Source organism: Paenibacillus arenosi (assembly GCF_014841135.1).
Lineage (GTDB): Bacteria > Bacillota > Bacilli > Paenibacillales > Paenibacillaceae > Paenibacillus_B > Paenibacillus_B arenosi.
Genome location: NZ_JACYTN010000008.1, coordinates 57672 through 115342 on the forward strand (window position 1 = coordinate 57672; position 57671 = coordinate 115342).

General features: G+C 43.3%; 58 protein-coding genes, 1 riboswitch and 1 other annotated feature (1 of these 60 only partly in view). Of the genes, 18 read left to right on the forward strand and 40 right to left on the reverse strand.

Annotation, left to right across the window (positions count from 1 at the left end; genetic code table 11):
* Positions 1-57: 57 nt before the first annotated feature.
* The 7 genes from IFO66_RS12470 to IFO66_RS12500 all read right to left on the reverse strand — a co-directional run bounded on the left by IFO66_RS12470 (position 58) and on the right by IFO66_RS12500 (position 7410).
* The gene (locus IFO66_RS12470; protein ID WP_192025529.1) at positions 58-555 is read right to left on the reverse strand and encodes a DoxX family membrane protein; all 498 of its coding nucleotides are present in this window, start codon (positions 553-555) and stop codon (positions 58-60) included.
* A gap of 671 nt (positions 556-1226) precedes the next feature.
* Positions 1227-2066: a MetQ/NlpA family ABC transporter substrate-binding protein gene (locus IFO66_RS12475; RefSeq protein ID WP_192025467.1), complete on the reverse strand. Its 840-nt coding sequence runs from the start codon at positions 2064-2066 to the stop codon at positions 1227-1229.
* A 41-nt stretch (positions 2067-2107) separates the two neighbouring features.
* Entirely contained in the window at positions 2108-2740 is a 633-nt protein-coding gene (locus IFO66_RS12480; protein WP_192025530.1) for a methionine ABC transporter permease, read from the reverse strand.
* 38 nt (positions 2741-2778) lie between these two features.
* On the reverse strand, positions 2779-3807 hold the full coding sequence (locus IFO66_RS12485) for a methionine ABC transporter ATP-binding protein (protein ID WP_192025531.1): 1029 nt from the start codon (positions 3805-3807) through the stop codon (positions 2779-2781).
* A 174-nt stretch (positions 3808-3981) separates the two neighbouring features.
* A riboswitch (SAM riboswitch) is annotated at positions 3982-4131 on the reverse strand.
* Between the two features lie 226 nt (positions 4132-4357).
* Positions 4358-5419, reverse strand: a complete 1062-nt coding sequence (locus tag IFO66_RS12490) for a glycosyltransferase (protein ID WP_192025468.1) — start codon at positions 5417-5419, stop codon at positions 4358-4360.
* Between the two features lie 35 nt (positions 5420-5454).
* The gene (locus tag IFO66_RS12495; RefSeq protein ID WP_192025469.1) at positions 5455-6531 is read right to left on the reverse strand and encodes a glycosyltransferase family 4 protein; all 1077 of its coding nucleotides are present in this window, start codon (positions 6529-6531) and stop codon (positions 5455-5457) included.
* A gap of 165 nt (positions 6532-6696) precedes the next feature.
* Positions 6697-7410 (reverse strand): Cthe_2314 family HEPN domain-containing protein, encoded by a 714-nt coding sequence (locus IFO66_RS12500; RefSeq protein ID WP_192025470.1) that lies wholly within the window; start codon positions 7408-7410, stop codon positions 6697-6699.
* Between the two features lie 242 nt (positions 7411-7652).
* Here IFO66_RS12500 and IFO66_RS12505 point away from each other — a divergent pair, with 242 nt between their 5' ends.
* Positions 7653-7805 (forward strand): hypothetical protein, encoded by a 153-nt coding sequence (locus IFO66_RS12505; RefSeq protein ID WP_192025471.1) that lies wholly within the window; start codon positions 7653-7655, stop codon positions 7803-7805.
* Between the two features lie 214 nt (positions 7806-8019).
* Here the strand turns inward: IFO66_RS12505 and IFO66_RS12510 are convergent, their stop codons facing one another.
* The gene (locus tag IFO66_RS12510) at positions 8020-8955 is read right to left on the reverse strand and encodes a COX15/CtaA family protein (protein ID WP_337912979.1); all 936 of its coding nucleotides are present in this window, start codon (positions 8953-8955) and stop codon (positions 8020-8022) included.
* 260 nt (positions 8956-9215) lie between these two features.
* Positions 9216-9554 (reverse strand): thioredoxin family protein, encoded by a 339-nt coding sequence (locus IFO66_RS12515; protein WP_192025472.1) that lies wholly within the window; start codon positions 9552-9554, stop codon positions 9216-9218.
* A gap of 174 nt (positions 9555-9728) precedes the next feature.
* Here IFO66_RS12515 and IFO66_RS12520 point away from each other — a divergent pair, with 174 nt between their 5' ends.
* A complete protein-coding gene (locus IFO66_RS12520; RefSeq protein ID WP_225445721.1) occupies positions 9729-10991 on the forward strand; it encodes a DUF2515 family protein in 1263 nt (420 codons plus the stop codon).
* Between the two features lie 126 nt (positions 10992-11117).
* Here IFO66_RS12520 and IFO66_RS12525 read toward each other — a convergent pair whose 3' ends face one another.
* From IFO66_RS12525 to IFO66_RS12550, 6 genes are all read right to left on the reverse strand, one after another.
* Positions 11118-12749 (reverse strand): putative polysaccharide biosynthesis protein, encoded by a 1632-nt coding sequence (locus IFO66_RS12525; protein WP_192025473.1) that lies wholly within the window; start codon positions 12747-12749, stop codon positions 11118-11120.
* An 81-nt stretch (positions 12750-12830) separates the two neighbouring features.
* Positions 12831-13316 (reverse strand): DUF456 domain-containing protein, encoded by a 486-nt coding sequence (locus tag IFO66_RS12530; RefSeq protein WP_192025474.1) that lies wholly within the window; start codon positions 13314-13316, stop codon positions 12831-12833.
* Between the two features lie 60 nt (positions 13317-13376).
* Positions 13377-14111, reverse strand: coding sequence for a Cof-type HAD-IIB family hydrolase (locus IFO66_RS12535; protein WP_192025475.1), 735 nt, complete (start codon positions 14109-14111; stop codon positions 13377-13379).
* Between the two features lie 619 nt (positions 14112-14730).
* Positions 14731-16812, reverse strand: coding sequence for a peptidoglycan D,D-transpeptidase FtsI family protein (locus tag IFO66_RS12540; RefSeq protein WP_225445722.1), 2082 nt, complete (start codon positions 16810-16812; stop codon positions 14731-14733).
* An 84-nt stretch (positions 16813-16896) separates the two neighbouring features.
* Positions 16897-18027: a transglutaminase domain-containing protein gene (locus tag IFO66_RS12545; protein WP_225445723.1), complete on the reverse strand. Its 1131-nt coding sequence runs from the start codon at positions 18025-18027 to the stop codon at positions 16897-16899.
* 32 nt (positions 18028-18059) lie between these two features.
* Entirely contained in the window at positions 18060-18506 is a 447-nt protein-coding gene (locus IFO66_RS12550; protein WP_225445724.1) for an ATPase, read from the reverse strand.
* A 180-nt stretch (positions 18507-18686) separates the two neighbouring features.
* Between IFO66_RS12550 and IFO66_RS12555 the strand changes: the two genes are divergently transcribed.
* The 3 genes from IFO66_RS12555 to IFO66_RS12565 all read left to right on the forward strand — a co-directional run bounded on the left by IFO66_RS12555 (position 18687) and on the right by IFO66_RS12565 (position 20687).
* A complete protein-coding gene (locus IFO66_RS12555; RefSeq protein WP_192025477.1) occupies positions 18687-19904 on the forward strand; it encodes an MFS transporter in 1218 nt (405 codons plus the stop codon).
* A 131-nt stretch (positions 19905-20035) separates the two neighbouring features.
* Positions 20036-20173 (forward strand): hypothetical protein, encoded by a 138-nt coding sequence (locus IFO66_RS12560; protein WP_192025478.1) that lies wholly within the window; start codon positions 20036-20038, stop codon positions 20171-20173.
* 154 nt (positions 20174-20327) lie between these two features.
* A complete protein-coding gene (locus tag IFO66_RS12565; protein WP_192025479.1) occupies positions 20328-20687 on the forward strand; it encodes a toprim domain-containing protein in 360 nt (119 codons plus the stop codon).
* A gap of 22 nt (positions 20688-20709) precedes the next feature.
* On the opposite strand, the gene IFO66_RS12570 is transcribed toward IFO66_RS12565, so the two are convergent.
* The 3 genes from IFO66_RS12570 to IFO66_RS12580 all read right to left on the reverse strand — a co-directional run bounded on the left by IFO66_RS12570 (position 20710) and on the right by IFO66_RS12580 (position 22807).
* Positions 20710-21363, reverse strand: a complete 654-nt coding sequence (locus tag IFO66_RS12570; protein WP_192025480.1) for an SCO family protein — start codon at positions 21361-21363, stop codon at positions 20710-20712.
* Positions 21364-21439: 76 nt separating this feature from the next.
* Complete coding sequence (cyoE, locus tag IFO66_RS12575; protein WP_192025481.1) at positions 21440-22369, reverse strand: heme o synthase; 930 nt, start codon at positions 22367-22369, stop codon at positions 21440-21442.
* 147 nt (positions 22370-22516) lie between these two features.
* Positions 22517-22807 (reverse strand): hypothetical protein, encoded by a 291-nt coding sequence (locus IFO66_RS12580; RefSeq protein ID WP_225445725.1) that lies wholly within the window; start codon positions 22805-22807, stop codon positions 22517-22519.
* Positions 22808-22911: 104 nt separating this feature from the next.
* Here IFO66_RS12580 and IFO66_RS12585 point away from each other — a divergent pair, with 104 nt between their 5' ends.
* Entirely contained in the window at positions 22912-23898 is a 987-nt protein-coding gene (locus tag IFO66_RS12585) for a metal-dependent hydrolase (protein ID WP_192025483.1), read from the forward strand.
* 267 nt (positions 23899-24165) lie between these two features.
* Here IFO66_RS12585 and IFO66_RS12590 read toward each other — a convergent pair whose 3' ends face one another.
* A complete protein-coding gene (locus tag IFO66_RS12590; protein WP_144993843.1) occupies positions 24166-24399 on the reverse strand; it encodes an alpha/beta-type small acid-soluble spore protein in 234 nt (77 codons plus the stop codon).
* A 162-nt stretch (positions 24400-24561) separates the two neighbouring features.
* On the opposite strand from IFO66_RS12590, the gene IFO66_RS12595 reads away from it, so the two are divergent.
* Complete coding sequence (locus IFO66_RS12595; RefSeq protein WP_192025484.1) at positions 24562-24783, forward strand: DUF5325 family protein; 222 nt, start codon at positions 24562-24564, stop codon at positions 24781-24783.
* Positions 24784-24915: 132 nt separating this feature from the next.
* Here the strand turns inward: IFO66_RS12595 and trpS are convergent, their stop codons facing one another.
* Positions 24916-25902, reverse strand: a complete 987-nt coding sequence (trpS, locus tag IFO66_RS12600; protein WP_192025485.1) for a tryptophan--tRNA ligase — start codon at positions 25900-25902, stop codon at positions 24916-24918.
* A 166-nt stretch (positions 25903-26068) separates the two neighbouring features.
* Positions 26069-26349: a binding site (T-box leader), on the reverse strand.
* Between the two features lie 209 nt (positions 26350-26558).
* Between trpS and IFO66_RS12605 the strand changes: the two genes are divergently transcribed.
* Positions 26559-27524, forward strand: a complete 966-nt coding sequence (locus IFO66_RS12605; RefSeq protein WP_192025486.1) for an aldose 1-epimerase — start codon at positions 26559-26561, stop codon at positions 27522-27524.
* Positions 27525-27695: 171 nt separating this feature from the next.
* Entirely contained in the window at positions 27696-27935 is a 240-nt protein-coding gene (locus IFO66_RS12610; RefSeq protein WP_192025487.1) for an alpha/beta-type small acid-soluble spore protein, read from the forward strand.
* 149 nt (positions 27936-28084) lie between these two features.
* On the opposite strand, the gene IFO66_RS12615 is transcribed toward IFO66_RS12610, so the two are convergent.
* Both IFO66_RS12615 and IFO66_RS12620 read right to left on the reverse strand, forming a co-directional pair.
* Positions 28085-29305 (reverse strand): MFS transporter, encoded by a 1221-nt coding sequence (locus IFO66_RS12615; RefSeq protein WP_337912984.1) that lies wholly within the window; start codon positions 29303-29305, stop codon positions 28085-28087.
* A complete protein-coding gene (locus IFO66_RS12620; protein WP_192025488.1) occupies positions 29305-31113 on the reverse strand; it encodes a M3 family oligoendopeptidase in 1809 nt (602 codons plus the stop codon). Before IFO66_RS12620 ends, IFO66_RS12615 begins: the two co-directional genes overlap by 1 nt.
* Positions 31114-31325: 212 nt before the next feature.
* On the opposite strand from IFO66_RS12620, the gene IFO66_RS12625 reads away from it, so the two are divergent.
* The 3 genes from IFO66_RS12625 to IFO66_RS12635 all read left to right on the forward strand — a co-directional run bounded on the left by IFO66_RS12625 (position 31326) and on the right by IFO66_RS12635 (position 32783).
* Entirely contained in the window at positions 31326-31502 is a 177-nt protein-coding gene (locus tag IFO66_RS12625) for a YycC family protein (protein WP_084509008.1), read from the forward strand.
* Between the two features lie 2 nt (positions 31503-31504).
* Entirely contained in the window at positions 31505-31744 is a 240-nt protein-coding gene (locus tag IFO66_RS12630; protein WP_192025489.1) for a hypothetical protein, read from the forward strand.
* 265 nt (positions 31745-32009) lie between these two features.
* Positions 32010-32783, forward strand: coding sequence for a class I SAM-dependent methyltransferase (locus IFO66_RS12635; protein ID WP_192025490.1), 774 nt, complete (start codon positions 32010-32012; stop codon positions 32781-32783).
* Between the two features lie 133 nt (positions 32784-32916).
* Here IFO66_RS12635 and IFO66_RS12640 read toward each other — a convergent pair whose 3' ends face one another.
* Positions 32917-33651, reverse strand: coding sequence for a DUF2225 domain-containing protein (locus tag IFO66_RS12640; protein WP_192025491.1), 735 nt, complete (start codon positions 33649-33651; stop codon positions 32917-32919).
* Positions 33652-33683: 32 nt separating this feature from the next.
* Entirely contained in the window at positions 33684-34061 is a 378-nt protein-coding gene (locus IFO66_RS12645) for a globin domain-containing protein (protein WP_192025492.1), read from the reverse strand.
* A 421-nt stretch (positions 34062-34482) separates the two neighbouring features.
* On the opposite strand from IFO66_RS12645, the gene ylbJ reads away from it, so the two are divergent.
* Together ylbJ and IFO66_RS12655 are read left to right on the forward strand one after the other, a co-directional pair.
* Positions 34483-35733, forward strand: a complete 1251-nt coding sequence (gene ylbJ, locus IFO66_RS12650; RefSeq protein WP_192025493.1) for a sporulation integral membrane protein YlbJ — start codon at positions 34483-34485, stop codon at positions 35731-35733.
* Between the two features lie 125 nt (positions 35734-35858).
* The gene (locus IFO66_RS12655) at positions 35859-36671 is read left to right on the forward strand and encodes an NAD kinase (protein WP_028594016.1); all 813 of its coding nucleotides are present in this window, start codon (positions 35859-35861) and stop codon (positions 36669-36671) included.
* 99 nt (positions 36672-36770) lie between these two features.
* Here the strand turns inward: IFO66_RS12655 and IFO66_RS12660 are convergent, their stop codons facing one another.
* Positions 36771-37610, reverse strand: coding sequence for a YutD-like domain-containing protein (locus IFO66_RS12660; protein ID WP_192025494.1), 840 nt, complete (start codon positions 37608-37610; stop codon positions 36771-36773).
* 92 nt (positions 37611-37702) lie between these two features.
* Entirely contained in the window at positions 37703-38590 is an 888-nt protein-coding gene (gene lipA / locus IFO66_RS12665) for a lipoyl synthase (protein ID WP_192025495.1), read from the reverse strand.
* A gap of 204 nt (positions 38591-38794) precedes the next feature.
* Here lipA and IFO66_RS12670 point away from each other — a divergent pair, with 204 nt between their 5' ends.
* On the forward strand, positions 38795-39847 hold the full coding sequence (locus IFO66_RS12670) for a M23 family metallopeptidase (RefSeq protein WP_225445727.1): 1053 nt from the start codon (positions 38795-38797) through the stop codon (positions 39845-39847).
* 701 nt (positions 39848-40548) lie between these two features.
* Here IFO66_RS12670 and yunB read toward each other — a convergent pair.
* Together yunB and IFO66_RS12680 are read right to left on the reverse strand one after the other, a co-directional pair.
* Positions 40549-41634 carry a sporulation protein YunB gene (yunB, locus tag IFO66_RS12675; protein WP_225445728.1) on the reverse strand — a complete coding sequence of 362 codons (1086 nt, stop codon included), beginning with the start codon at positions 41632-41634 and terminating at the stop codon, positions 40549-40551.
* 172 nt (positions 41635-41806) lie between these two features.
* The gene (locus IFO66_RS12680) at positions 41807-42172 is read right to left on the reverse strand and encodes an AMP-dependent synthetase and ligase (RefSeq protein ID WP_192025496.1); all 366 of its coding nucleotides are present in this window, start codon (positions 42170-42172) and stop codon (positions 41807-41809) included.
* Positions 42173-42340: 168 nt separating this feature from the next.
* On the opposite strand from IFO66_RS12680, the gene IFO66_RS12685 reads away from it, so the two are divergent.
* On the forward strand, positions 42341-43051 hold the full coding sequence (locus IFO66_RS12685) for a 4'-phosphopantetheinyl transferase family protein (protein ID WP_273015371.1): 711 nt from the start codon (positions 42341-42343) through the stop codon (positions 43049-43051).
* A 128-nt stretch (positions 43052-43179) separates the two neighbouring features.
* On the opposite strand, the gene IFO66_RS12690 is transcribed toward IFO66_RS12685, so the two are convergent.
* From IFO66_RS12690 to IFO66_RS12730, 9 genes are all read right to left on the reverse strand, one after another.
* The gene (locus IFO66_RS12690) at positions 43180-43932 is read right to left on the reverse strand and encodes an iron ABC transporter ATP-binding protein (protein ID WP_192025497.1); all 753 of its coding nucleotides are present in this window, start codon (positions 43930-43932) and stop codon (positions 43180-43182) included.
* A complete protein-coding gene (locus IFO66_RS12695) occupies positions 43929-44993 on the reverse strand; it encodes an iron chelate uptake ABC transporter family permease subunit (protein WP_192025540.1) in 1065 nt (354 codons plus the stop codon). Before IFO66_RS12695 ends, IFO66_RS12690 begins: the two co-directional genes overlap by 4 nt.
* Positions 44993-46006 carry an iron chelate uptake ABC transporter family permease subunit gene (locus tag IFO66_RS12700; RefSeq protein WP_192025498.1) on the reverse strand — a complete coding sequence of 338 codons (1014 nt, stop codon included), beginning with the start codon at positions 46004-46006 and terminating at the stop codon, positions 44993-44995. Before IFO66_RS12700 ends, IFO66_RS12695 begins: the two co-directional genes overlap by 1 nt.
* Before the next feature lie 19 nt (positions 46007-46025).
* Positions 46026-47036: a siderophore ABC transporter substrate-binding protein gene (locus IFO66_RS12705; protein WP_192025499.1), complete on the reverse strand. Its 1011-nt coding sequence runs from the start codon at positions 47034-47036 to the stop codon at positions 46026-46028.
* Positions 47037-47583: 547 nt separating this feature from the next.
* Complete coding sequence (locus IFO66_RS12710; RefSeq protein ID WP_225445739.1) at positions 47584-48342, reverse strand: hypothetical protein; 759 nt, start codon at positions 48340-48342, stop codon at positions 47584-47586.
* A 261-nt stretch (positions 48343-48603) separates the two neighbouring features.
* Complete coding sequence (locus tag IFO66_RS12715; protein ID WP_192025501.1) at positions 48604-50481, reverse strand: M56 family metallopeptidase; 1878 nt, start codon at positions 50479-50481, stop codon at positions 48604-48606.
* Positions 50481-50894, reverse strand: a complete 414-nt coding sequence (locus tag IFO66_RS12720; RefSeq protein ID WP_192025502.1) for a BlaI/MecI/CopY family transcriptional regulator — start codon at positions 50892-50894, stop codon at positions 50481-50483. Before IFO66_RS12720 ends, IFO66_RS12715 begins: the two co-directional genes overlap by 1 nt.
* Before the next feature lie 243 nt (positions 50895-51137).
* Positions 51138-51962: a TrmH family RNA methyltransferase gene (locus IFO66_RS12725; RefSeq protein ID WP_225445729.1), complete on the reverse strand. Its 825-nt coding sequence runs from the start codon at positions 51960-51962 to the stop codon at positions 51138-51140.
* A complete protein-coding gene (locus tag IFO66_RS12730; RefSeq protein WP_028593997.1) occupies positions 51959-52627 on the reverse strand; it encodes a potassium channel family protein in 669 nt (222 codons plus the stop codon). The genes IFO66_RS12725 and IFO66_RS12730 overlap by 4 nt, the downstream gene beginning before the upstream one ends.
* Before the next feature lie 172 nt (positions 52628-52799).
* Between IFO66_RS12730 and sspI the strand changes: the two genes are divergently transcribed.
* Positions 52800-53021: a small acid-soluble spore protein SspI gene (gene sspI / locus IFO66_RS12735; RefSeq protein WP_192025503.1), complete on the forward strand. Its 222-nt coding sequence runs from the start codon at positions 52800-52802 to the stop codon at positions 53019-53021.
* A gap of 98 nt (positions 53022-53119) precedes the next feature.
* Here the strand turns inward: sspI and IFO66_RS12740 are convergent, their stop codons facing one another.
* From IFO66_RS12740 to IFO66_RS12750, 3 genes are all read right to left on the reverse strand, one after another.
* A complete protein-coding gene (locus IFO66_RS12740) occupies positions 53120-54181 on the reverse strand; it encodes a MerR family transcriptional regulator (protein WP_192025504.1) in 1062 nt (353 codons plus the stop codon).
* Between the two features lie 215 nt (positions 54182-54396).
* Positions 54397-55677, reverse strand: coding sequence for a MerR family transcriptional regulator (locus tag IFO66_RS12745; RefSeq protein WP_192025505.1), 1281 nt, complete (start codon positions 55675-55677; stop codon positions 54397-54399).
* A 192-nt stretch (positions 55678-55869) separates the two neighbouring features.
* Positions 55870-57456 carry a peptide chain release factor 3 gene (locus IFO66_RS12750; RefSeq protein WP_192025506.1) on the reverse strand — a complete coding sequence of 529 codons (1587 nt, stop codon included), beginning with the start codon at positions 57454-57456 and terminating at the stop codon, positions 55870-55872.
* 160 nt (positions 57457-57616) lie between these two features.
* On the opposite strand from IFO66_RS12750, the gene IFO66_RS12755 reads away from it, so the two are divergent.
* Positions 57617-57671, forward strand: partial view of a flavin-containing monooxygenase gene (locus tag IFO66_RS12755; RefSeq protein ID WP_225445730.1) — the 5' end (the start) only. 1307 nt of this gene lie beyond the right edge of the window; only the first 55 of its 1362 coding nucleotides appear in the window; the start codon lies at positions 57617-57619; the stop codon falls past the right edge of the window.

The following is a 57671-nucleotide window of genomic DNA, read 5'->3' on the forward strand; positions in this document are numbered from 1 at the left end:
TTCATCACTGATTCGTATTTATCACTCTACGAAATAGTCACATTATTAAGGCACAAGCTACACAGCACTCGTTTGACCACGCTTGAAGAGTGTGATCTGCTTCTTTCTTAAGATGCCGTCTACGCCTACTTTACCTGACTCATGCAAGGAAACGAGAACGAACAGAGATAAAATAATCATGACCGGATTCGCGCTTACCGCTCCACTCAAGACGAACGCAAAGTTCATAAAGAGACCGAAGAAAATCGCCGTTCTCGTAAACAGCCCAACAATCAATCCAATACCAACTAACACCTCACCAAGAGGTACAATAAAGTTAAATAAATCAACATTTGGCAGTGCAAACGACTCTAAAAATCCGCCCCACCAATCTGGGATGGTTGGTCTTTCGCTATTCGCATTAGCGATCGCACCTTTCAATAAGCCACTGGAATCGAAGCTTCCGCTTTGATATTTTTTAATTCCTGCGCTGAGCCATTTCCAGCCTACATATACTCGGACGAACAGCAATACCCATTTTACAATCGGATTTGTACGTAAAAAATCAATCATTATTAATTCCCCTCTCATCATTTAAAATTACAAAAGCCGAATAACTTCAAGAAAAAAAGTAAATCACCTCATTTTATGGGTATTTTTTTAGACAATAGAAAGCACATCGTTCAACCGCTTACATTTTTAATGTAGTCAATAATCGTGATGAAAAATGAAATTGCTTCGTGATGGGAATTGAAGAGGTTAAAACGAATGTGGTAACAACAATAGGAATGCCTTACGTGGTTGTAACGAAAGCATATATCGTTCTCGCTAATCGTTCGGCAGAACTCACCTCACTTATAGTAGCATGTTCGCTATGACAGTTTCTAATTATGTAATTCCGCCACTATACGTGTACAGTCGGCTACATCACCCCTTTCAATCGTCTGCTTTACCTCAATGAACTTATAACGCTTTGCTTCTTTCCTTCATGCTAATCAAGATACCATCAGATGGATATATTTACAATATGACAAACGGCACATATCTTCTTACTTCTTTACGTTGGGCGATACGAAACATGTTATCGGTTAGATTTATGCGAGGAACGGCGTATATAAAAAGTCCCCGGCGCCGTAAGGCCCGGGGTAGAGTTTAGGAGGAAAGCAAGAAAACCTGTCATGCTAGTAATACGTTTCATTCCAGTACTTCAGTACTGCTTGTTCAAAAAAATTCTTTGAACGATATGATTAGAACGCAGGCAAGATAGCGCCTTTGTACTTATCTTCAATAAATTTCTTTACTTCGTCAGACTGAAGCGCAGCTACTACTTTCTTGATCGCTTCATTGTCTTTGTTATCTTCACGAGTCGTCAAAATGTTCGCATACGGAGAATCTTTCGCTTCAATTACAAGCGCATCCTTCAACGGATTCAGACCAGCATCGATAGCGAAGTTCGTGTTGATCAGTGCCAAGTCCACTTCAGGTAGCACGCGAGGAAGCATTGGTGCTTCCAACTCTTTGAACTCCAAGCCTTTAGGGTTGTCTACGATGTCTCTAACTGTAGCAGACAATCCAGCACCTTCTTTGAGCTTAATCAAACCTTCTTTTTCAAGGAGAAGAAGAGCACGCCCACCGTTCGTTACATCATTCGGAATAGCTACTACAGAACCGCTAGTCAATTCTGCAACAGCTTTAATTTTTTGTGAATAAGCCCCGATTGGCTCCAGATGTACACTTCCAGCAGACACTAGCTTGAAACCATTCTTCAAGTTTTGATCGTCCATGTATGGAATGTGTTGGAAGAAGTTTGCATCCAAATGTTTCTCATGCAGTTGAACATTTGGCTGAATATAATCTGTGAACGTCTTAATTTCAAGCTCGATTCCTTGCTCTTTAAGCTTAGGCTTAATATGCTCTAAAATTTCAGCATGCGGCACAGGAGATGCACCAACAACAACCTTCGTCGTTTGAGCGGCACCACTTTGAGCACCCGAAGTTGTATCTTTACTTTCACCTGGTTTGCTGCCACATGCAGCCAATACCGCTACTAAGCTAATTAACGTCAATACGATTGCCCACTTCTTCATTTTCATCTGCTCCTTCCAAATTCACAATGATTTATATTTGATTACTTGCGTGTATAGCGACGAACAAGTGCATCGCCAATCCATTGCAAGAGCTGAACCAAAATAACTAAGACAACGATAGCTACGATCATAATCGTTAGCTCATAACGGTGATAGCCATAGCGTATAGCTAAGTCGCCAAGTCCACCGCCGCCGATCATACCAGACATTGCAGTATAAGAAACGAGTGTTACAGCCGTAATTGTCGTACCTGCGATAAGGCCTGCACGCGCTTCTGGCAACAGCACTTTGTAAATAATTTGCCACGTATTTGCACCCATCGCCTGCGCTGCTTCAATAACACCACGATCCACTTCACGAAGTGAAGTTTCTACAAGACGAGCAAAAAATGGTGCCGCCGCAATGACGAGCGGTGGAATTGTTCCTCTTACCCCAATCGCAGTACCGAATACTTCACGAACAATCGGGATAAGCGCCACCATCAAAATGATGAACGGCACGGAACGCAAAATATTGACTATAAAGGATACAACCGTGTTAATAGTACGTAACACAGCGTTGTCGGATTTGCCGCTTAAGAACAACAGAATACCTAGTGGCAAACCAAAAATAAAAGTGAAAAATACGGAAAAACCAAGCATGAGCAGCGTATCTACGCTTGCTTCTGAAATCATCGTCCAATCAACGCCTGAAAAATCTAACTCGAAGTTATTCACGCGATCACCTCCACTTCAAGCCCACGCTCTTGCAACGCGCTCAATGCTCCTTTAAGCTTTTCAGCATCGCCATCTAAGCGAATAACGAGTTGACCATACGGCGTATCTTTCATCTTCGATATCGTTCCCTGAAGAATTGTGAATGATAGGCCTGCTGTGTTCAATACATGGTGGAGTACAGGCTCGTACGTAACATCTCCCAAGTAATTTATCTTAACTACTTGTGAACCTTCACCTGCCTGAGTCTTAAATGCTGACCAAGGCTGAACTTCATCAGACTGTGACTCTTCCATAATGAATTCCCTTGTAACAGCGTGCTGCGGCTTCAAGAAAACATCAACTACATTACCCTCTTCTACGATGCGGCCACCGTGAATGACAGCAACTCGATCACAAATGCGCTGAATGACATGCATTTCATGAGTAATCAGGGCAATCGTAATTCCAAACTCTTTATTAATCTTCAGCAGCAAATCCAAAATGGAGTTTGTCGTTTGCGGATCAAGAGCCGATGTCGCCTCATCACACAATAGCACTTTCGGATCGTTAGCCAACGCACGAGCAATACCGACACGCTGCTTTTGACCACCAGACAATTGCGCTGGATATTTATTGCGATGATCTTCCAGTCCAACTAAATCTAAGAGCTGGTCCACCTTTGCCTTAATTGTCTGCTTAGGTGTACCTACAAGCTCCAACGGAAATGCGATATTATCATACACCGTTGCTGAGGACAGCAAATTAAAATGCTGGAATATCATTCCGATTTTGCTGCGCTGCTTCTGCAATGCGGCTGTAGATAATGTCGTTAGTTCCACCTCATCGACGATGACCGTTCCTGACGTTGGACGCTCAAGTAGGTTCATACTGCGCAGCAATGTACTTTTACCAGCGCCTGAATGGCCGATAATTCCGTAAATTTCTCCTTTTGCTATATGAAGATCAATGTGATCCAATGCTAGCATTCCTTCTGCGCCTTTACCCTGAGAAGGATAGCGCTTGGATAGATGTTGTATACGTATCAAAGATCGATTCCCTGCCTTTCCTGTTGCTAAGCTTCCTTGATCCAATAAATTCGGCAACGGTCAATTACCTCTATAGTGTGTGAAGATTGCTACAAAAAAAGCCCCCTTTTGGCAGCTGCCAAAAGGGGGCTTCGTCGTTCACATTAAATGTCGAAACAAATCGAAGCACACCTTTTCTCATCTGCCAGAACATATATATGTCCTGAAGGATTTAGCACCATAGACATCATGCGAACTTGCTGCGCTCGTGCGCTGCAATGACCGGGTCGCATAATCGGTTGCCGGGCTTCATCGGGCCTGTCCCTCCGCCACTCTCGATAAGAAAACTGATTATTTGCTATAAAGTTAATACGAAGTATACGGCACGTTTTTGCATATGTCAACTGCAAAAATCATATTATTTCTGGAATTTACATGAAACAAAGGGAAAAATCGCGGAACAATCATAGCCTATTCAATACAAGAAATCACAAAAAAGACAACCCATTTTCAGTGGTTGCCCCTAATCAATAAAGACATGATTTCTGGCCGATATGACGCTCTTATTTCATTAGGATTGGTACGTAAATGAGGGAGAAACAGGCTCATTTTCAAGCGGTTTCCGGAGCTTTTTATTCGAATGTAATCGTATCACTTTACTGTATATGTCCAAATAATTTTCTGTCATTTTCGCATTTGTAAACCACTTTACAACGTATCGTCTTAGTACACGTGAACTTGGATACTTTTTCAATTGCACCTTCCGAATCATCTCTCCCACCGTTTTGCACACAAATGATGGAAAACCTGCTAACACTTCAGAAACCGAGCCATTATTTAGTGCTAATACAGGTGTGCCACACGCTAATGCCTCAATCATCACTAACCCAAATGCCTCTTCCATTAACGTAGGAAACAAGACACATTCAGCATGCTTCAATAAATTTTGTTTCTGTCTGCCTTGTACTGCACCTACATAGTGAATGTTAGGATTTCTGGCAATACGAGGCTTAATTTCCTGTTTAAAAAATAGCTGCGAATTGACTGGCCCTGCGATAATAAGCCTCTTCCCTGTCTTTTCTGCTACTTCTATGGCCTTTAATACACCTTTGCTCTTAATAACCCGTCCCATGAACAGTAAATAGCCATGTTTGTCAGGGCTAAACTCGTACTCGTCCGCATTAATTCCATTATATACATAAAACCCTCGATTTTTACCGTTCACTTTTCGTGCTCTTTTACTTACATATACGGGATAATCCACTTTGTTTTTTACAGGCATATGAATCGTACATACAGTAGGAACCCTTCGGTTAGTGCCTAGCGCAGAGTGAAAGGTATGATCGTGAATAATATCTGTATGTTTTGGCAATTTGCTTAGTACAAAGGCTCCTATACTGCTTTTTTTCAATGATTTTGGATATTGGATAAGCTTAGCACTGCTCTTGCTGCCTTGCGCCGCAAACAAATATACATCATGTCCTCGCCGCACCAGTTCTTCTGTCAGCTCGTACACGATCTTCTCCGTTCCTCCTTTATTTGACGGCACCGGGTGAGCATTAGGAAGATTAGAAATGACTTGAACGATCGTTAAGCGCTTTTTGTTCAATCGAATTCCGTTAGGTTCTTTCATTCAAGCTCTCCCTCCTCCTTACCATCCCTCAGCCTTCATCCTGCAATGATGCGCTTATATACCTTTATTAAATTTGCTGCTGTACGCTTCCAACTAAAACGTTCGACCGCATCCTTTCTTGCTTGCTTTGCAAGCTTATCAGCGACCTTCTTGTTCATGGCAAGCGATATAAGCCATTTAGCATGGGCTTCAAACTTTGTATAAGGATTAACTAAGTATCCGTTGGATTCATGCTTTACGATTTCTTTTATTCCTCCGATATTGGAAGCTACGATAGGCAGCCCAGATGACAGCGCCTCTACATTGACTAGCCCGAAAGCTTCATGCTGCTGAGATGGACAGACAAAGCAATCTGCGGTTCGGTACATACTGCCCATATTTTTATGTGACACACGACCCTTAAACTCAACATCTACGTTATGCAGCTTCACTAGCTCTTTTAGTTCTTTCAAATAACTTGCTTTGCCTGTGCCGACAATGATGAGTTTGGCATGTGGGACCTGCTTGCGGACGATGCTCATCGCTCGTACGATAACAGGCACTCCTTTTCGCGGTATAACCCTTCCTGCAAAAAGAACATGAAAGAACTTTCTCCGGCCCCGCTCAGGGGATGGTATAAAGGCTTCTATATCAACACCAAGATGAATTCGGTTAAGTTTATGCGCCACTTTAGGAAATCGTTGTGCTACTCTGCTCTTGAGCGAGTCGCTGTTAACAATGATGCAATCGGAGAAGGCTATACTTTTGGATACAGCTTTTGAAGCTGGAACGAAGGTTAGTGAGTGAAGGAATAAAGTAACAGGGGTATTGGGCTTTGCTTGTTTAATAGACGCCATATAATGCGGACGATTATCTACTTGAATCAGATCGTACTGCTTATCTTCAATATAGTGAAGTACCGATGAGAGATACGTCTGAGAACTTCCTCCTAGGACACGAACAATAGTTAAATTACCCAACTTGCTTAACGGCTGCAAACCAGCGCTTTGACGGCTAACGATTGTTACTTTCTCGGTTTTGGCGAGCCGCTTCGCAATCGCAAGCATACAAATTTCCACTGAACCGTTACCCGGAACTGGTATTTGCTCAGGTGCAACCATTAGAATGTTCATAACGAATCCCACCCATTTGGTTTCTACTATCTTTTCTCTTTACGATATGCATAGAATATAAATTTGTCCTAGTGAAACGGTGGAATATGCAGCCGCAAATGAAAAACGGCTCAAGCACCGTCACTATTCTCGGATACTTGAACCTGTTGTTAATCCTCTCATTCACTACGGTTTGGATCGAATTTTGACCTGACATAAATGTTCAAAAATATATACGATCGTCTGACAAACCATCGTTAAGCCTTTCTGCAAATCTCGCATATTAGCTTGAATATCTTCCAGTTCCACCTTGTCATTAAGACTTCGATGCCGCTGCCATAAATCATCCTGCATCTCTGTATTCATATGATGGATTTCCATGTTTCTACGTTTACGAAGACGCTGCATCTCTTCTTTATACGTTTCCTTAATCCCCGAGAGCTGCTCTAGAAGGACTGGAGCTGTATGTAAATAGCTCATTTGACGTAACACTGTAAAGAAAGAGAAATGCTGCTTTACCTTCTGCGTATGCAATGATAATACTTCGTTCAACAATGTCCCTAATTTATCCAAAATAGAAAACACGCGAATGAAGCCATTTTTATAGAAATATACATGCCGATAATAATCATCAAGCTCGATATCACTCATCTCCGCTTGATAGTGCTTCGTCACGCGATCAGCAAACCGCCCTGATGCATATACACTTTGCTCCAGCTCGTCCAGCGACGTTTGTAATCCAACCGCCCATATCTCCACTTTACGCCAGTCATGATCAGGATCACCGCTCTTAGCCATATATTGTCGAACCAATGACAAATACTGATCCATGCTTACCCACGCATCTTTTAATTCACCCTCATCTATGCGAGGTGCTTCACCGAACAACATTCGGAGCATAATACGTCCTCCATCCGTTAATGAAATGACGGCAACCCTCTCCCTCACTATTGTTAACATGACTCTAACAGCCTCACTTCATACTCCATTCTTTTGAAGCGAGTAGCCAAGTTACGATATTGTAAGCTTCCAGTAAGTCCTTTCGATGGTTCGTAACAATACGAAACGATACAATAAAGTCATCAAGAAACAACAACCAATAAAACATTACACACAACGAAACATACATGGAGGTACTACTCATGAAAACAACTCAGATCATAACAACTGCTCAAATGGCAAACATTCAGACGCAAGGGCAACAAGCTCAAGCAAAATTAACATGGAATAACCGCTGGATCGTTGCAGCTAAGGCTGTTGCAGCTGTCGTATTTTTAGGCCGCATGGCGGAGTAAGTTACACAAAACACGAATCTTCTATATGCTGTAACTAAAAGGAGCGAATGTAGGCAATGATAGGGAACGATGACTCATTGCGAGCCTACTATCTCATTACATCTCATAAGATGAACATAGTGCTTGCCGTGTTAAAACATCAAATCCAGATTACAAAGAAGCAGACCACATGACACGTATCGAAATGATAACCGTGCAATGGTCTGCTTTTGTGTTATTGTCTCTTCGTTCGCAGTTGCCAAACACGAATGCTAAGATGACAAAGTACGCTAAATAATAAACAAATAAGTACCGTATGAAGCAATCCGGTGAACAGGAACCAATTCTTGTTTGTTACAGTGAACACAACGAGTGCGCCACTTAACACTTGCATAACCGTTAGAATAAGCGCCCATATACCGCAAAGTTGGATTTCACGATTATCTTTATGAGAATGATAAGCAAAATGAGACATCGCTGCTACGACCAGAACTAACAACGCTGCTGCAACACGGTGCAAGAAGGCGATAAGCGTCCCACCCGTTAATTCAGGAATAATTTCTCCATTGCACAGGGGCCATCCAAGACAGCCACCGCCTGAATCGGTATGCCGAACAAATGCGCCTACGTAAATCACAATATATGTATACAACAAGGTAAACCATACTCCATACCGGAACGTATCGTTGACAGGCGTTCCCCCAACAACTTCAGTAGCTTCCGGATCGTTCGCATATCTTCGAATTGCTAAACTAAGTAAAAACGATGACGCGAATGCAATAATGGAAAATCCAAAGTGTAACGCCATAATCGCTGGAACTTGCACGTACATAACTGCAAGCGCTCCCATTAACGCTTGAATCACGGTAAAAATCAAAGTTAAGGATGCATAGAACACTGCATCTTTCTTCTTAAGCTGACGTATAACCCATACAAAAATCGCAATGACCAGCAGACCTTCAATCCCACTTACTAATCGGTGCGAATATTCGATCATGGATTCAATCGTGTACGCTGGAATAAACTCTCCATTACAGAGAGGCCAGTCAGTCCCACAGCCTTCGCCTGATCCGGTCTTCGTTACGACTGCTCCGTTAAGAACGACGAAGAACATCCCAAAACAGACGAGGTAGGCAAATCTCTTCATCTTGGTGAGCTGTTTGCTATCCACATTATTCACCTGACCTGTCGTTCATCTCAATTTCAATTCATTTTCGTTTATCCCCGTCATGAATACACTGCATCTGCATTCATCACTAAGCATTCTGCCCCCAGAATGCTCTATGGGGAAATATGACAAACTGTGCCAATGAATTTCATTATAACGGAAAACCTATATAAAAGAACGACTTTTTTGTGACAAAAATTGCAAAACAATAGCCCCCTATTCTTATATAGCAATAGGAGGCCTAGCTGCATTACTTCATTTCGTTAATTCAGCGCTTCTGCGACAGCAATTGCGCGTTGAACAAACTCTTCAATTTCCGTACGCGACTTACGCAGCTTGTTCACAAAGCGAATCGTTTCTTTGCCGCCCTTAAAAGCAACAAAGCTCGGAATGCCCATAATGTTTAGTTCAGAAGCAACTTCTTGCAGCGCTTCAGCATCGACCTCAATAAAGGTTGCTTTGTCATACGTTTGTACTACTTCAGGCATAAATGGATCGATAAAATGACAATCCGGGCACCAACTTGTCTTAAATACAGCAATCGTTGTACCTTCTTGCGCAATGACTTCATTAAAACGTTCCGTTTTTGATACTTTTTCCATAACGATTCACTCCTCTTTGTTGTACCACAAGCTATTATTCATGTATTGTTTCATTATTTAGCCGCTTCTGTCAAACCCCTTGTTACAAACTTTCCTGCGATGGGTATACTAACTTCATCATCTCACTTCGGACGAAACTAACTATTTTTTATTTGGAAGGAGCCTTGTGCTGCTTTGAGCAAATTAAAGGGAATACCCTGGAAAGAAACCATCAAACTTGCACAACAGTTCATGCGTACTGTCTACAACGCCATACGTCGTTTTATCCAAAATACAATGGCCCGTTGGCTCCCTCAGCGTCCACGTACATTAGAATGGAACGACGCCCATGTTATTCGGATAGAGGATAATCTTAAGCGGTATTTCCTTGAACAAGGAAAACAAAAAAGCGCTGACTCCCTGTTTCACACGATACACCGCCATCATCTCAGTCGCGATGAACGAGAGCTTATTCAGTATATTAAACGCAGCGTACGCAATGCGAATCGGAGCAATATTACTCGCACAGCTGCTTATTTACGTATATACACGTCGCACCCAGAATTGCACTGGGCATTACTTGCCCATATGGTATCCCGCAATGGCGGCTATAATATGACGGATCTAAAAGGGGAATGGCTGCCAGCTTTCATGAACAGTGAATACCGTCATTGGAGTTATCGCATGCTGGAAAGATGCAACGCTTTAATATTTCATGACGCCTATTGCCAGCTATTGTTATATGCATCGAGTCGTAAAAGTGGTAAAAGCCTGTTTCATTTGCTCCCGTTCTTTGGCGTTTCTGCCTTTATGACACCGGTATGGGATACGTTTTGGATTCAGCCGAACAGCCCTTTATTAACCATCTCGCTCATTATTAACGAACAAAATGTGATTGAAGGTAGAGTGATCCAGAATCCCACCTTTCAGCAGCATATTATACAACGCAAAGATTTTCTAGCTCACGGCCTGCTGCAAATGAATCAGATTATCTTTCCGACCCAGACGCCTCATGCAACATCTCCAGCGCGATTGGTGGGATTAACATTAGAACGGTTCGATAATCTCGAAGAGCGCATTGCTTTCGGCAAACAGTTGTATACGATTTTGTTCGACATACCGGACGTACTCGAAGGAGTTCAGAAGTTCGCCCGTGCCGTGCCGCACACTGGATCACGCGCAGACTATTGGCCGCATCGATTCACGCTTGATAAACTCGCGCTACGACGTGATCGTTCCATAACTACTGCCTACAGCCCACGCCTGGTGGATGTATGGCAGGACGAGCAGCATGCACCTATTGAGGTCGGTGATTGGCTCCATGATGAAGGAGCCGTGCATAATCTATTTCTGCCAACGATTCCTCATGGAATCGACATGAACGATGCTCATCATCAATTGCTAAATGAAATGCAGTCCATGGCTCGCATCGCAGCAAATAATAGCCGTATGCTGTGACCTTCTAAACAGCACTTGTTCCAACAAAAAGACCATCTCGCAAAAGAATCAGCTGCTGGCTGCTCTTTTATCAAGATGGTCTTTTTTGATCTTATCACTAATCAACCAATAATCGAGTATTACTGACTACTTTCTCGCACGGCTTGGCTGCAGACGCATAAGTGGTCGCAGTAGCTTCTGTACCGCTTTCGGATAGCCTGATAGTTCCTCACTCCGTATAACACGGAAAATGACCAAGCCAGCCACAAATAGTACAAGAACGGTAATGGATACAAATGCTGCAGTGAAGAATAAGCCAAGCTTATCAGGTACTGCTGTATGCAATGAAATTTGTTGGCCAATATACTCAACTGCATAACCCGTACCGCCTGCTACCAACGTCGCCAATATAAATCCTGGCCAACGTTTGCCGATAACCGAGAATTTGACGACTTTCTTCAGTACACGCAAGTTTAAGTAGGTAATTACGAAAAATGCGATCATCGTCGCTGCAATAATGCCGTATATGCCTAAGAACGGTGCTAATACAAAGCTCATCACAAGCTTTAAAATGATGCCGCCTGTTACACTGATCATCGCAATATATGGCTTGCCTAGCCCGATCAAAATCGAGCTGGACGTCATCATAGAAATTTGGAATATAGTCGCAAGCGTCTGCATCGAAATGATGCTTGCCCCATCCATCGTACTAAAAATAAATCCATTCACAGAGAACGCCCCAACGCTAAGTGCAAGCACTAGCGGCATGCCGCTCAATACAGAAATGCGCATCGCCAGTGTAACCTGACGCTGTAAATGCGGCATATCCCGCTTCGCATAAGCCGAGGAAATAACCGGAATCAAGGATGTACTAAGTGCGATGGCTAAGATTGGCGGTATCCCTGCAATAGACTGCCCCCGTTGTCCAAGTATACCGTACAAGTACGTCGCTTGAGCTTCCCCAATGCTAGGCGTCAATAACGGTATCGTGAACGTAGAGTCAATCATATTTACAGCAGGCACAGCCAACATTGAGATAACAATTGGAACAGAAAGAGTAAAGATAGATGCGAAAATATCACGCAGTGGAACAACTTGTCCACCCATGCTGCGAGCACGAAGCCCTGCTTCGCGATCCGCTTTGCGCAATTTGCGCAAGTAGTAAACCATGACGACAAAAGCACCGATACTGCCGAATACGCCGCCGAACGAAGCCCCTGCCGCAGCATATCCTTGCGAAGCACCGCTATTCACCAAGATCAGCGCCAGCGCGATGGCTGTAACTACACGCAATATCTGCTCTACAATTTGCGATATGCCACTTGCTTGCATCATATTACGACCTTGTGTATAGCCCCGCATCATCGCTAGCAGCGGGAACAACAGCAAGGCAGGAGCCAATGCTCGTATCGCTGGTGCCGCTTCGGGCTGTCCAGCAAAGTTAGCATACCAAGGCGCAAACACGATAAGCAGAACGGTAACGACAATACCAGATACTAAGCCGAACAACAGCGCTGCATAATAAATACGCTCAGCTTCTCGCACTTTGTTCAATGCGTATTTTTCCGACACCATCTTGCTTAATGTACTTGGTATACCAGCAGTAGCAACAGCTAGAATAAGCAAATATACATTTTGCGAGGTGGCGAAGGCGGCATTGCCTACAGGTCCCAGCATATGCTCAAGCGGTACGCGCTGGAATACGCCTAGAAGCCGAGCTACGAGCGTAGCTGCAGCGATAATAAGCGTCCCCTTGATGAATGTTTCTTTTTTCGCCAACAGGTTTCCCTTCTTTCTCTATTAATGCACCATTCATAAAGGAATTCAGAATTGAGAACTTACATATTGTCCAAAACTAACTTAGAACATTGCGATCCAGACAAAGAATAGAATGATCATAATGAGCTGCAAAATAACCGTAATAACCGAACTTGTAAATAAGCCTACAACCGCACCTAATGAAGCTTTTGCGGAACGCTGTACATCGGAACCTGTTATCATCTCACCGATAAATGCGCCGAGGAAAGGGCCAATAATAAGACCGAATCCTGGAATAACGAACGGACCGATGATGATACCAATCGTACTGCCGATAACAGATGGGCGCGATCCACCGAACCGCTTGACTCCCCATGCACTAACAGCATAATCCGACACGAACAATGCCACAACGATTAGTGTTTGAATCGTCCAGAACACCCAGCCGAATGATTCGAAACCGAAGAACCATCCATATACGAAAAATGCCCCATAAACCGCTACTGCTGCTGGCAATATTGGAAATATAGCTCCTGCCATACCAATGGCAAACAACGCGATTACGAGTACCCAACCGAGAATGTCCATATGTGTTTCCCCTCACTGTCTCTATATTCTCTTGTTCAAAAAATCGCACTACAGCGCTTGTTACAAAATAAAGCGCCGTATAGCTTCAGCTACACCGTGCTCGTTATTTGAAGCTACAACGACATCCGCAGCTTGCTTCACAGCATCCTGCGCATTTCCCATTGCAACCCCTAATCCCGCTTGTTGAATAACAGCGAGATCATTCAAGCTATCGCCTACTGCGACAACTTGCGACATGTCTATGCCAAGCAGCTCGCAAACAGTGCGAATGCCTGACGCCTTCGATATGCCTGCTGGATTAATCTCAATATTGGTTAGTGCGGAATTCGTCAGCTCTAAGCAACCTAATGCTTGCAGCTCTGTCAAAATGGACGATAGCACATCAACATCTTCATTGTAGTAGCCGAATTTTAGCCAATCTTCTTGATCAACTTCTCCAGTCCACTTCTCACGGTTGTACAACGCCTTCGTGGAATAAGCCCAGAACCAAGTATCATACTTTTCCGACAAATTCAGCATTTGTTGAACCGCTTCACGATCCAGCAAATATCGCATGTACAACTCCTGTGGACTGCGCCAAATCTCACTTCCGTTCACAACAACTAAAGGTCCATTCAAGCCCAACTCCTCTGCGTAAGGAAGCGCATTTTGGATCGCCCGACCTGTAGAGAGCATTACCGTTACCCCTGCCTGTTGTGCTTCAGCGATGGCTTTGGCTGTCTCTTGACTTACAACATGATCATCATCCAAAAGCGTCCCGTCCATGTCGAGAGCTAATAATGCATATTTACTCATTGCTGTATTCACTCCCGTCTATATGACAATTGCTTAGCTTATCAACCCTTCGTGTAACCATTGGCGACAAGCTATGTCAATGATTTGTTATCCAATTACACATAACGATATTGTAACATAACGGAACCTGCACAACCAAGCAATTCGTAGGTCGCTGTCCCTACAAAAGAGAGACTGCTATTGAAGCCAAATCATGAGCTTCAAGCAGTCTCTTCAACATGCATAATATCGAATAATCATCCAGCACCACCTATCGTTTCTTACATCGAAGACATAAACATTAAAAATAATACCGTCATGACAAAGCGCTTAATGGCAGAACTCCATTTGACTGTTTTCTTTCTCATCTTCTTCTGTTCTGTCTTCACCTTGTCATCCTCCCATATTCAAAATCGTTGAGCATTCTTTTGTTCGCACTTTAGCATTCGCGCAATAGTGTTATCTTCACGCTTCTTTTTTCTACTTACACAATACTTTTTCTCTAATGCAACATTTACTCCAAAAAAATAAATTTATGATTCATTCTTATGTTACAACCGTCCCAACTGTGCGGATTAGCTGTAAAAATAGGCAATAGAGACCCCTCCACAAAGGAGAGGCCTCTCGGATCTTCTGACTTTTACTGTTGTCCTGTTGATTGCTCGTTGTTTGCAGCATTTGATGGGCTTTCCGCCTTTTTGCGCGGCGTGCCTGTCAAACCAACTTCTTCATCATAAGCATCAAAGATCGCACGTGCAATTGGAGCTGCGGAATAAGAACCATATCCACCTTCTGGGACAACGACTACTACCGCCAGCTTAGGCTTATCCGCTGGAGCGTAGGCAATAATTACCCCGTTCTCAACAAGTTTGCCGCCAACCTGTTGCTGGGACGTACCTGTTTTACGATAGAAAGGATAGGGGAAGCCATCAAATCCATGAGCAGTTACATTACTCATACCAGCCTCGATTTCTTTCCAATATGCATCGTTAAATTGAGCCTCGTTCAGAATTTCCGGCTGGAACTCCTTAACGGTATTGCCCTCACCATCTGTAATCTTGCTTACAAACTGAGGCTTCAGACGTTTGCCGTGGTTGGCTAACATCGCTGTATACTGCGCCAGCTGCAGCGTCGTATATTTACCCATTTGACCGAAAGATGCACTTGCAAGTGCGGATTGAGCACTATAACGCTTAGCATCTTCAATATATTCCTTAACCCCTGCACTTTCACCGGGAAGCCCGCTTCCCGTCAATACACCGAGTCCAAACATCTCCATGTAGCTATCCCAGACTTCCAACCCATTTTTGTCTGTACGACTAAACAATCGTTTACCGATCATGTCGATCATAAATGGGTTTGAAGATACTTGAAGCGCACGAGCAGCATCCATCGATCCGTACACTCGGCGATTGGAGTTCCAAATTTTACGTTCGTATCCTTTACGACCAATTTCGGCATATCCACGGTCATAGTAAGAATCGTGCAGACCAAACATCTGCTCTTGCAAACCAACCAGCACTGTAAGAGGCTTCATAACCGACCCAAGATATACTAAAGAAGAAGGATGCTTCATACGTTCACGATCATCTTCATAGGGTGGATACACTTCTCGTATCGTACCATTCCCCATATAAAACTGATTCGCCTTATGATCCTCAGGTGAGATCGAACCATTGCGCCATACGTTCGGGTCGTAGTCCGGCATACTTGCCATGGAAACAATATTCCCCGTCTCCACTTCCATCGCTACGGCATAAGCCGTCTTGGCGTAAGGTGCTCGTTCAATCGAATTTGGCGAATTGCGAAGTTTCTCCAAATGCTTCGTAATCGCTTCTTCCGTCTTCAACTGCACATCGCGGTCGATGGTCAAATGAAGATTATGACCGCGCTCTGGCTTCGTCATCTCCATTTCTCCAATAACTCGTCCTGCAACGTTAACCGGGAATCGCTTCAAACCGTTCTTCCCGCGCAGTTCTTCCTGGAACATATACTCAAGTCCGTCTACTCCGACATCCTCATGTTCCAAATAGCGCAATTCATCCGGCATCGTGTCACGATTTTCATGGATGTTCTTATAGTAATCGTAACTCTCACGAACACCCTTGAATTTCTTCAAGTATCCAACGAGCTGAACCGCTACGCCATCTTTATCATAGTTACGGACGCTGTCCTCAATAACCTCCAGCCCTTTAAGATCCGGCTTATTCTCAAGGAAGAAAGCAACTTCTTTTTGACTGAGCCCTGTCTTAATTAGCCGTGGTACAAACGTATAGTTGACACGCCCCGTCAAGTCCATATTTTTCACGATTTCATCTGCTGTAGGCTGTTTTACATTTGGATCACCGTAATTTTTGAAAATGGTTTCCAATTGCTTGGCCAACTGCTTGGCCTCTGCCAAATTCTCTTCCAACTTATAGTTCTTCTCAATTGTGAAGTACAAAGATTGTGTAGACGTGGAATAAGCAATCGGTTCATTAGATGCATCGTAAATCGTTCCACGCAGCGGTGGAATGGCCGTTGTTTTGTAACCTAGGCGAGTTTCTTTCTCTTTCATGGAAGGCCCTTCAACAAATTGAAGGAAAGCCAATCGTATAATAAGCACGCTGAACACCGTAAAGGTTATAAAAAAGAAAGCGTTCAAGCGAAACGAAAAGTGGCGCCTATTGATTATTTCCCGCTTCTGCGGATCATCTCTGTGTGGATGACTCAAGCCTCTCATCCTTCCTGCTGTCATCTATCATCATTACTGTAAAATAAAGTGTAGCACATTTGTAGGACAAGCTTCAAAGGGTTACGTGCTTCACTAGTCAGGAATATGAGTTTTGGAAAAATCAGGGCGATCAAACCAATCTCCAGTGCTGGCCCAGGTTGTATCGAGCAAGATCCATTTCTCTTCCTCCGTCAAATACACACTGTTCCAAGCATGAGGACCATAACCGCCTCTGCCATCGTATCCGACACCTGTAATCACTTTAACTTTGAGAGCCACCGTACGCGCCATCATCGCGTATAGACGTGCGTAATCAATGCATACCCCTTCTTTCGACTTGAATGTATCCGCGGGGGCTTGCTCTTTCCACACCCCTTTTTCTAAATAGTTATTCGCTTTATCCCAATCATATTGAATACGTGTCCCGATCCAATCGTACAGCTTTCTAGCCTTTTCCTTATCAGAAGCAGCGCCTTCTGTTATCTTCACCGCCGCTTGTTCAATATTTTGCGGGATGTGCTGATCAATTACTTCATAGCGGCGATGCATCATCTCCTTGAACTGCTGTTCTACTTGGGATGACAGCACCGGCAGCTTCTCTGTGATCCAACTTCCGGCCACTGGCTTCACAATGCGATTACTGACTTCCTGATACAGGTCGGAAGCTTGAATGGCCCGACTGAAGCCTCCGCTTGGCTGCAGCGATACGACACCAAACAGCACGGCCACAATAATGACTAAGCGTATGATACCCGTCACAATACCAACAAAAGCTCCAATGGAACGGCTAAACAATCGCTGCAGCCCTGTACGCCTCCGCGCTGTTCTCGCATGCTCATCTCTTTCATCGGCGGAAGGCGCCCATATCACAATTAATAATCGCTCCACCACATTCAGTAAAAGTCGGATTACAAAATACAGCACGATAAACAATAACAACATACGCATAAAATCAAAGTCACGAATGCTGGTTATGACAGTGAAATAAGAACGTTCCCACCAAGATGGATCCGCTGGAATTGTAAGCTGCATATCTTGAATCCAAGCCACCACTATAGGTGATAGCTGATTCGCTAATTGATAAGCGATGAACATAGATACCAACGTTAACACGGCATGAATAGCAAAAAAGAAGAGGTGCTGCATCGACCCCGAAGCGCCTCTGCTCACCCCTTGCCACACACTGACGAATAGAACAAGGGCAAGCAGGAGTGTAATCATCATGCCAGTTCCCCCTTGCATCAATCCATCCATCATTATTTCTTAGCCCCTTCGATGAATTGACGAATCATCTCTGTAGATTCCCACTCACCTAGTGAAACTCCGCCAAGAGAAACGTGCACCTTCGTACTTCCGGCTTGTCCTTTTAACTCCAAGCTTGGCGTCTTAACCGTGTAGGAACCGTCTTTATTGCGCTCATAGGTCGCTTTACTCGCTTCATCCTTCATCGCTTGAATAGCTTGATCTTTAAGCTTAGCTACCGTTTCATCTTTCACCGTTGTAACTACTTGATCGATATCTTTCCATGTAACCCCACTATATACGGCCACGCCAGCCACAATGACAATAACGAGCGCCCATTTAATCATCGTCTTCACAAAGCTGATAATAACAAGCAGCACAATAAGTGCAATTAGAAACAGCAGCCAGTTCTGCTTAATGAACTCAAATAACGTATCCATCTGTATATCCATCTTGTACATCTGTCCTTTCTCGTTTTTCTTAGCGTATTATACATCATTTCCAATATCGACGTAAGAGCATACATTCATCCTTCACAGCCAAGGATCCCTATTTCCATCGCCGAGATCTCTGAAAGTAATAAGTTCGTCCCATTACGCGTACAAGTATAGAATAAACGAAATCCATAGGAGGTGAAAACATTGCGTTCTGTCGTATGGCTCTATTTATTTTTGTTCGTAGCCTTCTTCGATTTGCATGCCCAATATCCGATTTTAACGCCTTTTGCTGTTTCCCTTGGTGCGGCCCCGTCCTTTATTGGACTGATGATGGGCTTGTATTCCTTCACCCATTTACCCGGGAACATACTGGCAGGGTACGGTGTCGATCGTTACGGAAGTCGTATTTTTATTATGTGGAGCCTGATGGGGGCTGGAGTTCTTTTAATTTTACAAGCCCATGTTACTGATCCATGGCAACTGCTTATCGTACGTTCGATCAGCGGTTTTGTATTGGCCTTTCTATCCCCTGCTTGCTTGGCACTGCTCGCTCGCTATGCAGAGGATCAAGTACAGCAAGGCAAGTTGATGGCAGGCAATGGACTTATTCATACCCTTGCATCTGTCGTATCTCCGGCCGCAGGGGCATACCTCGTATCCAAGCTTGGATTCACGATGGCATTTCAGGCACTAGGAATTGGTCTACTTGTTATCGGGGCACTGGCATCCGTCCTTATACGCCCGCCACAATACGCGAAACCAGCAGGAGGAGTGGCAATAGCCAAGGAAGCAACCAATGAGCTTCACTCCTCTCAAGCCGGTCACAACATCACCGCCATCCTAACAAGTGCGCAAGAAGCTCCAGTGCAGCCTATACCGCTTAGATTTTTTCTACTTCCTTTAGCGATTGCCTGTTCACAAGGCATTTTATTTTTTGAGCTTCCCTTTGCGGCGAATGCTCTGCAGTCCGTCGTAAAGACCGGCATGTTATTCACCGCTGTCAGTTTGGGAGCCTTATTTACACTAAGTTTGTTGTTTTTGAACCGATACTCCGCCTTCCTTAGAACTTGGCTTGGTTCCTTTTGCTTATCTATCCTTTTCTTCTGCATGGCAATTGATGCGCCAATACCGTTATACGTTACTTTATTTCTTATCGGCATGACAAAAGGAGTGACGCTGCCTGCGCTTTCTGCCCACCTGCTACAACTAAGTGGAGGCGCTCGATATGGACGTATTTTCTCAACGCTGTCTATCGCCTTCTCAATCGGATCATTTCTTGGTCCCATGTTGGCGGGGCAACTTCGTTCTTATGTATCTCCCTTTTTCATCGCCTTCATCATTTTAATGGCTGCGGTCACATTTATACCGTGGCACCGCCCTTGGCAGGCGATTTCTTCCAGCTCCAAACTGCAGCGTACCTAAAGCCATTAATCCATATTACAAACAGGCGAATACCTATCTTCATTAGATCTGGGTAAACACACAGCACGACTGCTGCCCTGCTTCATACAATACATTGTGTTCGATGATAAGAGCTGAAAGAGGTGAACGGAATGTCTCATTGTGTGGATCCTTGCAATGTTAATCCTTGCTACGGCGGCGGCGGTTATGGTGGAGTGGCAACAGCAACTGGTGTTGTCCTTGTCCTTTTCATCTTATTAGTTATCATTTTAAAAGCTGTCTGTTTCTAACAGTGTCACACTCTCTCCCTCATGCGGCTTGCTGGCTAAGCAAGCCGTTTATTTTTATTCTGTACGTTCCGTGCGCAACGTTTTACTACAGTTGTGATACACTATATAGAACAAACGGACATGTTTAATCTTTGTAAGGTAAGAAGGTGCGCACATGAATGACACAGAAATTGTGATTATTGTAGAAGGAAAAAATGACCGCAGCAGACTGCGTCGCTTATTGAATGATTACGTTGTTATTTTATGTACATTCGGAACCTTGAACACAGCCAAGTTGGAAACCCTTATCAAACAGGTCAGTGATCGAGAAGTGTATTTATTTATGGATAATGATGCTTCTGGGAAAAAAATACGAGGCGTGCTAAGAGACGCTTTCCCAGATGCGGAGCATATTTATACACGTAGAGGCTACGCAGGGGTGGAAGGAACGCCTGATGAATACGTCATTCAGCAGCTAGAAAAAGCGGGGTTGGAGGAATACATCATGTATCCGACTCCAACCCCGTTTGAGTAACAAGTATGCAAGATATAAAAGATTACGATTCAAGAAGCTTCATAACACCAGCGGTGATTGTTTCTGCGGTAACGTCATCCGAGTCCATTTTAACGTTATAAACTTTGCGAATATTGCCCTCGCCATCTACTAACGTAACATAGTTCGAGTGTGAGAAGTTGCCGTCCTTGTCCTTAATGACGAGTGAGCCAAACTGTTCCATCCATTCAGCGGTCTTCTTCTCTTCTCCTCGCAAAAAGTACCAGCCGCTTAAATCCGCTTTATTTTTCTCCAATGCCCATTTCTTCAGTACTTCTTTGGAGTCTCGCTCCGGATCAAAGGTAACGGAATGAAATACGACATCTTTGCCAAATACACCTTTCTCCTTCAACATATCCTGAGCCTCTGTCAGCATATAAGTGGTTGGAGGACATACATCCGGACAGCTAGCGAAGAAGAAATAGAATAAGCGAACTTTGCCTTCCGTATCCGCTAAAGAAACCGTCTTGCCATCGACATTTTCTAGTGAAAAGTCTGGAGCCTGCTTAATAACTGAAAAATCAGCATTTGGATCAGACTGTTCTGCGCCCTCATTTAACATGCCGGATCCATATATCCACGCTGCCGCAATACCAAACAAAAACACCAATGAGAATAAAAAGATTTGTAACGAATACTTTTTCACAAAAGCTGCCACAGCTCCCGCTCCCCTTCGCATCATCTTCTCTTGAATGTCTATTCACTTGCTTTGTCATCGTCTCTCAATTCGTTGATTACTTGCCCATTGTGTCTAAAATGATAACAAAGAAATGCAGCATAATCGCATAAATAGAAACCATAAATGCTTTGCGTGCCCACACTTCGTCGTTAGAGGTACGCAACCCTGAAATACACACATATAACCAATATGCATTAATCAAAGTACCTAAAATTGCGTATACAATCCCTGCATAATCATACCAGTAAAACAGCCAAGGAAGCGGCAGAAGTAAGATTAAATAAGGAATCATTTGCAACTTCGTACGCTTAATACCTTTCACAACTGGAAGCAAAGGATAGCCTGCTGCGCGATACTCTTCTACTCGCAGTACGCCAAGAGCCCAGAAATGCGGCGGCTGCCATAAGAACAGCAAGGCAAACATAAGAACAGTACCGAGATCAACAGATCCAGTTACCGCTGTATAACCAATAACAGGTGGCATTGCACCTGGTATCGCGCCTACAGATGTGCTCCAAGTAGAAGTTCGTTTGAGCCATAACGTATACACAACAACGTATCCGAACACTCCAATAAGTCCAAAAAGTCCTGCTACGGGATTGACGAGTAAGAATAATACAAGTAGTCCTGCGATGCCAAGTGCAATGGCATATCCTAACACGACATGAGGCTGTAAGCGCCCAGATGGCAGAGCACGCTTCTGCGTCCGTTCCATCTTAGTGTCGAAATCGCGGTCAAAATAATTATTAAACACGCAAGAAGAAGCCATTGTTAAAGTGGCTCCTACAATCATCCACAATAAAGTTAGCCAAGGTATGTCCCACTTAGCCGCAACCCAGAATCCAGCTATCGCTGCTAATAAATTCGAGCGAATTATTCCTGGTTTCGTGAGCTGAATGAACTCTTTCCATAACCGTTCCTGAGTTGGCTCCTCAGTTATAATTGCGGATTCCGGCGAAGTTCTATATGTGATTTGCTTATCCACGTATCACGTTCCTCCTTGTTGTTCTCCGAACGAGCAGAATTTGATAACTCCTGCTGTAATCTTCATCATAGCAAATAAGATCAATTAATGACAATGTTCATTGCAATCGTTCATCAATTTGACAATTCAATGGATGGAGTTTCATATTTATTCTTGGGGAACACGAGCAAACTCCCAAATATGAAGCTTGGTTCTTCCCCCTGGAATACAGTCTGTAATTTCATCCCATTCACTGTGCTCTTCCAACCGTATTCGTTTCATTGCCTCGTATTGCTCCACCGTTGTATTTAGCCATTGCTCTACAAATACATTTGGCTGGTCTGTTCCTTCGTACCACAGTATGTCCTGTCTGTTCGCCAATTGTTTGGCAGCCTTCTTGATGTAAATGTCCCGCTTAGCAGGATCAATTCGATATTCGACAAATATAATGCGTTCCATGACCATCCTCCATTTATGTTGGAACCGTCTATTAGGCGGTCTTTTTCTTTTATTTATATTTTGCTTCAAGACTGACCACAATACAACAGCGGAGGTGCAAGTCAATGGATTCTATATCGCATCTGGCTATTGGATTAGGCTTAGCGGGGCTTTCACAAATTGATCCTGTTGTCGCAGCAGACACTACGACAGCAACTGCCGTATTCGCAGGAACGATCATTGGTTCCCAGGCTCCTGATTTTGATACCATTTTCAAATTAAAAGGCAATGAAATTTATGTACGAAACCATCGTGGCTTCTCACACTCGCTTCCGATGTTAATCGTCTGGAGCTTGCTTATTACCGGGGGGCTACATCTGCTCACACCGACAAACCATTGGCCACATGTGTTGTTATGGACGGCTATCGCTGTTGTGCTTCATGTTTTTACAGACTTGTTCAATACGTATGGAACACAAGCTATTCGCCCATTTTCAGAACGATGGATCTCATGGAACATCATCCCGATTTTTGATCCATTTATATTTACTTCTCATCTTGTGGCAGTTGCCATATGGATGTTCGGATGGATTGAGCCTACCGTAATTTTCCCCGTCCTGTACATGATACTAGCTGTTTACTACGTATGGCGGACCCTAACTCATCGCTTACTTATACGGAGATTGCCAAAGCTCGATGATGAACACAATCTAGGAGAGCGCTATACCTTAATTCCGACGGTTGTCTGGTCACAATGGAATCTTGTAAAGAAATGCAAAGATGGTGTATTTCGTGTAGGCCAGCTTCATAAAAATCGTGTAGTCAGTTGGACTGAAACAGCAACGTGTGATAAACATCCTGCCGTAGAAGCTTCGAAAAAGGAGACCGTCGTACAAACTTTTCAATATTTCACCCGTTATGGCTGTGCAACTGTACAACCAACAGGATATGGATTTGTTGTACGCTGGGTAGATGTCAGATATCGTCACCGCAAGCAATATCCGTTTGTAGCTGTCGTCATGATGAATGCGCAATATGAAACCCTTGATACGTATATCGGATGGTTAAGTGAAGAGAAGCTTTATAAGCGATGCGGATTGGAACCTGTATAGCTTGGAAGTTCCTTCTTTATTCAAGAACTGAAACGTGTTACATTGTTAATAACATGCAGCCTATAGCATGCGGACCGTTTTCCAAGTCCGTATGTTTTTTTGTGAGAAATAACTTATCACAGCCACCTACTCGCTTTCATATCTATCGGAAAGCACCAGAACCAACCTTTCTCACACAACAAAAAGCTGCCCCGCGCGCTGGGACAGCTGTCTGCCTCTCTTAACAAAGAGCGTGTTGTATAACTCGAAAAAAATGACTTGGGGCAATTAACGACCAGCGCCACCTGCGCCGCCAGACAATTGTTGTTCCCCGATTTGCACAAGACGCTTCGTAATGTAACCACCGATTGTTCCTGTATCACGAGTCGTGTAGTTACCGTAGTAGCCGTCCTGTGGAATTGGAATACCCAATTCCTGTGCAATTTCGTATTTCAGTTGTTGCAAAGCTGCAGTCGCTTGTGGAACGACCAAGTTGTTAGTACGAGATTGGTTGTTTGCCATGATAAGAAAATCCCCTTTCACGATGGCTGTTCGGTTATGCAAGCTTGCAAGCTTATTTTGTCCGCTTCTCTTATTGTTATTCTTACATTTTTATCATTTATCGCAAAAGGTTGCAGCGCTAAGGGATTGCTGAATCAACTTGTGACTAAAGGAGAGATTATCATGCCCAAACGATTAGCTTTATGGTTCGCTTTCTCCTCCATCATCCTCTTAACGATAACAAGCATCACCTTAAGCTCAAATGGTTGGATTTCCTTACTGTGTGCTGTGTTAGCATTCTTCAATGTAGGATTTGGATTTATGTTCAAGGCAAAATACCGTAAGCAAGCAGAACAGCAAGCTGCTGCTGCAAACTCTGCTGAACCTTCACAGTCAGCAAAGTAAATCTTAATTCAACTGTGCTCACTAATGTGACAACTGATATCCAACAATAAAAAGACCGGACGTTTGCCACTTAGGCCTACATCCGGTCTATAGCTATTGCTAACATTCCATTTTAGCTTGTGAAAGCTATACTTAGCGTGGCATCACAAAGCCCATGCGTTTTTTCACATCATCAAGCTTTAATTGAGCAACTTCTTGCGCACGTTCTGCTCCTTGTTTCAACACGTCATACAACTCACCAGATTGTCTCACTTCACGATAACGTGCTTGCAACGGCTCCAAGAAGTTAGCAACAAGCTCCGCCAAATCCTTCTTGAACGGCCCGTACATTTGGCCTTCATATTTCGCTTCAATCTCAGCTACACTCAAGCCAGCAATATGGGAATAAATACCTAACAAATTACTGATCTCAGGCTTATTAACCGGATCAAACTTAACCAATGCTTCGGAGTCTGTCTTCGCACGACTAATCTTCTTGCGGACAACCGCTGGATCATCCAAGAGGGCAATATAGCTTCCCGCATTTGGATTACTCTTGCTCATTTTTTTAGATGCATCATCAAGGGACATAATACGAGCCCCTACTTCAGGTATATAAGGCTCTGGCATCCGGAATGTATCCCCATAGCGATGGTTAAAGCGGTTCGCTAAGTCACGAGTCAACTCTAAATGCTGCTTCTGATCGTCACCCACAGGAATAAGCTCTGCGTTATAAACAAGAATATCAGCCGCCATCAATGCTGGATATACGAACAGTCCAGCAGGTACGGATTCTTTACCTTCAGACTTATCCTTGAACTGCGTCATGCGCTCAAGCTCACCCATATTCGCAATTGTCGTCATCAACCAGCCAAGTTCAGCATGCTGTGGCACATGGGATTGTAGGAAAATAGAAGCTTTGGTTGGGTCGATTCCTGCAGCCAAATACAAAGCTGCTACTTGCTCGGACTGCTCGCGAAGAGCGGCTGGATCTTGAGGCACCGTAATAGCGTGCAAATCCACGATCATAAAGAAGCACTCATGCTCATGCTGCAGCTTCACAAAGTTCTGCATCGCTCCAATATAGTTGCCCATCGTCAACTGACCGCTCGGTTGAATACCTGATAATACGCGTTTCATATGGATTATCACTCCTTTTGAGATTATGATTGTTCAGCTTTACTCCTTGCACCTTAACAGAAATATCGTGAATGGGATAAGGCAGTTCAGAAGCTCCATGTAATGCATGACAGCAGGAATCGAGTCCTTACGTGAACAAACTTGTGAACGCAAAAAAGGCCTTTCGTCAAGGGACGAAAGACCGTGTTGCCACCCTAATTCGCTTCGATGTCATGTTGTCATATCAGCATGTTGCACCTGATACACGTAACAAACCTAACACGAAGCCTCTCCTCCATAACGCAGAGCTGCGGTCATAGCATACTAATATACTTCAGTAAACAAAGCATACGTTCCTCAAGACACTCCGAGGTCCATTCAATTACGACGTCCGCACCGATTCCCACCTACCATCGGCTCTCTGCAGCGAATTCATCACAATCTACTTATCCTCATCAACGATTTCTGTTCCGTATAAGCAAGCAAATAGTTATTTGTTAGATTATCAGCCGTATCGTTATTTGTCAACGATTGCATGCTAAGCTCTCAGCCTACTATTCTCCGCGTCCTGTTCTACCGCTATCTGAGCAATCATTTGTGCAAACAAGCAGTATGACATTGCGCCTCCCATTTGCTATCATTAACGTATTGATTGCTTACATAAAGGAGAGGATTCCATGCATCAAATTACAAAGGGAACTTGGAATGGACACGAAACGATCATCATGCACAGTGAGACACTTGAAGCAACATTGCTCCCAAGCCTCGGTAACAACATTATTCGTTTGTGGGACAAGCAAGCTGAACGTGATGTGCTAAGAACACCGGCTGAGAGTGACTTGGATTATTACATGACTAAGCCATATCACTTTGGCATCCCCATGCTGATGCCGCCTGGACGCATCCGTCGCGGTCGCTTCTCCTATGCAGGGGTCGATTATCAATTCGACCAAAATACAGCGAACGACAATCATATCCACGGCCTGCATCGTACGCAAGCTTGGACCGTTCAATCTGCTGTTGTAGAACATGATCAATGTATCGTTACTACCGTATTCCGTACGGAAGAAGATGCGAATTGGATGAGGCAGTATCCAACACCACTTGAGTTGAAATTAACGCATATTTTAAAAGGGCACCGCTTAACACAGAAGCTAGAAATGACGAACATAGGCAAGCAGCCCGCACCATTTGGCTATGGCACACATACATGGTTCCAGCTCGACAGCGAACCTGAGAAATGGACGCTCCAAGTTCCTGTCTCTGGCATCTATGAGCTTGATAATGAGCTTATTATGACAGGAAGAACATTACCACTAGGCGAACACGAAGGCTTGAATAAGGGACAAAATCTACAAGGAACCAACTATGATACTGTTTTCAGTACTGGTGGACAACGCCCTGAAGCTTGGTTAACGCGTGAAGATGGCTATCGAATCCGCTACGCGGGCAACGATCCTTATTTCAAACATTGGGTATTGTACACACGTGGCGAAGCCAATGAAATTATTTGTGTTGAGCCATATACGTGGCTGCCTGATGCACCTAATCTTCCTTTCGATCAGGACACAACAGGCCTTATCGAATTGCTGCCCAACACGCCTGTTGAACTCGTGCTTGAGCTAGATATTATTCATCCATAGCGCTCATAGTCTGTAACGATTCACTTCGAGACTACAGACCATTCATGAACAACAAAAATAATGCCAAGCATCTACAACAGATGCTTGGCATTATTTACATTCACCATCCTAGTAACCGTATGCATATTTACAAATTACTTTTCCATACTAACTTCATAGGAGGTGAACAACATGGCAGGAAATCAAACTAACAACCAAAGCCGCACGAACAACCTCGTTGTTCCACAAGCAACTGCAGCTTTACAACAATTAAAATATGAAATTGCACAAGAGCTAGGAATTCCAATTCCACAAGACGGCTACTATGGCAATTACACCACTCGTGACACAGGTACTATTGGTGGTTACATCACAAAACGCCTTGTCCAAATTGGTGAACAGCAACTAGCTGGCGGACGCAGTACGCGCTAACTAATTGTATCAATGTGACGCTTCTCCACCTATATACTTAACTCCTAGTGCCGAAGAAGCTCAATTGAGCTTCTTCTTTTTGTTATGAAGGGATACAGCATCATTTATCATTTCGCTGTGGTCATTCAACTTCAAATCGAGCTACTATTTTACATAGATGAGACTTGCTTGCTGCTAATCTTTTTATATATTTGCTTGCGCTTCTTCGATTGATTGGACCATATCATGAATCCAATCGCAGCTAATGCAGCGCACACGATACCGAAGCTGTACATCCCTGCACCGCCATACGATTCATGCAGCGCTCCACCAATTGAACCTCCTGCAATACCAGCGACGCCAATAAATAGCATGTTCAACAATGCTTGACCCGTTGCATTCATTTCCCTTGGCAAAATTCGTGCAACGAATTCGATAGATGTCACCCAGACCGCTACAAAAGTAATGGCATGCATCGCTTGAATCGCGACAATCGCCCACGGATCCGTAAACCATACACACAGCCCCCACCGGATTGTATACAGAATGGATACGATCAAGAGCATTCGCTGCATTGAAAATCTTTTTACGATATTGCCCATAAAGAAAAACCCAATAATTTCACTCGCTCCAGCTACTGCCCAAGCCCATGAAATATGATTGCCTGTCCCACCTTCAGCTTGAAGGTGAATGCTAAGTAGACCATCGTTCATACGATGAGGAATTGCAATCAGCATAAGAATACCAAAGAACACCAACAAGGTTGGATTCGTAAATACTTGTCGAACGGACTGCCAATTCAAAGTACGAGGTTTGTCTGCTTCCTCCACTTCACTTACTCTAGAAGTGATCACCTCTGGTTCACGCATAATTAAAAACATAAACATAACTCCAGACCAAATGCTGAGGAATACCCATAAGAGAGCGCTAACCCCACCAATCTGATCGAAAAACATGCCCATTCCTACAAGCATGAGACAGAAGCCAACAGATCCCCACAATCGAATAGAACTGTAGGTAGTACCTAATACAGGCGCCATTTTCACAGTTAGGGCATCCAGCAACGATACGGTAGGCATGAAAAAGATATACATGATTAATAAACTTGCAATCGTTATGTAAGGGTCAGTCGTTAGAAACATTGTTGTTGCACAAATTCCCATTACTAGCCACAGCGACAATAGGAGCGGACGAACCGCTCCCATTCTATCGCTTATCACTCCTGCTACTGGCTGGGCAAACATAGCGATAAAAGGACCGAGCATAAGCAGCGTACTCGTCTCAATCGTACTGAACCCTCTTTGCATCAGCAGCAGTGGTAAGTAAGGAATAAATACGGAGTTTGTTGAATGGAACAACGTGTGTACAATTTTAAGCTGTTTAGAATTCACTATTTTACTGCATCCTTATTGTCCGTCATCGCTAAGAACTGTTCAATATCTTGAACCGTCACGTCAATTGCACTTTGCCAGAAGTCTGCTTGTGTCAAGTCAACGCCAAGGTGCTTCTGAGCCAAATCTTCTACCGTCATGCTTCCTGTATCGCGCAGCAAATCATCATACTTCGCCGCAAACGTTGCCCCTTCTTCCTGTGCACGTGCATACAAGCCCGTGCTGAACAAGTAGCCAAACGTATATGGGAAGTTGTAGAATGGAACACCGGTCAAATAGAAGTGTAATTTAGATGCCCAGAAATGCGGATGATACGATGACAGCGAGTCACAGTATGCTTCCTTCTGTGCTTCTTCCATAAGTGCATTCAATTGCTCAACAGAGAGCAAGCCTTTGCGACGCTCTTCATAGAAGCGAGTTTCGAACAAGAAGCGGGCATGAATGTTCATAAAGAATGCAACAGAACGCTGAATTTTGTCTTCGATTAAGGAAAGCTTCTCTTCCTCATCCTTCGCTTGTTTCACTGCCGAATCCGCAACGATCATTTCAGCAAACGTTGAAGCTGTCTCTGCCACATTCATGGCATAGTTCTGTGCCATCTCTGGCAGATCATCCATAACAAATTGATGGTATCCGTGACCCAGTTCGTGTGCCAACGTGGATACATTAGATGGCGTACCTGCATAGGTCATAAAAATACGTGTTTGTTTACTTACTGGAAGTCCTGTACAGAAACCACCTGGACGCTTGCCAGCACGATCCTCTACCTCAATCCATCCATTTTCAAAGGCATGTACAGAAAATTGTGCCATTTTCTCACTAAATTTATTGAACTGCTCAACGATCATTTGTGCGCCTTCATCGTATCCAATCTTAGATTGTGTGCTGCCGATTGGCGCATCTACATCACACCATGACAAACGCTCTACACCAAGCAACTCCGCCTTACGCTCCAAATACTTCACGAACGCTGGTTTGTTCTTCACAATCGTATCCCACATCGCATTCAAGGTGTCCGTAGACATACGGTTAATGGCCAAAGGTTCTTTCAACACATTGTCCCAACCACGATGTTCATACAGCTTCAAACGGAAGCCGCCAATGCGGTTCAACGATTCAGCACAGAAATCAGCTTGTTCAGACCAAGCTTCTTCCCACAGCTTGAATGTTTCTTCACGAACTTCACGTACAGGATGTGATAGACGGTTATGCGCTTGTCCTGCGGACAACTGCAATTGTGCTCCATTATCCTCTACTTGGATGCGAATTTGTGACACGATGCGGTTATACAGCTCTCCCCATGCATGGTAGCCATCGATAGATAGATCACCGATTAACGCCTCTTGCTCTGGAGAAAGCTTCTCACGTGCCCAATCTCTACGTTCATTCAATGGGAATTGAATGCCCTTCATATCCGGCAAGGAAATGTATTGCTGCCAGAGTTCATCGTTAAGAGCACTCCATTTCTCATCAAACAACGTATTCAACGTAACTAGCTGTGCTCGTAAGCTTTGTACACGCCCCATTAATTGAATTGCCTTCTTGTCCTTCACATTTTGCGAAGTCAAGCAACCAATAAAGCTTCCCACTTCGTGCGCTCGCGCCGAGATATCCTGCATATCCAACGTGTTTGCTGCAAGTTTATGTACGTCTTCCGTTGTTTCGATGACAGGAAACTGCTTCAATGTCTCATGCAAAGCTTGCATGTCTTTCTCCAATTGAACCATAGCCTGTTGGAGCTCTTCTGATTCAGAGCCTCCAGAGAAAATAACTTCCAAGTCCCACGTTTGCTGTAGAGGTAATTTCACGATGTACACACCTTTCTGAATTGGTATAACTGTAGCAGCACGAAACGTTTGATTCATGTTGTCTATTCTTAGCTGTACTCATTTGTTCGGAATTGAAATGCAATTCCCGATTTGTCAATTCGGTGCTGAACGTGTATAACTAGACTATAATCCATATTACACCCGTGGTCCTGCTACGTTCAACAAAGATATTATTTGAAGGAGGTCTAACGATGAGACCATTACAAATATCAGCTGACACTGCTGTCAAGCTGTCTGAAGCTCTTGGTGTCCCATTAGAACAATTGATGCATATGCCGCAGCACATATTGATGCAAAAACTTGCGGAGATAGCGGCCCAATCGTCATCAAATTCATCCGAAGAGAAAGTGGACGGCAAGGAGGCTTAACTATGATTCCATTTGAAAATACACTCCCCTATGATGAGCAGATGGGAGATCTTTACGCGCAGCAATGTCCTTATTGTCATCAAAAGCATGTACTATTACCGATCCGCCCTGAGGAACTGCCAGATATCCATGATGGCAAAAAACGACTGCTCGTATTCCCTTGCTGCAACAGCAGCGTAACCATTGTGGATGCAGACAGTGATTATTTGCTTGCTAACAAAAAATTGCCTAGAATACCTTAATCACTAACGCTAATGGCTATTTATTCGAATTCCTATTACGAATGAATCTGCAATCACTTACACTATGCGAATTCATAAACCATTTTACCCCGGATTGACTCTATTTAAGAGCGCCGGGGTTTTGTCTGTTTGTGCATCTCCTAACTATGGCTGTACAAATAAAATTTCCCTTTACACGATTGGAACATTTTAGTTATAATCCAAATGTGATTATTATGAAACTTAGTTTCACAGAATGGAACATTGCGGATGAGGGGGCAAATCCATGGATATCAAAAAGCAAGTTCTACAGCAGTTCGGTCAACACGCATCGAAGTATGTTTCAAGCCAAACTCATGCAAAAGGAAAAGACTTAGATCTGCTCGTCATGCTAGCATTAAGCGAGAATCATTCATCTGTGCTCGACATTGCTACAGGTGGAGGACATGTGGCCAATGCATTAGCACCTTACGCCAAGCACATTGTTGCTTATGATATGACACCTGAAATTCTTGCGAGTGCGGAATCTTTTATAACAGGGAATGGACATCAGCATATTCAGTTTGTAGAAGGCGATGCTGAGAAGCTTCCGTTTGCAGACCATAGCTTTGATATTGTTACCTGTCGGATTGCCGCTCACCATTTCCCTGACGTCCATTCCTTTATTCAAGAATCATATCGTGTTCTTAAACGAAACGGTCGATTGTTGATTATCGATAATGTAGCTCCTGAATCAGACCTCCTTGACCAATTTTACAATACCGTTGAGAAGAAGAGGGATCCTAGCCATAACCGCGCTTTTAAGAAAGGTGAATGGATGCACTTTTTGGAATCCAGCGGCTTTACCATCGAAAGCATGTACACATTCCCTAAGACATTTGCCTTTGACGAATGGTTTAAACGTATGGGGCAATCTGATCAAGTTCGGCAAGAGCTTACTCAACTGATGTTGGAAGCACCATATGAGACACATCATTACTTCCGAATTCAAACGAGCAAACAGCAAATCATGAGCTTCCGTGGGCAATCTGCACTTATTCAAGCCAAAAAAGAAGTTTAAATTTGCTTGTTGATAAACATAAACACACAAGCCATCCTGTACACGCTGCGGCGCATAACGGGATGGCTTGTTTTGTCTTCCAAAAATATTTATGTGAACATTTTACGATAACCCCATGTTTACCAATCCATCTTTACAGTACGATCCGTTTCTCTTGGAACATGTCATCTGGTGTTTCTAATTTCTGTGCTTGCATCTCTTCACGCATAACCGCCCATTGCTCACGTGCCGCACGAATCATCGCTGCATCCATAATTTTTTTATCATGAATGAGTCTTGCAAAGCATTTAGCAGCATCTTGATATTGACCAAGCCGACGATATAACTCACCTATCATATAAATAAGCTTTGCATCATTTAACTCGGCAGCTTCATTTTCAAAAACAGCTACGTATGCTTGTAGAGCAAACTTCAAATACCGCAATTCTTGTTCGGTATTATTCCGATACCGATGCAGCCATGCTGTATGATGAAGCAACCCCGCCAGCACTCTGTCGCTCTCTTGAATCGTTTGCGCGGTCAGTACTGCCAATTGGTACGTTTGCAAAGCCACTTCCCAGCTCCGCTCTCCCCCATAATCCCGTGCTGTCCACTGCTTGCCGATCCGTTCTTGAAACTGCGCTTTCTGCTTGTCCGTCCATTTCTTTTTACTGTTCTCTGTTGTTGCACACCCACAATGCGGACATACATACACCACATAATAGTCAGGATTGTAGCGTTCATTTGAATAGTGTTGACAGAAGTCACTGTCCACTTGCTTGGCATGCTTAAATCGGGAGCGAACTCTTGATGTTCGATAGGGTATGTCGCATTGAGGACACCGAACATCAATTTGATATAAAGGCTCAACTTCAACCGAGGAATTCATTTACAATATGCCCCCTCTTATATGTTGACTGACTAAGGTTGATTCACAAAGTGATACGCTGGACCACGCAAACGCTCAATAATAAACTGCGAAAGTTCTGCATCAACATTCACTTCTTGTAGAGCGGCTTCCATGCAGCTTAACCACGCATCCGCATGCTTCGGCGTAATCGGAAAAGGGAGGTGCCGAGCTCGCATCATTGGATGTCCGTATAGTTCTGAATAGATTGCAGGACCACCAAAAAATTGAGTTAAAAACAAGAGCTGTTTCTCTATTACAGGATCAATATTGTCAGGGAACAATGGCCCAATTAATGGATGTGCTTGTACTTTAGGATAGAACGCCTCGACTACTTGGCGAAGTACCGGTTCTCCTCCTAATGCTTCATATATACTACCTTGATACCGCACTTTCTCACCTATCTTTCTATAAAGTGACCATAAAGTTTCGGGCTCATTATATCACAAAAAAACGCTGAACGGTGTGTTCAGCGTCATGGTTATCAATAGTATTTCCACTCTTCTTCAGCAGGACTAATCAACGACTCTCGAATGACGTAGACGAAAGCACAAACAAGGATACCAGCTATAATACTCATTCGACGCCCCCCTATTTCAACCCAATTAGATTGGTTACTTTAGCGCTTCATCAATTATTTAATGAAATTGTATCATAAGGATAGCCGTTTTTATATTAAAAAATGCAAGCGGTTTCTTTACAATTTGATTACAAAGCCCTATTCCCATGTCATGTTTGTCCAATATTCTTCATATGATCCATTGGGACCTCTTGTCCCACACATCGTTACGGTGCGCGGAGGGAGAGCATGTTATGCCTTGGTACAATAAGATAGGGAGTATTGTCCGCTTTATACTATTAAGCGCAATATTCGCCCTTATGCTGCAATATCCGGCATCTATTCTGCAAGCAGCCTTACGAGGAGTAGGTATTTGGTGGGACGTGCTGTTCCCTTCTCTACTGCCATTTTTCATTATATCGGAAGCACTGCTGGGCTTCGGCATTGTTCATGGAATTGGCGCACTGTTGGATCCAATCATGCGGCCTTTGTTTCGGGTTCCAGGGGTAGGTGGTTTCGTCGTAGCGATGGGATATGCTTCCGGTTATCCTGTAGGTGCCAAGCTGACAACCAGACTCCGATCTGAGGGACTTCTTACACGGGAGGAGGGAGAACGGCTCGTCTCATTCACGACCACATCAGATCCTATCTTTTTAATAGGAGCTGTCGCTGTAGGTTTTTTTGGAAGTCCTGCCCTTGCCTTGCCACTTGCCATTGCACATTACGGTGCGGGCCTGCTTCTTGGCATCATGATGCGGTTCCATGCTTATCGTACGCCCACTACCTCAACCACTGATCAGGTAACTACTGCAGCTAACCATTCAGCAGCACGTTCACCATCCATATGGATAACCGCTTTTCGAGCGATGCATACTGCTCGTTTGCAGGATGGACGGCCATTAGGGACATTACTATCACAAGCTATCCAATCTTCTTTAAAATTAATGATGGTTGTGGGAGGGCTTGTTGTTTTTTTCTCTGTCCTAATGGAACTGCTCACTTCTGCTGGCATGATGAAAATGTGGGATCATATGCTTCGTATGCTCTTATCATGGATACACTTGCCTGAATCTCTCGCACCTGCCCTATCTGGCGGTATATTTGAAGTTACACTTGGCTCCAAAGCAGCTGGAAGCGCGGAAGGCTCTGACTTGCGCATGCAAGTTACAGCAGCAGCTTGGATCGTATCGTGGGCGGGACTATCTGTACACGCACAAGTGGCAAGTCTGCTAAATGAATCGGATTTGCGTTATACTCCATTTCTTATCGCACGATTTATCCATGGCATACTCGCTGGATTGTCTGCTTACTTGTTATTTCCATGGCTTGCCCCTTATTCAGCAGCATGGTCTTCATTTTTACTGCCATCCATCCTTTCAGAAGGGCATACTAACTGGTCATGGGTTGTCTATTCCCTGCAATGGGGAGGATACCTAACACTAGGTATTTACTTAGTTCTACTACTGGCATCCTACATCGTTCGCATTATTCGCTTATTGCGATAAAAGTTGGCGATTGTTTTCCTATGAAAGACATATTAAGATGAAGATGACTAAATGACTGGAAACCTCTTTACTATAGAGGAAACAATTGTTCAAAAACATGTACACCATACAAAGGAGCCATCGCTTTGAAATACGCAATCTTGAATCGCGGAGATGAGTTATCACTCGAGTTAACAGAACGATTTCATTATTTGGCAGCCGAACAGCAACTCATTCATCATGACGAGTCACCTGACATCGTAGTTTCCATTGGCGGGGATGGCACAATGCTGCAAGCTTTCCACCGTTATATTGATCAACTTAACAGTACTGCCTTCGTCGGTATTCATACAGGGCATCTTGGCTTCTATGCGGATTGGAAGGCTGATGAAATAGAGCTGCTCGTCCAACTGATGGGCAATCATAATCAAGCTGAAACTTTACAGCCTCGAATCGTCAAATATCCATTAATTGATCTGATTGTGACTACACATCACCAAGAAACAACTAGACATACGGCACTTAATGAATTCACGTTAAAAGGTATCGACGGCACTCTTGTGGCCCAGATCGACATCAACGACCAATTGTTCGAAATGTTTAGAGGAGATGGCATTTGCGTCTCCACTCCATCAGGGAGTACGGCGTACAATAAAAGTTTGGGCGGCGCCATGGTGCACCCGTCCATCGCTTCTATTCAGCTAGCAGAAATTGCTTCTATAAACAACAGAGTGTTCCGAACGTTAGGCTCTTCGCTCGTCTTACCTAAGCATCATCACTTTGATATTTTTTCACGCAAGGAACAGCGGTTGCTCTTAACGATCGATCATCTCAATTCGACTGTAGAAAATTTATCGTCTATTCGCTGTCAAGTATCGGATCAAACCGTGACCTTTGTTCGCTACCGGCCATTCCCATTTTGGAATCGCGTACGTGAAGCATTTCTTGGCTACGAGTAATCCAACCCATACGAATAGACATTACAGCAATCATGAAAGGGCTGTCCCTCAAGTAGTACTAACTACTCAAGGGACAGCCCTTTCTATGTGATAACTGAATTATGTTGTCGTTGATGGACTTGTATTCGATGGACGTGGATCTGGAGTAGCTCGATGAGCATTTCCATTGCGGCGTGGGCCACCCTCTTTATGCGCATGCGGTTTATTAGGCTTGTTCGAATCTGCTGTACCTGGATTAACTTGAGATTTCGAACGAGCTTTGGCACGATTGCGGTTCGGCTTGCTGCGCTCAGGACGTTCAGATCGCTCATTCCGCTCTGTACGCTCATGCCGTTCAAGGTGATCAGCTTTCTCCGCACGTTCCTTTTGATCCTGTCTACCTTGACCTTGTTGAGGCTTATCTTCACGAGTTGAGCGGTTATAACGATTACGCCCACGCTCATGGCGTTCAGGACGAGCATGTCGCTTAGAGCGGTTAGGCATCATTCCTGCTGCAACCGTTTCATTCGCGCCCTCTTCCTTCATAGAAGAACGAACTGGAATACTGATACCTTCAGGTTTGGCTTCTCCCTCACCATCAAGCTTCACTTCCTCCAAAGCAGCAGCACCTTCCTGCTCCGCGTCTGTAGGAAGTTCTGTCCAATCTACATTTGTACGTCCATCCTTATTAGCCACTCGTTCGAGGACAAAATAAGCACAACCGAAATTGCAATACTCGTTTACATAATCCATCATACTTGCAATTGCGGTCTCTTTCGATGCCTTCGGATGACCTTCTTTAAAAAATCCCTTCAACCGAAGCTGATTGTAGCCCCAATCACCAAGTATATAGTCATATCGCTCTAGAACTTCGCTGTATCGTTCGCGGAAAAAATCTGGGTTCCACGCATTTCTGTATTCATGAACAAGCTCATACGTTCTCCCGCCGATATGAATCACGTTCTATTCCTCCTTCTCCGTGCTGCAGTACTATCCCGCCCGCAGCATAACGGCGAAGCGCGTCCTACCATGCATAGATGTTCTGAACGATGTTATGCCTTAGCCGCTACGTTCTCCTGCGCTGACTTAACTTGCTCATGCGCATGATAGGAGCTGCGTACAAGCGGTCCGGACTCAACATGACTGAAGCCGCGCTTTAATCCTTCTTCTTTGAGCTCTGCAAATTGTTCTGGTGTGTAGTATTTCTCTACAAACAAATGCTTAGGTGTTGGCTGCAAATATTGACCAATCGTCAAGATGTCACAGTTAACCGCACGCAAATCATCCATCGTTTGAAGAATTTCATGCCATTCCTCACCGACTCCAAGCATAATACTTGATTTAGTCGGAATATTAGGCTGCATTTCTTTCGCACGACGAAGAAGTTCTAAGGAACGAGCGTATTTTGCCTTCGCACGCACACGATCCGATAGACGTTCTACTGTCTCTACATTGTGATTCAAAATATCTGGTTTGGCATCCATTACAATCTTCAATGCATCCCAGTTACCCATAAAGTCAGGAATTAGTGTCTCAACGGTACAGAAAGGCAATCGACCACGTACCGACTTAATGGAACCTGCAAATATAGATGCACCCCCATCTTGGAGATCATCACGAGCAACAGATGTAATTACACAATGACGCAATTGCATTTGCTCAGCTGCTTCTGCAACACGCTCTGGCTCTTGAAGATCCAGTTCAGTCGGCATCCCTGTATTAACCGCACAGAAGCGACATGCACGTGTACAAATATCGCCGAGAATCATGAAAGTTGCAGTACGATTAGCCCAGCACTCATATATGTTGGGACAGCGCGCTTCTTCACAGACCGTATGCAGCGTCTTACTGCGCATCATATCCTTAATTTCGGAATAATTTTCACCTGTGGTCAGTTTGATGCGTATCCAATCGGGTTTAGCTTGCGCTTTTTTCTTCATGAAGTTCTACTACCTTCTTTCTCGGTTCGCTTGTCCTTGACCTAATTCAGTATTATAACATGAATGGTTAAAAATCCATACCTTTGCTGCACGGAAATCATTTAAGATTTAAGTCAATTTGACAGCATAAGAAATGGATTGTGGCACATGCTACATATAGTGAACATTCTGGTTACATGCAGCTATGGTTAGGAGGTATTCCCATTGCCACGTCCCTTTGTCCTATTGGTATTCGTACTGATTGCCGCCATAGGTTGCGGGTCATTCATAAGTTCTACAGCGGCCTATAATAAACCCGCTTCTTCAACAGATGGTAAGAGTAAGAAACCTGAAAATAATGATGCTGATCGCCGCATCCTATACGATAAAATGAGCGCCGTTACAGGTATTCCTTGGTATCGTTTAGCAGCTATCGATCAGTACGAACGGACGATAACAATTGCGAATCCTAAGAAGCGTGAACGTTCCGCTCCCGTCGTTAGCATTGTAGTTGAGCCTCCCCAATGGGCAGGCATGCTCAATCCCGATATGAGCGACAACAATCCGAAGTCAATACGTTTATTCAACGGTATTGGGCGTGACGGTTCGGGGGACAATCGTGCCGAGCGAAATAATGATTTTGATTTACTTTACAGCGTCGCCACCTTTATAGGCTCTTATGGTGTGCAGGAAGAAGACTTTGCTAATGGCTTGTGGAATTATTATCAAAATTCAAGAGCCGTCCAGCGAATTAGACAATTCGCTAAAATTTACGAGCGCTTTGATCAACTGAATTTGAAAGATCGTGCTTTCCCATTGCCCATACAATCGATATACTCCTATCGCAGCACATTTGGCATGGGCCGTCATTATGGTGGTTACCGTATTCATGAAGGAACCGATATTTTTGCAAGACATGGTGTTCCTGTTCGCAGCACTTGTTATGGAGTTGTAGAAATTAAAGGCTGGAACCGCTACGGCGGGTGGCGCATTGGCATTAGAGATACGGACAACCTATATCACTACTATGCACACTTGTCTGGGTTTCAAAAGGATTTGAAAGAGGGAGACATCGTCTCTCCGGGCCAAGTCATCGGCTGGGTAGGCAGCTCAGGCTATGGCAAGCCAGGAACACAGGGCAAGTTTCCTCCCCATCTTCATTTTGGCATTTATCGCGACCGCGGTTTGATCGAGTACGCCTTTGATCCGTATCCTTCATTGAAACAATGGGAGTCTACGGACCACCGCAAGCTTCGTAAAAATAAAAAATCATCATAGTTCAAGGAACTAAGACAATGAAGGAGCATGAAGTTGACTTAGAAAAGTCAAAGCCAACAACGTGGTTCCAAATCGCACTTTCGATTCGTAATTTTGAAACTGTTACCGCCTTAAGCATGTCGCCTATAGTAATCTCTCTTCTCTCCTACCCCTGAAAAAGGTCGAACTGAAAGTTCGTTTAGAACTTCAAGCTCGACCTTTGTCTTTTTCTGCACTTTCACACGCCTTAGGGTAAGGGGGAAAGACAGGGATTGCTATGATGACAGCTCTTAAAAATCAGCTCTTGCTCAAGATTAGGGCTATCCTAATCAAATAACTGTAAAAGTGCATCTTTATATTGCCAGAAAGATTGATTTGAGGCCAATTCCTGCAAATGTGCATCTTTTTTTCTGAATTATGTACTGCTTCGAGTAAATGGATGAAATATAACTGCATAATCGCAGGCTTTCAGCTCATATCGATAAAGTGAGTATGAAAAGATGTATTTTCGCATGAATTTCTATAGATGAGTAGCATGCAATACAAACATCAACAAACCTTTTTACCGATTATACTAGCTCATCTAAATACCATTGACCATTTTCAAACTATGAAACGATCATGCCCGTACCTTTTCAAAATGTATAATCCTCACACAATCCCGACTGGTGTCTGTCATTCCAATAACCTTAATGTACGTATTCATGTACTCATTCATGTAATTAATGGCCTTCACCCGTGGAGACACCCTCACTCGTACCCGTGGACGAATCGTTCCCACTCCCCTGAGTAGAACCGCTAGATGGCAGTGTCACACCCGGTGATACCGTGATCCCTCTGCTTTGTTCTGGAGCAGTTGGCGGTTGAGCAGGTAATGACAATGCTGGAGCTTGATCTGAATTGGTACCGACTGGCTTTCCTTTGCCATCATAGTAATACATCGGCACATCGCCCACAACGAGCATATAGGAAATAGGGATTTCTGTTTCTACAACCTCAGGCTCCATATCGAATGGAATCACAATCGCTACCTCTTCCACGACTTTTATATACACTTCAACAAGCACCATATTAATGCCCACTTCCATCGGCCTTGTATCCAATTCAACCTTCACAGCGCCTTGCGGCTCCATCTTTACAGGGATGCGTGGACCAAATGAAGCAATCAACGCACTGCCTAATGCTTGACCGAGCGGAATATGATCATGAAATTCTTCTGTGGAACGCAGTGCAGTTTGAACAATATTAGCCGTCTCCGAAGTAATGCGCATATGTTCGTTATAATTTAAAATGAAACTAGTCACTTTTCCTCGATTATCCGTCTTCCATTCAATAAGCTTATCCAGCTTCCTCCCTTGCGCTACTTGGTCACTAATCGCTTTGTTTATCGCTTGTGTTGCCATTTGCTTAATGCGAATTTTCGCCAGATGCATAACCGGCCCTCGAACATGCTTATCCACATAGAGAAACAACTGCACACTTAGCAGCATAAAAATAATGAACGCAATAAACCAAACTCTTCTCCTGCGTTTCGGTTTAGGAGGCGCGCTTTTCCAACCAGTTCCTGCATAACGCATTGACCTTGCAGATGAAGATGAATAGTCAGAGACAACTGCATCACGGCCTGATTCATTACTTAACGACGAAGATCTTGATGACCAACGCCTCGTTCCTTTCCATCTCTTCTCATTCCATTGGCTATTCACTCTCGGCTTCGTAAACAGTGCAGTTCGTCCCCAGCGACGATGCCGTTTCATCGACAAACTCTCCAATATACGCTGTAACCACGATCGTCTTCCCCAGCCCATGTCGTTCCCCCTTTTCCAGCAAGCTTGGGCAACTGTAATGTTCCAATGTATGCAAAAATAAAACAAAAAAGAAGACAGCCCCACTGACTTCGTCTGCATCACTAGCGATCCAGACTCTATTCAGGCGTGCTGTCTCTATAAGTACGAGATATCGTCTCACATCATTACTGACTTAATACCCTCTATAATCAGAGGTATAGGAAGTGGAATTCACATTCGGAACAGAATGATGAATATAGTTTACTTGAGGCTGTACATGTGCAACCAACCCTGTCGAAGGATAACCACTGGACGCTGCATGCGCTTGATGCGCAAGATGAATAATTTGCTGCAACTGCTGTATCGCGGTTTGATGTCCTTGAAGTGCAGTTTGGATGACATTAGCCGCATGCTGCTCAATCTTCGCAAGTTCCTGCAATCGCGCAGCGTTCTGCTGCTCCTGCTGCAACAATTGTTGATATTTTTGCGTTGCAGCATTCGTTTGCTGAATTAATTGCTGCGCAAGCTGTTCGATTTGATACGTATTTGTATGTGTCATAGGGCATTCTCCTTTTCAATCATAGATTGGAAATGGCATCCTCCCTATCATGCCTCGCATGTCTTTTTTTATGCACATCCGATATTCTTTTTCTACCTCCCTGTACCATGACATGATATATAATGGATAAATACGCATATAACCACATGTTACTGGGGGATCAAATCGATGCAAGAAATTATCGCAGTAACCTCTTTTTCTAATATGGATGACAAATGGTTCGAACAGTCACTACAGCTTCTGCCTGCAGACAAGCAGCAAAAAATATCCCGCTACATGCGAAAACCTGATCAGCTTAGAGCTCTTATTGGCGAAGTAACCGTTCGTCTTTATGCGATGTCCAGAACCGGACGATCCCATGATCAACTGCATTTTGGCACCAACACATATGGCAAACCATTTTTGCAGGACGCTCCAACTTTCGCTTACAATGTTTCTCATTCAGGGGATTGGGTTGTATGCGCCATAGATGAAACAGAGGTTGGTATTGATGTAGAGCATATTCAGCCCATTGACCTTGCTATAGCAGAACGATTTTTTTCTAAGGAAGAAGTGTTCGATCTGCTCGCCTTGCCTGAGAACGAACGTCAGGACTATTTCTTTGACTTATGGACACTAAAGGAGAGTTATATTAAGGCCGTAGGAAAAGGACTATCCATTCCTCTCAATTCGTTTTCATTTAAGCGTGCCGACGGACAATTCACTTTTCATTCCGATACTGATCCTATTCCTTGGTATGTGAAACAATATCAGCTAGACTCGCAATATAAATCGGCTGTTTGTGCAGGGCATAATCGTTTAGCAGTTGAGCCGATTAAGCGTGATGCTTCTGAACTGTGTGAGGAGTTTATACGGAAAGTAACTTTGTGTAAGTTGTAATAGTTGTTAGTAGTTCTATTTACGTTTATATAATATATAAAGAGCCCTAAAGACGTTTGAACATTGAAACCTTCAAACACCTTTAGGGCTCTTTAGCAAGAGACGTATCTTTCAGTATACTTATAAAGCTAATAAATCGCTATCGGACCATATGGACCATCAAGAATTTCTATTTTCGTTTCAAAAATATCTGTCAATATGTCTGGTTTCATAATCTCTTCCACTGTTCCAAAAGCAGCAATTTGTCCATTTTTCATCGCACAAATTCGATCTGAATATTTGGCTGCAAAATTGATATCATGCATAACAGTTAGAATTGTTCTTCCAAACTCATTAGCAGCATGTCTCAAATGCTCCATCATTTGAACCGAACGAGCAATATCAAGATTGTTCAACGGTTCGTCCAAAAGTACATATTCCGTCTCTTGGCACAAAACCATTGCCACATATGCCCTTTGCCTTTGACCACCTGAAAGCTCATCTAAATATCTATTTTCTAGATCAGTCAGCTCTAAAAAATCGATATATTTCGAAATAATAGCTTCATCCTCTTTCGTTAACCTTCCCTTTGAATAAGGAAAGCGCCCAAATCCAACGAGTTGTCTGACCGTAAGCCTCGTTACAAAATGATTTTCTTGTCGCAAAATAGTGATTATTTTGGCTAAGTCTTTCGATTTAGATGTAGTAACATCCATATTGGCGACCATAATTTGACCTTCATCCATTTCCAAAAGTCTGCCAATCATCAAAAGTGTCGTAGACTTTCCAGCACCATTGGGTCCAATTAAAGAAGTGAATCCAGCTTTTGGTATTTCAATATCCAAAGGCCCTATTTTAACATTATCCGTATAAGACTTTCTAACATTATTAATTTTTATCATAGAGCCCTCTTCCTTAAAATTACAGTTAAGAATAAAATTCCACCGAACAGCTCGATAATAACGGAAACTACACCTTGAGCATTAAATACATGATACATCAGAAAATACGCACTCGTTAATATCAAAAATCCTATCGCAAGAGCCATTGGAAACGTATATCTATGGTCATAAGTTGGCGCTGCTTGATAACTCAACGTTGCTACTAAAAATCCATAGAAAGTAAGTGGTCCGATTAAAGCCGTTGAAATGGACATCAACACAGAAACTAATATAAGCGTATAAATGATACTAGACTGATGTTTCACTCCAAAAGCAGTAGCCGCATCCTTACCAAGTGACAACACATTTAATTTCTTAGAATAGGCAAGCAGCAACAAAGCTGCAACGATTACGATTGGAATGACAATTGGATAATAATCAGCATCTGCATTATTAACAGAACCAAACAATCTTGCCTGTAAAATATCAAATTCAGACGGTGCAAGAAGTCTTCTCATAAACGTTGATACGGAGTTCAGCCCCGTACCAATAATAATGCCAACCAAAAGCATAAGCTGTAAGTTTCCATACTTTCCAGATAGCAACCATCCATAAAGGATCAAGCTCATCAAAATCATAAGAACAACTTGAAATAGAAATGATCCAGTACCACTAAAATTGATTAATGCACCAGCACCAAAGAAAAATACGGTACTCGTTTGAATAGTTGAGTAAAGGGATTCAAACCCTAACAGTGAAGGAGTAATAATCCGATTATTCGTAATCGATTGGAATGCCACTGTCGCCAAGCTCTGACAAACTGCAGCAATAATCATTGCAATAAGAGCTTCTATCCTTCTCATAACAATTGGAATAAAAGAAGGTGAATCTATTGGAACTGGATTGTTATAAACTAACAGGCCGTAGGAAGAAAGAAGGCCCAAAACAATCAATGTAATTAGCAACATCCAATAACGTTTTTCATCTTTCTTAGAACGAAAAGCTCTAGCTGATCTATTTGCATTATGAAGGCTAGATTTGATTTCGACATTTTCTTTATTTCTATATGCCAATGCGTTCATCATAGCCTCCTACCTTTTCTTTGTCTCAATAAAATAGCAATAAATACGACTGAGCCTAATGTTCCAAGTATTAAAGAGACAGGCACTTCAAAAGGCATGATAATGGTTCGAGAAATGATGTCACAGAACGTTATCGTCCCCATGCCTATCACGCATACCCAAGGCAAATTACTTCTAAGATCGTCTCCCCTGAACATGGAAACAATATTAGGGACAATTAAGCCTAAGAAAGGTAAGTTACCAATAACAGCCGTAACAATGCCAACTGCAAAAGAAATAAGACCCGTAGCAAAAAGAATAAGCCTACCATAATTTACGCCAAGACTTGTTGCTACATCTTCTCCTAGTCCTGCCAAAGTCAATCTATTAGCAAACATAAAAATGAGCATAGTAACGATAATGATTAGCCACAAATATTCATATCTTCCAATTTGAACAGAGGCAAAAGAACCTACAAACCAACTTTCAATACTTTGCGTCTTTTGAAACAGGAGTCCCAAAAAAGTGGAAACTGCAGAAATGACTGCTCCAAGCATCAGCCCAATGATCGGGACAATTAAAGACGAACGAAGCTTAACTCTTCTTAAAAATAAAAAGAAAATCATAGTTCCTATGAAAGAAAAAAGGATTGCACCAGTCATTCTTAAAACTAAACTTGGGGCCGGAAATAATAAATAAACAGAAAGGAGTCCTAAACCTGCCCACTCAGTAGTTCCCGTTGTGGTAGGTTCAACTAAACGATTCTGTGTAATAAGTTGCATGACGAGACCTGCCATTGCCATGGCAGCACCAGTAAGCATTAATGCAACTGTTCTTGGAACACGAGTTATGAAAAACATATCCCAGCCATCTGCTTGTCCACGTATATCATAAACTCCAGTAAACAGTGAGATAACCCCTAAAATAATAACAACAAAAATAGCTAGTATAAAAGGTTTTGTCCATATTTTATTGTGGTTATAAAACTGGGGTTGAGAATTAATCTCAACCCCAGTTCCAATATTGTTCGGCACTATGTTATGCTCCTTTACACTACTTACCTAATGTGTTCGCAAAGTTTTGAAATAACTCCAAATACGTTTGGATGGATTCATTTGTGTAAGTGTCAGCTGGTGCATAAACGATATTTCCTTTAGAAACAGCCGTTGTTTTTTGAAGTGCCGGTGATTTGTCAATAACATCCTGAGCAGGAACTTTATTCGTTTCACCAGATACTGCAGCATCGCGATCTAGTACGAAAATCCAATCAGGATTACTTTGTGCAATGGCTTCAACAGAAATTTCATCACCTTGATGATCGGTAGAACTAGCTTTAACTTCTAATGCCGGAGTCCATCCAAAAATCTCATACATTGGTCCCCAAACACGTCCAGAACGAGGAGCTGAATAACCAATATCTCCACCAGAAACGATAACACTCATCACTTTATCTTTTCCATTATAGGCAGCCTTAGCATCTGCGATAGCTTTATCAAAATCAGCTACTAATTTGTTAGCCTCTTCATTTTTATCAAAGATTTTTCCGAGCGTAATTGTAGAATTTTTAAGTCCATTTACCAAGTTTTCTCCAGGCTTCTCAGCGTCCTTAGAAATATCTACATTCAGATCAATGACAGCTGCCTCTGGTACTAATTTTTTAATATCTTCATAATGGCCAGCAAATCTTTGACCAACAATGACAAGGTCAGGGTTTGCAGCTGCAATAACTTCAAGGTTTGGTTCACGGTGATTTCCAACATCTTTAACTTTTTCGTTAGTCACATATGGTGAATCCGCAGGCATTACAGGCTTTGGAACAGCCGCTAACTCAATATTCCAATCAGCTAACGTTTCAAACGTTCTATTATCCAAAGCAACTACAGTTTTAGGGTTTACAGGAACATCAACCGTTCCATGAGCATCAGTGATTTGAACGGTTGCAGGTTTAGCAGCCTCTTTTGCTGTCCCATTCGTTTCAGGTTTAGTTTCATTACTTGAGTTCGAGCAAGCTGCCAACATCACAACTAAAATTGCCATAAAGATAGTAAATTTAAACTTCTTCATTACTTATACCTCTCCCCTTATATATAAACTAAGTAAACAAACAAAATGATTGAATTGACAAAATTAATGATAATGATTATCAATGTCAATTTCTACTCAATTATATCAGCTCAAAAAATAATATCAACCCTGAATTTTTCAATAAACTATATAAAATTTCACGACAAGCTTTCATAATCCTTAAAATTTGAAGCAAAATCTTGTGAATTTCATTATTTATTACTCTGTTAGGTATGATCGCTACTGAAAATACAGAAGTCTTGCTCGTAGAATGGATTTTTGGAGGCAGTACAGCCGTTTGTATTGGACTGTTCGGATGGTATTTTGGCGGGTCGATCGGATTTTCTGATGACGTGGATGTATCAATTATCACAGCACAACTACGAGAAACCTGTAGGGTTGAAGAACATATACACTCGCAAAGGGACATCCTTTGAAATTACAATTCCAAAAACTTAGCCGTTTTGCTCCTATTTTTGAGCCCATGCAATCCAATTTCAGACTGCATGGGCTTCTATTTATATACGAACTCTCCACACCTATGCAATTATTTCTTTACTGCTGCTTTAAGGATCTCGATCATCTGTTCCTTCTTCATATCAGCTTTCGTTGAAATACTGTAATAGTATTTACCGGTACCATACCAGAACACGTATTTTGGCGTATTCGGATCTGGACCTTTTTTTCTTTTCTTATCATAGGGATGTTCATAAACGAAACCTTTCAACTTGAGATAGTTCCCACTCGCCGTATACTGATTAATAGTCAACTCGTCTTTCCCGTTCGTATAGGTTAAATGGACTCTCCCGACTTCTGTCCAATCCATCTTTTTGGTGTACACGATTTCCCCACTCTTTTTAGCCTCTTCCAGCAAATCATCGAAGAACTTTCCCTCGAATGGTATTTCAATTCGCGCGCTGACAAATTTATATCCTTCTGGCAGATTGGAAGGCTGCTGCAAGACGGGATTTTTGAACTTGGTAATTCTTTTAGCGTAATCTTCGTATGTAGTAAATCGATTCCCTTTATAATCGCTGAAAGGACGAAAGGGAACTCCACTATTTAACTGTCTAAACTTATTAAACACCATAATATAAACATCACTTGGATCTTTAACAAGAGCTTGAACTCTCTTCATCTCACTCTTTATATGCTTCTTTTCCTCTGCCGTCGGTGCCTTTTCTGCTGCTTTTTTAGCAATTGATTGTTGAGTGGATGTGAAAAATATCGCTTCTGTCGTCGTACTCGTCACAGAACCAAACAGTAAAATACTACTCAATGTCGCAATTGCTACTTTTGTTCCCATATTCACTTTTACTTGCCCCTCTCATGTGTTCATTTCACACGCTTATTAACTACATCTGTAGTTAATATTGATATACTACAACTGTAGTTGATTGTTGTCAACCTATTTTATGGGAAATAAATTTAATTTTTCTTGCTTCCTAATAACAAAACTCGTTCTCCCTCTAAGCCCAGCGTGTCTGGTCAAGGAACAAAAAAAGCCCATTTAGTCCTATTTTGGACTGCATGAGCTTTTACACGAACGCACTATATCGAGCTTATTTTACTTTTTCACAGAAGCTTTCAGGATTTCAATCATCTGTTCCCTTGTCATATCCGATGTTGTTGAAATGCTGTAATAGTATTTGCCGGTACCATACCAAAATACGTACTTTGGAATATTCGAATCTGGTTCTTTTCTTGTTCGCTTATCATAAGGTTGTTCGTACTCAAATCCTTTTAGCTTCAGGTATTCTGCACCAGCTGTATATTGATTGAGAATCAGCTCGTCCTTTCCATTCGTATATGCAAGCTGGATTGCCGTCTCTTTCCATTCAAACTTCTTGGTGAATACAGGTTTCCCACTCTTCTTACCTTCAGCTCTCAGGTCATCATAGAACTTTAGCGGGATCCTAATCTCCCCTCTAGTAAACTCAAAACCTTCTGGCAAATTTGCAGGCTGCTGTATAGTAGAACTCTCCAAAGTAGCAACTTTATTTATGTAATCCTCATAGGTCGAAAATGTTTTCCCAACCATATCTCCATAAAAGTTAAAACGATGCCCGTTGTTCGCTTGCTTGTCTTTAAAGTAGATAGCGTAGCCATCACCAGACTCCTTAACCAATGCTTCTACCCGCTTAATCTCGTTATCGATAAACTTCTTGTCATCCAAATGGATATTAGACATAACTACTTTATTATCTACAATCGATATTGGCTGAGGCTGCTCCACATGTACGTCCATCGCTTGGGCTTGAGGTACCAACAAAGCATTGCTGCTCGTCTCTTCTACCAACGTCACCTTGCTCTTCGCATCTACGAGCGTCACACTGCTAAGGGCAACAATCGTAGCAATGCCGAATACCGACAACTGATATGATTTTTTTCGAAAATGTTTGATCATCAGCAGTCTCTTTTTCATTTGCTTATGTGTCGCTGATAGGGCGGCTAATCCCGGTCGATGTTTAGTTCCTGAAAAATACTCCAGCACTTGAATTATCGTCTGCCCATAGACATGGTTTGGCATGGAACCAAGCCGATCCAGCACACAAGCATCACAAGCCATCTCCTGATCCTGTCGTGCTCTATGCAAAGCCAACCATAGCAATGGATTGAACCAATGTAGAATGAGGACGATGTGCAGTATCCAATTCACCGCCACATCCCAGCGCTTAATATGAGCAAGCTCATGCCCCAAAATATATTGAAGCTGCTCCTGTTTCAAAGAGATAAGCAGCGTGGGCGATATAGCTACTGCAGGTTTAAAAAAACCGACTGCAGCTGGTTCAGGCAGATGGCCCGACGCTATAAAGCGCACATCCCTTTTCACACCAAATATTTGCTTCGTCTCCTCAAACATCGCTAATAAGCGTGACGAAGTAACCTCACGACCCGCTCGCAGCGCTCGCTTCAAACGAAGCTGATCATAAATCGTCTTTAGCGTAAGGACCAATACACCTGCAAGCCAAACCAGCATGAACGTATCTATAACGCTCAAGTTCCAACTCAACCAAGAACCGTTATCACGACTACTTTCCAATTCATATGGATCGTGAGAACTCAACATAGACGCTCCACTCACAATAAGATTGTTATCTTCCGAACGGAAAGAGCTTCTGTTATCATACGCTGTCTCTCTTGTCCCCGCGGCTCCCTGCCACCTTTCATCCGCAGCAGTTGGAGCAATACTTTGCTGCAACTCAGGTGCTATAGCATTGGCAGGCAGCATATTGTACAAGCTAAGCGAAGACTCTGGCGCCCATGGGAGCAGCAAACGAATCACCACAGGCAGCCAGAGCAAATAAGTCCATCTCGCTCCAAGCTTATTTTTCAACAGAAATTGCAGGGTAAGTACAAGTACGACCAGAATGCCAGCCATTATTGATCCACGAATAACCCAATCAAAAATCTCCATTAAGCTTGCATGCAAGGATGGACTCATTAGTTCTCTCTCTTTCCTTGTTGATCATCACTGCCAGTCTCATCAAATAAAGCCTTCAGATCCTCAATTTCCTTTGCATTTAACTTTTTATCTTGTAGGAAATTGGCTAACATCGGTTTCAATGATCCACCATACAGCTTTTTCATAAATGATTTCGTTTCAGAGCGCAAATACTCTTGCTCACTAATAAGTGGGTAAAATAAATAGCTGCGTTTCGATCCCTCTTCTGGCTTTGTGCCCGCCGCTTCCTTTTGTACCAATCGGCTTAACAGCGTTCTAGTCGTATTTGGACTCCAACCCATGAGATCAGCCATTTGATTCACGACCTCACTGGAAGGGCAATTCGGCTTAGCCCAAAGTACACGCATCACTTCCAGCTCCGCATCCGTAATGAGTGGTATTTGTTGTGTCATCCATGAAACCTCCAACATCAAATTAAAAAAACAACACTACAGCTATAGTTATATATAGATACTACAAATGTAGTTGTTCATTGTCAACATGCGGTTCACAAATAATTATTACTATCTTCGTTGTCGCAAAAATAACACTCTTCAATTGTTTAGCAAAAAACAAAAATAGCGTCAAAGCCCTCATAAATCAAGAACTTTGACGCCATCCGCAAATATAAATACATTCGCAAACCCGCAATTACGTTACCTATAATGCCGCTGACGCATCGCCTCATACAGCAGCACAGTTGTCGCCATAGCAACATTCAACGACTCCGCTTGTCCCTGCATCGGGATAATAACAGACTCGTCTACCAGCGACTGCACCTGCGGTGAAACGCCCTTACCTTCATTGCCGACAACCAACCATGTCGGCTGACAGAAATCAAAAGAATAGCAAGAATGCTCCGCTTGCAAGCTTGTGCTTACAACGCATACGCCTTGTTCCTTCGCTTCTGGCAGAAGTTCCAACAGATCCCCTTCCACGACAGGAAAATGGAACATGGAGCCCATCGTTGAACGAACCGTTTTGCTGTTATATACATCGACCGTTCCGCGACCAATAAGCACGCCTGTCGCACCTACTGCATCCGCCGAACGAATTATGGTACCAAGATTACCCGGATCTTGCACACCATCCACAACGACAACTAATGCCTGTTTTGCCTCAAATAGTTGTCTCCAGTTCAATTCAGGCTTGCGCATAACCGCAAACACAGATTGAGGTGTTTCGGCGTCTGTGCACTTGCGAATGACCGCGTCCGTAACCGCAATCCATTCAATGGGCTCAGCACTTGCTCCTGTTCCCGTTTCCTTCAAGTAGGAAGTCAGTTCCGGAGGCAGCCCTCGCTCCTGATCAAACACAACGCTCTCTACAGGTGCGCCAGAGCGCAGCGCTTCTTGTACAAGATGAATGCCTTCGGCAATATAGCGCCCTTCGCGGTTACGGAATTTCCGATCTTGCAATTGTGCCCACTGCTTAACGCGTGGGTTACTTACTGATGATATCGTTATAAATGATGTACTCATAATTCCGACAATGCCAACTCCAATTTATTAAGATGATCATTTTGACCGACGATGACCATCACATCTCCTTCACGAAGACGATAATCAGCTAATGGTGAAATATTAATATGCCCATTATTTTTGATCGCCATGATGTTGCAGCCGAAGCGCGCACGAATATCCAGCTCAATTAAGTTCTGTCCAACCATGTTTGTCGAAGCACGCATGTCTACAATACTGTGATCGTCAGACAATTCGATGTAATCCATAATGTTCGGTGAAATTAAGTTATGTGCAACACGCGTTCCCATATCCCGCTCTGGGAATATGACCTTGTCCGCACCAATTTTGCTTAACACTTTGCCGTGAAGCTCATTTTGCGCCTTTGCAACAAGCATCGGTACGCCAAGATCTTTTAGTATAAGTGTAGTCAAAATACTTGCTTGAATATCCTGACCAATCGCAACGACGACAACGTCAAAATTACGTATGCCAAGCGCCTTAAGCGCTTCTTCTTCCGTAGAATCCGCCGACACCGCATGTGTAACCATGCTCGCTACTTCTTGTATTTTCTGCTCACTTGAATCGATCGCCAATACTTCAAAGCCCATTTTGCTCAAGCTGTTAGCAACACTAGATCCAAAGCGGCCCATGCCAATTATCGCATATTGCTTCTTGACTGCCATCGGTTCACCTTCCCGTTCATTTCAGTTACATGCTGCCTTTATTATAACACAGCGTAACAAGGCCTGTCCCAAGCGCTCTGACGTATAGTTTTCCTTTATACAGCCCTCGCATACATGGATCACAGTCAATAAGGTTAAGCTATAGAGGATCATTGCAAAAGGAGGTTGTCCCGTGAACGTACTTATTAACTTGCGCCAAGCTATTATTCAAAAAGTAACGGATAAATCAGATGCAGACATCGAAGATATGATTGTCGGATCAGTGGATGGCGATGAGAGAGCTCTGCCTGGGCTAGGTGTTCTGTTCGAGGTCATCTGGAAACAAAGCAGTGCTGAACAGAAACAGCAATTTATTCAAATTTTGCAGCAAAAGCTCAGTAACGCGCCTTCGTAAAAATTTCAGTAGTCGTCGAGTAACGATAGGATCTACAACATACTTTGCCCAAGCAAAAGACACGGCATGCCCCATGCAAGCCGTGTCCTGTCTCTATCTCATATCAATTTTGTCGCATAAACAATGTGCACCAGCTCGCCTATTTGCTCTGCCCCTGTATCATAGCCATTTGCCTTCCACCAAGCGAGCAGCCTAGAACGATCCGCATAATATTCATCTTCGATCCAAGTAATCTCATCCTCTTGTCCTCTTTGCTTAAGCATCGCATAATAAGATTCACGATGAGCTTCATTTTCGAACATAAGGTCAGATATAGCTACCCTGCCCCCTGGGACAAGTACTTGGTCGATCTCTTGCAGCGCGATCAGTTTCTGCTCATCCGTCAAATGATGAAGCGCATAAGTCGATACAACAAAATCAAACGTCTCATTTACAACAGGCAGGGCCATCATATTGCCGAGCAGCAGTCTGAACGCTGGCCATTTCTCACGACAACGATTGAGCATTTGCTCAGACTGATCAATACCAGTCATTATCGCTCCATTTTCCGCACAGCGTGCTGATAAATTCCCAGTTCCAATGCCCAAGTCGAGTCCTTTATTTCCTGGCTCGATTCTGGCGTAGTCGCAAGCTCGCTCCAAAGCTTTTTTATAATCTGCATGAACGTGATAAGCATCCTCCCCAACATTACTTACTTTTTCATCATAATGATCAGCCTGACTATCAAAATTCCATCGATCTTCCCATGAATTGCGCATTGTATCGATGCGCTTGGCTTGTTCTGCCGCTTGTTCGAATGTCATAAAAAAAATTGCCCCTTCCGTATCTTCTGAAATGTGAATCAATTGATCCATCTGCTGAACCAGCAGCTTTAGCTGAACAATTTCCTCTACAAATGATTTGCGTCGCCGCATCATATGTACTCGTATCGCTGCCATATCGCCTGCCAAGGCTTTATCTAAACAATTGCGGATCTCTTCTATGGAAAGCCCTAACTCCCGCATCCAGCTGATTAACCTTAACCGTTCTATATCTTCGACTCTAAATGTACGATATCCGTTATCTTCCTTCTGAATAGGCGCCAGCAATCTACGTTCTTCGTAATATCGAATCGAGCGCGTGCTCATTCCTAACATTCGCGACACATCTTGTATTTTCATAGTGACGTCACCAATCCATTCTGTCGTTATCACGTGATAAATGTATTGTAAACGTTGACGTGGCGTCAACGTAAAGCATTAATTTCTATTTTTTTCATATGTAAAATAAAATGCATAAACCCTAAGAAATTTACGCTATATGTGTACCTAATAAACATCTCGTCTAAATAAAAACACGACCTGCCATCTGCAGACCGTGCCTTGTCATCCCTATGTTATTTCTGTTTGACTGCGTAAACAATTGAGGTCCATGTATCCAACTGCTCCATATCCGCTTCGTATCCATTAGAACGCAGCCAAGCCAGCAGCTTGGAACGATCCGGATAATCAACCTTGCTCAATTTCTCAATTTGATCCTCACTTCCTGATTGTCTTACCTCTGCATAGTAAGATTGACGATGTGCCTCATCTGCAAACATCATGTCGACGAGAACCAATCTACTTCCTGGCACAACGACTTGATCCATTTCTAGCAAGGCAATATGCTGCTGCTCTTCGGTCAAATGATGAAGCGCAAACGACGAAACAACAAAGTCGAACGTCTCATTTACAACAGGCAAAGCCATCATATTACCTAACAGCAATCGAACAGATGGCCATTTTTCCCGACAGCGCTCCAGCATCTGCTCCGATTGGTCAACTCCTGTCATGATAGCTCCCTTGGATAAACAACAGGCAGCTAAATTGCCCGTACCGATACCTAAGTCCAATCCATGATCTCCAGCTTTAATATTCGCAAGTTCGCTTGCTCTCTGCAAAGATCCGTTATAATTTACAGGACCATGTGAATGCCCATGTGAGTGATTATGATTACTCGAATGGCCCTGCCCATGTGCTTGTTCTTGGGAATGAGCGTGGCTATGGCCATGTGTATGTTCTGCTGAATGAGCATGACTGTGGTGATGAGCATAACCACAACCATGTGATTGACCATGACTGTGCGTATTAGCTTCTGCATGATCATGAGCGTTTGCTTGTGCATGCTCTTGGTGCTCACATGTAGGTGCATGCTTACGCTTCACATCTTTCACTTGTGTATCATACTGCTTAGCTAAGCTATCAAAATCCCATTTATCCTCCCACGAATTACGAGCTTGCTCAACCCGTTTCGCTTGTTCTGCCGCCTGCTCTAATTTCATCGCTAACCATGTCCCTTCCGTATTTTCTGATGGATGAATCAACTGATCCATCTGTTGAATTAACAGCTTCAACTGCACAATCTCCTCAACAAATGCTTTGCGACGCCGCATCATATGAACTTTCATCGCTGCCATATCTCCAACCATCACTTCATCTAAACAGCCGCGTATGTCCTCGATAGACATCCCAAGTTCGCGCAGCCAACCAATCAACCTTAACCGCTCCACATCCTCCTCCCGGAATATGCGATAGCCGTTATCCTCCTTCAAAATAGCACCTAGCAATCCACGTTCTTCATAATAGCGGATGGAACGTGTAGTCATTGCTAGCTGCCGCGACACATCTTGTATTTTCATAGTGACGTCACCTCTTCAAAATGTTCCGATAACACGTGTTAGCTATATTGTAAACATTGACGCAGCGTTAATGTAAATCAGGTAGTTATTTCCTGCAAACTTCAGTGTATATGTGAACACAAAAAAAAGCTCCTCACCATAACGATGAAGAGCTCTTTCCATTTTAATAACCTATTATATCCGTTAAACGCCTTACGGTGCAGTCTCAAGGAATTTCACATCTGGCATTTTTTCCATAGCGGTACGCATTGCATACTCGTTTTCGAACAGTGCAACAAAGTTATCTTTCTTATCTTTAACAAGCTGAGAGTTGATACGGAACTTCGTCGGATCGATTTGCGAACCAACTACCCAACGAGCAAATTGGAATCCTAGACGCTGCAATTGCACATCTACCCCATACTCCGCTTTCATACGATGCTCAAATACTTCAAACTGAAGTTGACCAACAACGCCGAGGATCGTTTCATCGAACACACCTGCATTGTGGAATACTTGAATCGTACCCTCTTCTGTCAGTTGATCTACACCTTTTTGGTATTGCTTGTGCTTCAATGCATTTTTCACCGTTACACGAGCAAAGATTTCAGGCGAGAACGTTGGCAGCTCATCAAATACAACCTCAGAACCTTGGCTCAAGCTGTCACCGATACGGAAAATACCCGGATCGAACAAACCGATAATATCGCCTGGGAACGCCTCATCCACGATATCACGATCCTGTGCTAGGAACTGCTGTGGCTGTGCCAGCTTAATATCTTTACCAGCACGAACATGCCTTACACTCATACCGCGTTGGAATTTGCCTGAACAAATACGCAAGAATGCAATACGATCGCGGTGCGCTGGGTTCATATTCGCTTGAATCTTGAACACATAGCCAGAGAATTTCTCGTTCGTCGGGTCAACTTCACCGGTAGTCGATTGACGCGGTGCTGGCGACGGTGCAAGTTTAAGGAAGTTCTCCAAGAACGTTTGCAAACCAAAGTTGTTGATCGCACTTCCGAAAAATACAGGCGTCAATTCGCCGCGCTTCACTTTTTCATAGTCAAACTCGTCCCCTGCTACATCAAGCAGCTCCAACTCTTCGCACAGTTGATCATGCAAGAACTCGCCCGCCATCTCGCGGATATGCGGATCACGGTAGTCTTCAACCTTCTGTACTTGAATGTTGGAATGATCATCGCCTTGGAATAGCTCAACCTGATTATTCATGCGGTCATAGACCCCACACAGGCCACGGCCCATACCAATTGGCCAGTTCATCGGCACTGAGCGAATACCAAGTACTTGCTCCAACTCTTCCAATAGTTCGAACGGACTGCGACCTTCACGGTCAAGCTTGTTAATAAACGTAAAGATCGGAATTCCACGCTTCGCACATACTTGGAACAACTTAATCGTCTGTGCCTCGACACCCTTAGCAACGTCAATCAACATGACCGCGCTGTCTGCAGCAGTCAATGTACGGTACGTATCTTCACTGAAGTCTTGGTGACCAGGCGTATCCAAAATGTTAATGCGGTGTCCATTATAGTCAAACTGCATAACCGAGGAAGTTACAGAGATACCACGCTGCTTCTCGATCTCCATCCAGTCACTTGTTGCGTGCTTGCTTGCTTTTCTCGCCTTAACTGTACCTGCAAGGCGGATTGCTCCTCCGAATAGAAGAAGCTTCTCTGTTAATGTTGTTTTACCCGCATCCGGGTGAGAAATGATAGCGAACGTACGACGCTTCTCAACTTCTTGCTTTAATTGTTCCGTTAAGGATTTGCTCATTATTTTAGCCCTCTCATCACAAAATCACGTATCTCCTATTGTAACACAAAATAGAAAGCCTCATAAATGGGGCGACCAATTCTTTTTCTGACTTTTCTAATATTCAAATAATATTAATAATGTTATAATAATAAAAAATTTGATAGGGAGGCTGTTCGATATGACACATGTAACGAATACAAATGTAGCCCATTTATCGAGGCAATCAACGATGC

Excerpts from the sequence above, each read along its gene's own strand:
- IFO66_RS12610 (WP_192025487.1), top strand. The coding sequence starts at position 27,696 with ATGGCAGGAAATCAAACTAACAACCAAAGCCGCACGAACAACCTCGTT.
- IFO66_RS12635 (WP_192025490.1), top strand. The coding sequence starts at position 32,010 with ATGGATATCAAAAAGCAAGTTCTACAGCAGTTCGGTCAACACGCATCG.
- IFO66_RS12750 (WP_192025506.1), bottom strand. The coding sequence starts at position 57,456 with ATGAGCAAATCCTTAACGGAACAATTAAAGCAAGAAGTTGAGAAGCGT.
- IFO66_RS12740 (WP_192025504.1), bottom strand. The coding sequence starts at position 54,181 with ATGAAAATACAAGATGTGTCGCGAATGTTAGGAATGAGCACGCGCTCG.
- IFO66_RS12695 (WP_192025540.1), bottom strand. The coding sequence starts at position 44,993 with ATGAACGCATTGGCATATAGAAATAAAGAAAATGTCGAAATCAAATCT.
- IFO66_RS12705 (WP_192025499.1), bottom strand. The coding sequence starts at position 47,036 with ATGAAGAAGTTTAAATTTACTATCTTTATGGCAATTTTAGTTGTGATG.
- IFO66_RS12630 (WP_192025489.1), top strand. The coding sequence starts at position 31,505 with ATGATTCCATTTGAAAATACACTCCCCTATGATGAGCAGATGGGAGAT.
- IFO66_RS12515 (WP_192025472.1), bottom strand. The coding sequence starts at position 9,554 with ATGGAAAAAGTATCAAAAACGGAACGTTTTAATGAAGTCATTGCGCAA.
- IFO66_RS12605 (WP_192025486.1), top strand. The coding sequence starts at position 26,559 with ATGCATCAAATTACAAAGGGAACTTGGAATGGACACGAAACGATCATC.
- IFO66_RS12725 (WP_225445729.1), bottom strand. The coding sequence starts at position 51,962 with ATGAGTACATCATTTATAACGATATCATCAGTAAGTAACCCACGCGTT.
- IFO66_RS12720 (WP_192025502.1), bottom strand. The coding sequence starts at position 50,894 with ATGACACAACAAATACCACTCATTACGGATGCGGAGCTGGAAGTGATG.
- IFO66_RS12730 (WP_028593997.1), bottom strand. The coding sequence starts at position 52,627 with ATGGCAGTCAAGAAGCAATATGCGATAATTGGCATGGGCCGCTTTGGA.
- IFO66_RS12590 (WP_144993843.1), bottom strand. The coding sequence starts at position 24,399 with ATGGCAAACAACCAATCTCGTACTAACAACTTGGTCGTTCCACAAGCG.
- IFO66_RS12495 (WP_192025469.1), bottom strand. The coding sequence starts at position 6,531 with ATGAACATTCTAATGGTTGCACCTGAGCAAATACCAGTTCCGGGTAAC.
- IFO66_RS12475 (WP_192025467.1), bottom strand. The coding sequence starts at position 2,066 with ATGAAGAAGTGGGCAATCGTATTGACGTTAATTAGCTTAGTAGCGGTA.
- IFO66_RS12490 (WP_192025468.1), bottom strand. The coding sequence starts at position 5,419 with ATGAAAGAACCTAACGGAATTCGATTGAACAAAAAGCGCTTAACGATC.
- IFO66_RS12690 (WP_192025497.1), bottom strand. The coding sequence starts at position 43,932 with ATGATAAAAATTAATAATGTTAGAAAGTCTTATACGGATAATGTTAAA.
- IFO66_RS12565 (WP_192025479.1), top strand. The coding sequence starts at position 20,328 with ATGAATGACACAGAAATTGTGATTATTGTAGAAGGAAAAAATGACCGC.
- IFO66_RS12540 (WP_225445722.1), bottom strand. The coding sequence starts at position 16,812 with ATGAGAGGCTTGAGTCATCCACACAGAGATGATCCGCAGAAGCGGGAA.
- yunB (WP_225445728.1), bottom strand. The coding sequence starts at position 41,634 with ATGGGCTGGGGAAGACGATCGTGGTTACAGCGTATATTGGAGAGTTTG.
- IFO66_RS12535 (WP_192025475.1), bottom strand. The coding sequence starts at position 14,111 with ATGAGTAAATATGCATTATTAGCTCTCGACATGGACGGGACGCTTTTG.
- lipA (WP_192025495.1), bottom strand. The coding sequence starts at position 38,590 with ATGAAGAAAAAAGCGCAAGCTAAACCCGATTGGATACGCATCAAACTG.
- IFO66_RS12480 (WP_192025530.1), bottom strand. The coding sequence starts at position 2,740 with ATGATTTCAGAAGCAAGCGTAGATACGCTGCTCATGCTTGGTTTTTCC.
- IFO66_RS12505 (WP_192025471.1), top strand. The coding sequence starts at position 7,653 with ATGAAAACAACTCAGATCATAACAACTGCTCAAATGGCAAACATTCAG.
- IFO66_RS12625 (WP_084509008.1), top strand. The coding sequence starts at position 31,326 with ATGAGACCATTACAAATATCAGCTGACACTGCTGTCAAGCTGTCTGAA.
- IFO66_RS12580 (WP_225445725.1), bottom strand. The coding sequence starts at position 22,807 with ATGGAACGCATTATATTTGTCGAATATCGAATTGATCCTGCTAAGCGG.
- IFO66_RS12500 (WP_192025470.1), bottom strand. The coding sequence starts at position 7,410 with ATGCTCCGAATGTTGTTCGGTGAAGCACCTCGCATAGATGAGGGTGAA.
- IFO66_RS12530 (WP_192025474.1), bottom strand. The coding sequence starts at position 13,316 with ATGGACATTCTCGGTTGGGTACTCGTAATCGCGTTGTTTGCCATTGGT.
- IFO66_RS12685 (WP_273015371.1), top strand. The coding sequence starts at position 42,341 with ATGCAAGAAATTATCGCAGTAACCTCTTTTTCTAATATGGATGACAAA.
- IFO66_RS12640 (WP_192025491.1), bottom strand. The coding sequence starts at position 33,651 with ATGAATTCCTCGGTTGAAGTTGAGCCTTTATATCAAATTGATGTTCGG.
- IFO66_RS12715 (WP_192025501.1), bottom strand. The coding sequence starts at position 50,481 with ATGAGTCCATCCTTGCATGCAAGCTTAATGGAGATTTTTGATTGGGTT.
- IFO66_RS12595 (WP_192025484.1), top strand. The coding sequence starts at position 24,562 with ATGCCCAAACGATTAGCTTTATGGTTCGCTTTCTCCTCCATCATCCTC.
- IFO66_RS12585 (WP_192025483.1), top strand. The coding sequence starts at position 22,912 with ATGGATTCTATATCGCATCTGGCTATTGGATTAGGCTTAGCGGGGCTT.
- IFO66_RS12550 (WP_225445724.1), bottom strand. The coding sequence starts at position 18,506 with ATGTACAAGATGGATATACAGATGGATACGTTATTTGAGTTCATTAAG.
- IFO66_RS12560 (WP_192025478.1), top strand. The coding sequence starts at position 20,036 with ATGTCTCATTGTGTGGATCCTTGCAATGTTAATCCTTGCTACGGCGGC.
- IFO66_RS12545 (WP_225445723.1), bottom strand. The coding sequence starts at position 18,027 with ATGATGATTACACTCCTGCTTGCCCTTGTTCTATTCGTCAGTGTGTGG.
- ylbJ (WP_192025493.1), top strand. The coding sequence starts at position 34,483 with ATGCCTTGGTACAATAAGATAGGGAGTATTGTCCGCTTTATACTATTA.
- IFO66_RS12745 (WP_192025505.1), bottom strand. The coding sequence starts at position 55,677 with ATGAAAATACAAGATGTGTCGCGGCAGCTAGCAATGACTACACGTTCC.
- IFO66_RS12680 (WP_192025496.1), bottom strand. The coding sequence starts at position 42,172 with ATGACACATACAAATACGTATCAAATCGAACAGCTTGCGCAGCAATTA.
- IFO66_RS12710 (WP_225445739.1), bottom strand. The coding sequence starts at position 48,342 with ATGGGAACAAAAGTAGCAATTGCGACATTGAGTAGTATTTTACTGTTT.
- trpS (WP_192025485.1), bottom strand. The coding sequence starts at position 25,902 with ATGAAACGCGTATTATCAGGTATTCAACCGAGCGGTCAGTTGACGATG.